Source organism: Bradyrhizobium sp. B117, assembly GCF_038969555.1.
Lineage (GTDB): Bacteria > Pseudomonadota > Alphaproteobacteria > Rhizobiales > Xanthobacteraceae > Bradyrhizobium.
The window spans coordinates 5,411,060-5,461,057 of the sequence record NZ_CP152414.1; the positions used below are offsets into that span (position 1 = coordinate 5,411,060).

The following is a 49,998-nucleotide window of genomic DNA, read 5'->3' on the forward strand; positions in this document are numbered from 1 at the left end:
CGGTCACACCTCGCCAAGATCAACCTGATGCGCCCGCCACCACCGGGCGATCGCTGCGGCCAGCTCATTCCACAGCTCCGTCGGCAGATCAGGCACCGCCACCCGGACGCTGTACTCATCCGTGGTCGCATTGTGAAACCACTCGGTCGCGGCGAAATCGAACCCGAAGCTGCCGGCGTGACGGATCGGAAAACCGGCCCGGCTGAGATCGCGGCTCATGGCCTCGGCGGCTTGCCGCGCGCCCGCCTCATCGAAGGGATGCCTGGGACGGAGCGTGACATAGAGCCCGTGGGTGAAGTGGAGCTCGGCCGAGAGCGAGGCGAGCTCGCGTGCGAAATGCCGCGCCGCATGACGGCCGTTGCGCAGGATGGCTGCGACGCGCCGCTTCGTCAGGCTCCAATAGGCCGAGGTGCCCACAAACGGGGGGAAATGCGCCGGCAGCGCCGCGCCGCCGAGAAGCCTCACGGCCTCGCGCATCTCCGCCGCGAGGCGTTCGGAGTTCAGGCGTCTTGCCTGCGCACCCGCCTCGCTTTCGGCGACGAACACCGCGGAGCCGAGGCGCCCGTATTCCGCGCCGAGCGAATCCAGCTTGGTATGGCTTCGCACCATCACGACCGGGATTTGATATCGCCGCGCCCAGCGCAGGACGCGCCGGATGCGGCCCGACCGGCCGGCAAAGCAGGTCGTGTCGAAGATCAGGAGATCGAGCCCCGAACCGTCGCAGCGCAGCGCCGCTTCGAACACGCCGGCGGAAACGCAGGAATCGAGCAGGAGAATTCGCGGCGCGCCCGCGCCTGCCAGGGCATCGCCCGGCGGCAAGCTCAACGTGACGAGCCGCAAATGCGGGACAAAGCGCTCGATCAGCTCCAGCGTCTCGCCGTAGGAGCCCGGCAGCACCACGATGTTGCCCGTGGTGACGAGCCTTGCCGAGGCGAGCAGCAGCGCCGCGATCGCGGCCATGCCGGACGCGGTGTAGATGGCCTCGCTGGTGCCACCGCGCTCGGCTTCATAGAACGAGGGGCCGCTCACCTTCAGATCCGCGCGCTGGTAGTCGTAGCTGAATGCGAACGGGCCGCTGGTCGGACGGGCGCTCGCCGACCAGGATGTCTCGGTCGCCTTCCAGTCCGCCAGTTCGTGCTCGGCACGCAGTGCGGCGGCCAGCTGGAATTTCGCCGCGATGACCTCGTCCACCGAGCGCGGACAGGGCACGTTTCGTGGGCCTCTCAGGCAGCCGTTCAGGAGCCTGATCTCCTCGTGCTTCCGCCCCAGATAGGCCTCGATGGTCTCCATGCGACGCTTGATACGATCCCTGATGCGACACTCGATACGACACTTGGCAAACTTCGATCATGTTCAACGTCCGGCGCGGACCTGAGGTCCAACGCGCCGCTCTTGCAACGAAGACGCACCCGCGTCGTTGGGATCGTGCAAGGAGGACATCATGAGCCAGATCAGAGAACACATGAAAATCATCGGCAAGGACGGTGCAGATGTCGGCACTGTCGATCGCGTCGAGAGCAACCGGATCAAGCTGACGAAGAAAGACAGCCCGGAGGGTCACAAGGACCATCATCACTACATCGACATGAAATATGTCGGCGCCGTCGAGGGCGACATCGTGAAGCTGTCGGTCAATGCCGATGCGGTCCCGAAGACGGAAGCCGCATGACGGCAAGCCTCGGGCCTCCTGTCTGTTCACGGTCCGACTCCGCTTCGTTCGCGCAAAACGAATCGCGATCGCGAAATCAGCTCTTCGCAGGTCTTAACATCGGATTGCCGCGATCCTCATGCGGAGCCGCTCACCAGCACGGGTCGCAACCGGTAGGCATCGATCGCGGCGTTCGACAGCAGCAGTCTGCGCCGTTCTCCGCGCAGCATCATGCGGTCGATCTTGTTCAGGATGAAGCGGGCTGACTCCTTGTGCTCGCCCGTGAGCAGGCCGGACTGGTCGAGATATCTCCAGGCGATCTCGAAGCACTGTGCACGCAATTGAAGGTCGGTCATGGCCGCTCAACGTCGGCGCGGAACGAATGTTCCTGCGCCAGTCGAGCGCGCCGCTTGCGCAGCAGCGTACGCAACGATCGGCACTGCGGTTATTGGCAAGGGATCGCGGAACGAGATCGCGACCACGGCGTTGCCTGCAACGAAATCGAGTGGTGCCGACCTGCCTGCCCCGGTCGGCTTTGAAGGACCCCGTGCTTGTCCCCCGAGCACGGGGTTTTTCTCATGACGGGCCCTCGCGCGGCGCCCCGGCCGCGGTCATCCGCCCAAATGCAATCAGTCCGTCTCTTCGTCGCGCCGCTCGCGGGCGAGCTGGTGCCAGGCCAAGGCGAGCTGGATCAGACGTTGCCGGTCGTCGCCTTCGGAGGCGGCGGCCTGCTTCATCGCGGCCTCGGCTTCGTGCTGTGGATCGTACTTGGTACACATGCGCCCCACCCTAGCCGACCGATCTGGACAAGCGGATGGCAATTTCGTCCGTATCATTGCGGGTTGACGCTCTGGTCGCTCGGACTTGCTCCGACTCTCGGTCGGATGACGAAGCCGTGAAGCCCGGGATCATTCGGACCGATCTGTGAATTGCGTCACAGCGTGGATCCGCCATCTCCGCTAAACAGCCCTTCGACGCTTCCAGAAGCGTAACGAGGGCATGGTGTGTTTCCCGTCATGACACAAGAGACAGCATCCGAAGCTGACGTCCCGGCGCCGCGACAACGCTCCGACCTGCTGGGCATCGCTTATCTCGGGACCATCGGCATCGTGATGCTGGCCTGGATCTGCGGCCTGGTCTGGGCCGCCATGGCGTTCTTCAGCTGGCTGGTGTCTTGATCCAGCGCGCGATGACGCGCTCCTAAAGCGCGATGAGATCAGGATGAATCGTCATCGCGCTTTAGCTTGTTGTTTGCGCATGATCTTTTCGGAAGACCGCTGCGCACTTTTCCGGATCATGCTTTAGAACAGCCAGTGCGCGAACTGCGCCAGCTTGATCCCGCCGCACACGATCATGGCCCAGAGCGCCAGACTGATCTGGATTGCATCCAGCATGTCCACATTCCCCCGCGAATCACGTCCCGACTTTTTTCTTTCGAGAATGCGCGAAGCGGCGAGGCGCGCCAGTGATAATTTCGGGGTCATTGGTGTGCGCCGCCGAACCGGCGGTGACAGGCCGCGGCGAGATGATCCCCAAAACAAAAGAGGCGGGCCTTAAGCCCGCCTCTTCGATTCAAAGGCCGTTTGACCGTCAGTAACAGGCGCGGGGATCGGCCTGTACGTACTGGCCGTTCGGATAGCGGTAGTAGCAATTGCCCTCGGCCAGATAGTAGCCCGGGCGCGAGGCCGCCGTGGCGCCGGCGATCGCGCCGGTGGCGCCGCCGATCACGGCGCCTGCGGCCGCACCGGAGGCATTGCCCGAGATCAGGCCGCCGAGCACGCCGCCGACGATGGCGCCGCCGAGCGCGCTTGCGCCGGGATCAGCCGGCGGCGGAGGCGGAGGTGGCGGCTCATAGGCGACCGGCGGCGGAGCATAGGCCACCGGCACGTCGTCGTAATATTCTTCCGAGATGTAGGCGGGCGGACCGGCCATCCGCTGCGGATAATAATACCAGACGCCGCCGACGTCCCACCACCAGCCGGAGCGGCCGTTGTGGACCTCGTGGCGCCAGCGCCCGCCGTCCCAGGCGAGATTGCCGCGATAGGCGTGTCCGCCCCAGTCGCGCGCCGGAGCGGGCCCCCGGGCGTAATTGCGGCCGGGCCCCGGGCCGCCGGCGTGAGGCGGGCCGCCAGGCTGTCCGGGGGGCCGCGCGGCCTGCTGCGGCGGCGGCCCCTTGCGCATGTTCTGGGGCGGCGCACCTGCGCCGGGGGCCGCCTGCGGCTGGGCTTGCGGTCTCGGCGGCAATGAGTCCTGAGCCTGCGCCGAAAGCGCGACAAGGGACATGGCCGAAACCACGGGAATGATGATCTTCATGCGGCTGGACGCACTCATGCGTGCTTGACCCCCTACTCTGTCGATTGCCGTGGTCCCTGGCGCGATAGACGATTCGGCTCGCGCCCGGCTGATGCCGGCTGACATAACTGATCTGCTTTGATCGGCTAAGTCCCGTTACAAATGTTTAAGATCAGGGCAATTTTTGGCCCTGCGGACCGTTGCGGACCGCTTCTAGCGGGCCGGCTCGATCACATTGCAATTGGTCCGCCCGGACATCAGGCAATCCTGCATCTTGCTGGCTGAGGTCAGATCGCGGGCGAGCCACCAGCCGATGCCGAGGATCAGAAGCGCGATGATCAGGCCGGCGATGGCGCCGCGGCGGTTGTCGCCGGATGGGGAGCGTGGCGGGGTTCTGGGTTTCTCGCCCGGTTCGGGCTTGGAGTCGGACATGGTGACCTGATTGCACGGGCGAGCCGGCTTTATCACCTCTGCGGCGTGGCGTCACATGCCGGCAAGCCCTTGCTGCTCAACCGCGGGTCTGGCGGATCGCATCCTTGCGTGAGGTCTCGACAGCCGGGATCGCCTGGTGCGCGCGGGGCGCACAGGTCGTGAGCACGAAGGCCGTCTGGCTGCACTCCCAGCCGGCGCCCAGGACGGCGTTCTCGATCGGCTGCGGACGGGCAAACAGCAATGCGCCCCCCGCCAGCGCCGCCACCACGAAGGTGAGCGCAAGCGCCTTGAGGGTCAGCCGGAAGATGGTCATGCCCGTGCTCCATCTCGTACCGGGGCGGACGCTAGGCGTGGCGTCGTGCGCCCACTATGAGGGACATCACAATTCGGCAGTTTTTCCGGGCTACGAGAGATCGTCGGGCTGGCGATTTTTCGTCTACCTGATCGGCTGCGATTATGGGTGGCTTCGCGACGCGCGCCGATGTACACGCTTCTGCGTCGCGTGGCGCCTGCTATGCCCAGCCGACGTACCAACAGGTATTGATGTAGGATTGAAAGCGAGGAAGACAAGGCTCGTTCATGAGTGGATTCAGGGAACCCGGCTTCGCAGACCGGCAAAAGGCGGCGCAGGACGCACGCAAAAATCTTTTGAACAAATTCAAGTCGCAGCCGGGCCACGACGATCCGGCGGTCGCGGCACGACGCGCCGAGCGCGAGGCACTCGCAGCCAAGCGCGCCGAGGCAAAAGCTACGCGGGAGGCCGAAAAGGCCGAGCAGAAGCGCCTCGAGGAAGAGGCCAAGGCCGCTGAAGCCGCGCGGATCGCACGCGAGGCTGAAGAAGCGATCGCGAGGCAGGCTGAACTCGAGGCCGAGCAAAAGGCCAAGCGCGACGCCCGCTACGCCGCCCGCAAGGCCAAGCGCAAGTAACGTTCACAACTCACGTTTGCTTGAGCTGAGACCAGTCCGGGGCGGTCCAAACGACCGCCTCCGGACATTCAAGAGGACGCGTTTGCCTTCGCAGACGCGACGACGGCGGAAGATCAGTTCTTCTTCATCATCCCGTCGTCTTTCTTCATCCCGTCCTTGGACATGTGGTCCTTCTTCATGCCGTCGTCCTTGGACATGGTATCCTTCTTCATGCCGTCCTTCGACATCGTGTCCTTCTTCATCATGCCGTCGTCCTTGCCCATCTTGTCCTGGGCGAAGGCGGCCGGCGACAGCGCAAGGCCGAGCGAGAGAGCGGCAGCCGAGATGCCGAGCGCGATGCGGGTACGAATGGTCATGGGTCATCTTCCTTCGAGCTGATGTTGGCCAGCGACGGATGCCGCTACCTCAAGCTCGACGGATCGGGGCCCGCGCCTGTTACGTGCGGCGCTATTTTTTTTCGCCGATGCCAAACCTGACCGCGGGACCACCGGTTCGACACAATTTCGCCTGCGTGACCCCCGCTAGTGCCGCCGACCGCCGAAGGGTGAGTGTGCGGCGCAGCAATGCCCGCGACTTGCCGCCGCATTCGGTCTCGAACTATCAGACTAGAGAATATCGGGTGGAAGACCGGCTAGGATGGGCCCAAGCCGGCCTCAAGACCCGATCACGTCAAGAACCGTCCAAGGGGATACATTTATGTTCACGCGTCGTCACCTGCTCGCGACTGCCGTCGCAGCACCCGCCATTCTTCGCTTCGGCACCGGTACCGCGCATGCCGCGACCACGCTGAAGATCTCGCATCAATTCCCGGGCGGCACCGTCGACAAAGGCGATTTCCGCGACCGGCTCTGCCGCGTGTTCGCCGCCGAGGTCAGCAAGCGCAGCAATGGCGACATCGCTGCCGAGATCTATCCGAACTCCTCGCTGATCAAGACCAACGCGCAGTTCTCCGCGATGCGCAAGGGCGCGCTCGACATCAGCCTCTATCCGATGCCCTATGCCGGCGGCGAGCTGCCGGAGACCAATATCGGCCTGATGCCCGGCCTCGTGACCACCTATGACCAGGGCATGCGCTGGAAGAAGGAGCCGGTCGGCAAGGCGCTGACCGACTTCCTCGCCGACAAGGGCATCATCCTGCTCACCTGGGTCTGGCAGGCGGGCGGCCTCGCCAGCCGCTCCAAGCCGATCGTCGCCCCCGAAGACGCCAAGGGCATGAAGGTGCGCGGCGGCTCCCGCGAGATGGACATGGTGCTCCAGACCGCCGGCGCCTCGGTGCTGTCGGTGCCTTCGAACGAAATCTACGCGGCGATGCAGACCGGCGCGTGCGACGCCGCTCTCACCTCCTCCACCAGCCTGATCTCGTTCCGGCTCGAAGAGGTCGCGAAGTCGCTGACCTCGGGCGCCGGTGCCTCCTATTGGTTCATGCTCGAGCCGCTGATGATGTCGAAGACGATCTTTGACAAGCTGCCGAAGAATCAGCAGGACGTCCTGCTCGCGGTCGGCGCCGAGCTCGAAGCCTTCGGCCGCAAGGGCGCGCAGGACGACGACGTCGAGGTCGCCAAGGTCTACGAGAAGGCCGGCGCCAAGGTCTCGGCGCTCGATGCCGCGACCGTCGGCAAGTGGCGCGACATCGCCCGCGACACCGCCTGGAAGGACTATGGCGCCAAGACCGCAACCTCGGCGAAGCTGCTCAAGCTCGCCACCGATGTCTCGGCATGAGCCACGGTCCGCTTCCGGATCGTGACGACCAGGCGAGCGCTGCCGCAAGGACTGGCCCTGCGGCAGCGGTCGATCGCGGTCTCGCCGTCCTCAACAGCATCATCGTCGTGCTCGCCGCGATCGCGCTGGTCGCCGCCTGCGCCATCCTGAGCTACAGCGTGCTCAGCCGCGCGCTGTTCAAGGCCGCCAATTACTGGCAGGACGAGGCTGCGGTGTTCCTCCTGGTCGGCGCGACCTTCATGACGGCGGCCTATGTGCAACAGCACCGCGGCCATATCGGCATCGAGGCCTTCGTCGGCCTGCTGTCGCCGCTGGCGAACAGAGTTCGACTCTGGCTGGTCGATGTCGCGACGTTTTTGTTCTGCGCTTTCTTCACCTGGAAGTCCTGGACGCTCGCCCATGAGGCCTATGTCGACGGCCAGGTCTCGAACTCGATGTGGTCGCCGCCGCTCGCCATTCCCTATTCGCTGATGGCGCTCGGCATGAGCCTGCTCTGCGTCCAGATCCTCGTGCAGCTTGCGCTGCCTTTCGCTGGAGCGAGGCGTTCATGAGCGTTTTCGGTATCGGCGTTGCCTACGGGATAGCAACGCTGCTCGTGATGTTTTCAGGGATGCCCATCGCGTTCGCGCTCGGCGCGGTCGCGGTCGTGTTCATGGGCATCTACATGCCCGCCGCCTCGCTCGATACGGTGACGCAGAACGTCTACGAGGAGATGGCCTCGATCACGCTGCTGTCGATCCCGCTGTTCATCCTGAAGGGCGCGGCGATCGGCAAGTCGCGCGCGGGCCAGGATCTCTATTCGGCCCTGCATGCCTGGCTGCACCGCGTGCCCGGCGGCCTCGGTGTCGCCAATGTGTTCGCCTGCGCGCTGTTCGCGGCGATGGCGGGCTCCTCGCCCGCCACCTGCTCGGCGATCGGCTCGGCCGGCATCCCCGAGATGCGCAAGCGCGGCTATTCCGGCGGCTTTGCCGCCGGCATCATCGCCGCCGGCGGCACGCTCGGCATCCTGCTGCCGCCCTCGATCACCATGATCCTGTTCGCGGTCGCGGCCGAGAAGTCGCTCGGACGGCTGTTCCTCGCCGGCATCGGTCCGGGTCTGCTGCTGGTCTCGCTGTTCGGCGCCTATGCCGTGATCCGCTTCCGTCAGGAATATGCCGCCGCTGCCGCGATCTACGAGAAAGGTGGCCCGGAAGCTCCGATCCTGCAGCGCGACGAGTACACGCTCGCCGAACGCTTCAGTGTGCTGCCGCGCGTGATCCCGTTCGTGCTGCTGCTGACCGGCGTCATGATCGCGCTCTATGGCGGCTTCGCCACGCCCTCGGAAACGGCAGGCCTCGGCGGCCTGCTGGCGCTGGCGCTGATCGCCGCGATCTACAGCGTGTGGCGGCCGGGCGATCTTGCCCCGATCATGAGATCGACGATCCGGGAATCGACCATGCTGATGATGATCATCGGCATGTCGCTGCTCTATTCCTACGTGATGAGCTATCTGCACATCTCGCAATCGGTCGCCGAATCCATCGTCGCGATGCACCTGCCGCGCTGGGAGCTGCTGTTCGCGATCCTCGTCATGGTCGTCGTGCTCGGCTTCTTCCTGCCGCCGGTTTCGATTATCCTGATGACGGCACCGATCATTCTGCCTCCCTTACGCGCCGCCAATTTCGACATCATCTGGTTCGGTGTCGTCATGACCATCGTGATGGAGATGGGGCTGATCCACCCGCCCGTCGGATTGAACATCTTCGTCATCCGCAACGTCGCGCCCGACATCCCCTTGAGCGAGGTGATCTGGGGCACCCTGCCCTTCGTGCTCTTGATGATGCTCGCAGTGCTGCTGCTCTGCTTCGTGCCGGAGATCTCGACCTGGTTGCCGGATCTCGTGATGGGGCCAGACGGGAGCAGGTAACGGCAATCACCGCTGCCTTAGCAGGTGCCCACCACTTCTGAATGGTGGGCACGCTGCGCTTTGCCCACCCTACGATTTTTCCTTCCGCCGCGACCGCGGCGCGATCGCCACCACCTGCAAGAGATCCTTGCGCACGGCCTCGATGTGCCGCTCCAGGAAGCGGCAGGCTTCCTCGACCTTCTGCGTGCGGCACAGCGCGATCAGATGAGCGTGCTCCTTCTCCGCAATACCCATCGCCTTGGTGTTGGAGAGCTGCAACCGTGTGTAGCGGTCGCTGGTCTGTAGCAGTGACAGCACGATCGCGCGGGTGCGCGGCTGCGGCGCGTGGACGTAGAGCGCCATGTGGAAGTCGGCGTTGAGCTGGCCCCATTCACTGACATTGCGCGCCTTGATCGCCTTCTCGAACTGCTTGTGGATGTCGTCGAGGCCCTCGAAATCCTCCGCGCTGAAACGTGGCGCCGATTGCGCCAGCAACCGCGGCTCAAGGATGCGCCGCAGGTCGAAGACGTCGTTGATCTCGTCCAGTGACAGTTCCGAGACGATCGCGCCCTTCTGCGGCACGATCCGCACCAGCCCTTCCGCCTCGAGCTGGAACAATGCCTCGCGCACGGGGATGCGGCTGACGCCATAGGCCTCGCCGAGCGCGTCCTGGCGGAGCTGCGAGCCGGCCGGATAGGTGCCGTCGAGGATCGCCTGCCTGAGCTGGTCGACGATCGCGGCCGACAGGGTGCGATGCTTCAGAGGCTGTTTCATCTGACCTTCTGTCTTTCCCGACTCATCGGCGCGCAGCGGTCCCTCTCTTGCATGTTGGGGCACTCAGCAAAAGCCGGTGCCCAGCAAAAGCGCGCCCTGCCGCTGAAATGACCGCAATCTCCGTTTGACACCCAAATTGTATAAATTATACATTTGGCAATCGCACGACAAATCTTCGGGGGTTGGGGCCTCTTCCATGATCGAGCAGACGATGCCGGCCACGCGCGCGCTCAGCGTCCGACGTACGATCGTCCGGATGTCGAGCGCCCTGCTCGCCTTCGAGCGTCTGGCGCTGATGGGGCTGATGTACCTGCTCACCGGCCTGATCCTGGTGAACGTCGTCACCCGCTATGCGCGTTTCCCGATCTACTGGATCGATGAATCCGCGGTTTATTGCGTGGTCTGGCTGACCTTCATCGGCGCCTCCGCGATGACGCGGCTGCGGCTCGACTTCGCGGTGACGATGCTGACGGAGCGGCTTTCGCCGCAGCACCAGAAGATCGCCAAGGTGATCTCGACCGGCCTCGTCGTCGTCTTCGGCATCGCCTTGACCATCACCTGCGCGCTCTGGATGGATCCGATTGGCCTCGCCCGCGCCGGCTTCGACGGGCGCAAGCTCGCCGCCGAGACCTTCAACTTCCTCTACACCGAGCACACCCAGACGCTGAACTGGCCGACCTGGGTGCTCTATCTGACGCTGCCGATCTTCGCAGTGTCGATGACCGTGCACGGCCTCGCCAATCTCCTGGAAGATCTCGAGCTGGTGCCGCGCACGCCGCCGAAAGGCTTCGAGCTCTCCGAGCTCGACGGAGTCAACTGATGATCACGTCGGCCGCCTTCGTCGCGATCATGCTGGTCGGCGTGCCGATCGGTCTGTGCCTGTGCCTCGCCGGCCTCGTCTATATCGCGGCGTCCGGCAATCCCGTGCTGTTCCAGTCCTATCCGCTGCAGCTGTTCGGCGGCGTCGACAGCTACGGCCTGATCGCGATTCCGCTGTTCATCCTGATCGGCGAGATCATGAACGGCGGCGGCATCACACGGCGCATCGTCGACATGGCGATGGCGTTCGTCGGCTCGCTCAAGGGCGGGCTCGCCTACGTCAACATCCTCGCCAACATGTTCATCTCCTCCATCCTGGGATCGGCGACCGCGCAGGTCGCGATCATGGCCCAGATCATGGTGCCGGAGATGGAGAAGAAGGGCTACGACAAGACCTTTGCCGCGGGCCTCACCGCCTATGGCGGCATGCTCGGGCCGATCATTCCGCCCTCGGTGATGTTCGTGGTCTACAGCGTGCTGGCACAGGTCTCCGTCAGCGACATGCTGATCGCCGGCATCGTGCCGGGTGTCATCCTCACGGTGATGTTCTGCCTGGTCATCGCGCTGATGGGATACATGTACAACTATCCCCGCGCCGACTATCAGACGCCGCGCCAACGCCTTATGACGATCCTGCGGACCTCGCCGACGCTGCTGATCCCGATCGTCATCGTCGGCACGATTCTGAGCGGCCTCGCCAATGCGACGGAATCCGCGGCCGTCGGCGCCGTCGCCGCGGCGCTGGTCGGCAAGTACTGGACCAAGGAATTCAAGTTCTCGCAGTTGCCGCAGATGATGCTGCGCAGCGGCATCTACTCGGCGATCGTGCTGTTCCTGGTCGCCGCCGCGGCCGTGTTCTCCTGGGTCCTGATCTTCGGCAAGGTGCCGCAGGAAACCGCCGGCTGGATCCAGTCCGCCGCGAAGGACCCGATCAGCTTCATGCTGATCTGCAACGTCATCCTGCTGATCATCGGCACTGTCATCGACGGCATTCCCGGCCTGATCATGACCGTGCCGATCCTGCTGCCGGTCGCAACCGACGTCTATCACATCGATCCCCGGCATTTCGGCGTGGTGGTGGTGATCAACCTCGTGCTCGGCCTTTTGTCGCCGCCGGTCGGGCTCTGCTTCTTCGTCGCGGCTGCCGTCACCGGCGCCAAGCCCGGCAAGATGTTCATGGTGACGCTGCCGTTCTTCGTCATCTCCTGCGTCCTCCTCGTGCTGCTCTCGCTCTATCCCTCGCTCTCGCTGATCCTCGTCAAATAGGCCCGTTCAAAAGGAAGCCCGACCATGCCGCTTTCACGCCGCCGCTTTCTCGCAGCCAGTGCCGCCGCATCGGTGTTTGCGCCCTCGCTGGCGCTCGCCCAGGCCAAGGAATTCCGCCTCGGCCTGATCACGCCGAACGGCCATTCCTGGAACAAGGCCGCGCTCAAGTTCGGCGATGAGCTGAAGGCCGCCACCAACGGCCGCCTGACCCTGACCGTGTTCCACTCCGGCCAGCTCGGCAACGAGCCCGCGATGATGCAGCAATTGCAGTCCGGCGCGCTCGACATGGGCTTCATTCAGGCCGCCGAGCTCGGCTCGCGCGTGCCGCACATCGCCGCGATCAACGCGCCCTACATCGTCCGCTCGACGCCGGCGGTGGCGAAATTCGTGCGGCATCCGGCGGCGGTGAAACTGTTCGAGGTGCTGCCGCAGGAGACCGGCACGATCGGCCTCGGCTGGGGCATCACCGGCATGCGCGCGGTGTTCTCCTCCAAGGACCTGAATTCGCTGGCCGACATCAAGGGCATGAAGCTGCGCATCAACCCGACCCCGGTCTATCGCGACTTCTATTCCTCGCTCGGCGCAGCCCCAACGCCGATCCCGACGCCGCAGGTGTTCGACGCCATGGCCAACGGCCAGGTCGACGGCCTCGAGGCCGACCTCGAATTCTCCTGGAACCAGCGCTTCGACAAGGTGTCGAAGGTGATCCTGCAGATGAACGCCGTCTTCATGCCGATGGCGGCGGTCGTCTCCGGCCGGGTCTGGCAGTCACTCCCCGCAGCCGACCGCGAGCTGATCGCCAAGACCATCAAGACGACGCTGGACGCGCAGATCGACGAGCTCGCCGGCAACGAGCCGGCGCTGATCGAGAACTTCAAGAACGCGCCGATCCCGATCCGTCAGGTCCCCGCCGGCGACACCGAGGCCGTGATCGCCGAGTTCGACAAGATCTGGCTGCCCAAGGCGCCCGTCCTCGCCGAGCTGCGCAAGGTCGGCGCCACGCTCTGATCCCGCCCGCCATCATCTTCACCACAGCCGGCGGCCCCAGCCCCCCGCCGGCAATACACTTGTCAGAACTCACTTGGAGTGAACTCATGAGCCGCCGCGTTTCCTGGGAAGGCGTCTTCCCGGCCGTTACCACGCAATTCCACGACGATCTCTCGCTCGACATCGATGCGACCGCCAAGGTGATGGACGGACTGATCCGCGACGGCGTCTCCGGACTGATCGTCTGCGGCTCGGTCGGCGAGAACACCTCGCTCGAGCGCAAGGAGAAGGTTGCGATCATGGAGACGGCGAAGTCGGTCGCGGCCGGCCGCGTGCCCGTGCTGTGCGGCATCGCCGAATTCACCACGGCCTTCGCGGTCGAGACCGCAAAGGAAGCCGCGCGCGTCGGCATCGACGGCGTGATGGTGATGCCGGCGCTGGTCTACTCGTCCAAGCCGCATGAGACCGCCGCGCATTTCCGGGCCGTCGCCAGCGCGACCGACCTGCCGGTGATGCTCTACAACAATCCGCCGATCTACAAGAACGACGTCACCCCCGACATCCTCGCCTCGCTCGCCGACGTCGAGACCGTGGTCTGCTTCAAGGATTCCTCGGGTGACACGCGCCGTTTCATCGACACCAGGAACATGGTCGGCGACCGCTTCGTGCTGTTCGCAGGCCTCGACGACGTCATCGTCGAGAGCGTCGCCATGGGCGCGGTGGGCTGGGTCTCCGGCATGTCGAACGCCTTCCCGCGCGAAGGCGAGACGCTGTTCCGCCTCGCCAGGGCCGGCCGCTTGGCCGAGGCCATGCCGCTCTACGAATGGTTCATGCCGCTGTTGCACCTCGATGCCCGCCCGGACCTCGTCCAGTGCATCAAGCTGTGCGAGCACATCATGGGCCGCGGCACCGCACTGACCCGCCCGCCGCGCCTCGCACTGCTGCCGCAGGAGAAGGCCGAGGTCGAAGCCATGATGGTCAAGGCGCTCAAGAACCGGCCGCGCCTGCCGGATGTCGGGCTGAAGGCGGCTTAGGCGGGTTTCGTAGGGTGGGCAAAGCGAAAGCGTGCCCACCTTCTGCCAGTGATTGAGAAAGATGGCGGGCACGGCGCTACGCGCCTTTGCCCACCCTACGGCACCTGTGCGCGCCGCAAGCGGCCTTACGTCGCCGCCCGCTTCTTCTTCGCATTCAGCGCGGATGCCACCCGGCTCACCGGCGGCTTGCCGAGCACGCCGCTCATCGCGTTCGTCGCCGCGAGCAGCTTCTCCATATCGACGCCGGTCCTGACGCCCATGCCTTCGAGCATGTAGACCACATCCTCTGTCGCAACGTTACCCGTGGCGCCCGGCGCGTAGGGACAGCCGCCGAGGCCGCCGGCGGCGGCGTCGATGACGCGGACGCCCTCCTCCAGGCCGGCATAGAGATTGGCGAGCGCCTGGCCATAGGTGTCGTGGAAATGCATCCCGAGTTTTGCGGGCGGGATGTTGGCGCTGACCGCGCGCAGCATTTCTTTCGCCTTGGCTGGGGTGCCGACGCCGATGGTGTCGCCGAGCGAGATCTCGTAGCAGCCGAGGTCCCACAGCGTATTGGCGAGATCGGCGACCGCCTTCGGCTTGATCTCACCGTCGAACGGACAGCCGAGCACACACGATATATAGCCGCGCACGGGCACGCCGTCGGCCTTGGCCCGCGCCAGCACCGGCTTGAACCGCTGGATGGACTCCGCGACCGTGCAATTGATGTTGGCGCGGGAGAAGCCTTCAGAGGCCGCAGCGAACACGGAGACGACCTTGGCGCCTGCAGCGCGGGCGGCGTCATACCCCTTCTCGTTCGGTACCAGCACGTGGAATTCGGCGCCCTTGACGTGGGCGACGCCGCGCAGCACGGCATCGGAGCTCGCCATCTGCGGGATCGCCTTGGGCGAGACGAACGCGCCGACCTCGACCGTATGGAGGCCGGCCGCAACCAGCGCCTCGATGAAGGCGATGCGGGCCTCGACGCTGACCGGCGTCTTCTCGTTCTGGAGGCCGTCGCGCGGCCCCATCTCGATGATGCGGACGGGATCGCTCATCTCATTCCCCCGAAGGTTCGACCACGGCGAGCTCGACGCCTTCCTGCACGATGTCGCCGACCTTGCATTTGATCGACTTCAGCACGCCGGCATAGGGCGCCCGCAGCGTCTGCTCCATCTTCATCACTTCGAGGGTCAGGATCGGCGCGCCCTTGTCGAGCTTGGCGCCCTCCTCGGCCAGCACGGCGACGACCGTGCCGGGCAAGGGCGCGGCGATCTTGTCCTCGCCGACATGCTCCTCGCTCTCGCCGCCGAACGGATCGACCCAGTGCAGGTCGAACCGGCCATTGCGCGTGCGCAAATACAGCTCGTGGCCGTCGATCACGGCGGCGACGGAGGATTTGACGCCGTCGAGCGTCAGGTCGAAGCCGCCATCCTTCGGCGCGGTCGCAAACGCCAGCTCGCGGTCGCCGATCACCAGCGTGGACGGGCCGCTGCCATAGTTCAGCGTGATCTCCTGCTCCGGACCATGTCCGACGCGAAAGGCAAAGCTGCGCTGGCGGCGGCCGACCGGCTGCCAGCCAAAGGTCTGCCACGGAGAATTCGCCTCGCCTTGCGCGACCTGCCGCTCCTCGTTGACGATCGCGGCGACCGCAGCGCACAGCTCGAGCTCCCCGGGTGCCGGCGCCGCCGACGTCAGCACCGCCAGCTCGCGCTCGATGAAGCCGGTGTCGATCGCATTGGTCCGTACCTTCGGGTGCGTGATCAGCGCCGACAGGAACGGAATGTTCGTGACGATGCCGCGGACGTCGGATTCTTCCAGCCCACGGTTCAGCCGGTCGATCGCGACATCGCGCGTCGGCGCCCATGCGATCATTTTTGCCAGCATCGCATCATAGTAAGGCGAGACCGCATCGCCCTCGCGATAGCCGAAATCGATGCGCAAGCCGCCCGTCTCCGCAGGCAACCGCCAGGTCGAGATCTTTCCGACCGACGGCATGAAATTCTTGGTCGGATTCTCGGCGTAGACGCGCGCTTCGATCGCGTGGCCGTTGAGCTTGATCTCGTCCTGCTTGAGCGGCAGCGCCTCGCCGAAGGCGACGCGCAGCTGCCATTCGACGAGATCGACGCCTGATATCAGCTCGGTCACGGGATGCTCGACCTGCAGGCGCGTGTTCATCTCGATGAAGAACACGTCCTTGCCGTCGGAGACGAACTCGATGGTGCCGGCGCCGACATAGTTCACCGCGCCCGCCGCTTTTCGCGCAGCGGCGCAGACGGTTTCGCGCTGGGCGGCATTGAGCGTCGGCGACGGCGCCTCCTCGATCACCTTCTGGTGCCGGCGTTGCAGCGTGCATTCGCGTTCGAACAGCGAAAGCAGATTGCCGTGGCTGTCGCCGATGATCTGCACCTCGATATGCCGGGGATTGTCGACATATTTCTCGATCAGCATGCGGTCGTCGCCGAACGCGGCCAGCGCCTCGCGCTTGGCGCTGACGATCGCGGGGCCAAGCTCGGCCGCCGAGCGCACGATGCGCATGCCGCGCCCGCCGCCGCCGGCGGAGGCCTTCACGAGAACAGGGAAACCGACCTTCTCGGCCGCCTTCGCCAGGGTCGCATCATCCTGCGCCTCGCCGTGATAGCCAGGCACCAGCGGCACGCCGGCCTTCTCCATCAGCGCCTTCGAGCCGGACTTCGAGCCCATCGCCGTCATCATCTCGGCGGTCGGGCCGACGAAGACGAGGCCCGCGTCGTAGCAGGCCTGCGCGAATTCGGCATTTTCGGACAGGAAGCCGTAGCCGGGGTGCACGGCCTCGGCGCCGGTCTTCTTCGCGGCCTCGATCAGCCGCTCGACATTGAGATAGCTGTCGCGGGCGCGCGCCGGCCCGAGCAGCACGGCTTCGTCCGCGAGCGCGACATGCATGCCGTCGCGGTCGGCCTCGGAATAGACCGCGACCGTGCGCAGGCCCATGGCGCGCGCGGTGCGGATGACGCGGCAGGCGATCTCGCCGCGGTTGGCGATCAGGAGCGTGCGAAAACGGCGGTAGAGCTTTGAGCGGTCCATCGCATCACATCCTGAACAGGCCGAACTTCGTCGGCTCGATCGGCGCATTCGAGGCGGCCGAGAGGCCAAGGCCGAGCACGAGGCGGGTGTCGGCCGGGTCAATCACGCCGTCGTCCCAGAGCCGCGCGGTCGCGTAATAGGGATGCCCCTGATGCTCATATTGCGCGCGGATGGGCTCGCGGAACTTATCTTCCGCCTCCTTCGACCAGCTGTCGCCCTTGGCCTCGATATTGTCACGCCGGACCTGGCTCAGCACCATTGAAGCCTGCTCGCCGCCCATCACCGAGATGCGCGCGTTCGGCCACATCCAGAGGAAGCGCGGAGAATAGGCGCGGCCGCACATGCCGTAATTGCCGGCGCCATAGGAGCCGCCGATCACCACGGTGAATTTTGGTACCGAAGCGGTCGCAACCGCCGTCACGAGCTTGGCGCCGTCGCGCGCAATGCCGCCGGCCTCGTATTTCTTGCCGACCATGAAGCCGGTGATGTTCTGCAGGAACACCAGGGGAATGCCGCGCTGGCAGCACAGCTCGATGAAGTGCGCGCCTTTCAGCGAGCTTTCGCTGAACAGAATTCCGTTGTTGGCGATGATGCCGACTGGAAAACCCCAGATATGGGCGAAGCCGCACACCAGCGTCGTGCCGTAGAGCTTCTTGAACTCGTCGAACTCGGAGCCGTCGACCAGCCGGGCGATGATATCGCGCACATCGAACGGCTTTCTGCCGTCGACCGGCACCACGCCGTAAATCTCCTCCGCCGCAAACAGCGGATCGCGCGCCGGATTCATGTTGAGGTTGGGCCGCACCGACGGCTTCAGCGTGCCGACGATGCGGCGGGCGATGCCGATCGCGTGCGCGTCGTTCTGCGCATAGTGGTCCGTCACGCCCGACTGCCGCGAATGCACGTCGGCGCCGCCGAGCTCTTCCGCGCTGACGACCTCGCCGGTCGCGGCCTTCACCAGCGGCGGGCCGCCGAGGAAGATGGTGCCTTGATTTCGCACAATGATGCTCTCGTCCGACATCGCCGGCACATAGGCGCCGCCGGCGGTGCAGGAGCCCATCACGATCGCGATCTGCGGAATGCCCTGTGAGGACATCTGGGCCTGGTTGTAGAAGATGCGGCCAAAATGCCGCTCGTCCGGAAAGATCTCGTCCTGCAGCGGGAGGAAGGCGCCGCCGGAATCGACCATGTAGACGCAAGGCAGATTGTTCTGCCGCGCGATGTCCTGCGCGCGCAGATGCTTCTTCACGGTCATCGGATAGTAGGTGCCGCCCTTGATGGTGGCATCGTTGGCGACAACAACGCATTCGCGACCAGCGATGCGCCCAACGCCGGTGACGACGCTCGCCGAGTGCACGTCGCCGCCATAGAGGCCGTAGGCCGCGAGCGGCGACAGCTCCAGGAACGACGTCCCGGCATCGACCAGCAGGTCGACGCGTTCGCGCGCCAGCATCTTGCCGCGCGACGTGTGGCGGTTGCGGGAGGCCTCGCCGCCGCCGCCGGCAACCTGGCTCAGCTTTTCACGCAAGTCGGCGACGAGCGCGCGCATGGCATCCGAATTGCGCGCAAAGTCCGATGAAGACGTATCGATGCTGGAATGGAGCGGCATGTGATCCCGCGGTCTGGTGTGACGTGGTGAGAGGCCGCGGGCAAGGCGTCGCGGCCATTTCATGGTGGAGGGTTTAGGCCGTCTCGGACATCAATTCGCGGCCGATCAGCATGCGGCGCACTTCGGATGTCCCCGCGCCGATCTCGTACAGCTTGGCATCGCGCCAGAGCCGTCCGACCGGAAACTCGGACGTATAGCCGACGCCGCCGAGCGCCTGGATCGCCTCGCCTGCCATCCACGTCGCCTTTTCCGCGGAATAGAGGATCGCCGCCGCCGCATCCTTGCGAAGCGTGCGGGCGTGGCCACCGCGGTCGCAGGCTCGCCCCACGGCGTAGACATAGGCGCGCGTCGCCTGCCAGGTCGAATACATGTCGGCGAGCTTGCCCTGCATCAGCTGGAAGTCGCCGATCGGCTGGCCGAACTGTTTTCGCTCGTGCATGTAGGGCACCACCGCGTCCATGCACGCCGCCATGATGCCGAGCGGGCCGCCCGAGAGCACGGCGCGCTCGTAGTCGAGACCGGACATCAGCACCTTGACGCCCTCGCCCACGCTGCCCAGCACGTTCTCCTCGGGCACCTCGCACTCGTCGAAGAACAAGGGATAGGTGTTGGAGCCGCGCATGCCGAGCTTGTCGAGATGCTGGCCGTGGGTGAAGCCTTTAAAACCTTTCTCGATCAGGAAGGCGGTCATGCCGCGCGGGCCGGCCTCCGGATCGGTCTTGGCGTAGACCACCAGCACGTCGGCATCGCCGCCATTGGTGATCCACATTTTCGAGCCGTTGAGCACGTAGCGGTCGCCGCGCTTGTCGGCGCGCAGCTTCATCGAGACGACGTCGGAGCCGGCGCCGGGCTCGGACATCGCCAGCGCGCCGACATATTCACCTGAGATCAGCTTCGGCAGATAGCGCTGTCGCTGCGCATCGGTGCCGTTGCGGCGGATCTGGTTGACGCAGAGATTGGAGTGCGCGCCGTAGGACAGGCCCACGGCGGCCGAGCCTCGCGAAATCTCCTCCATGGCGACGATGTGGGCGAGATAGCCCATGTTCGAGCCGCCATATTGCTCCGGCGCGGTCATCCCGAGCAGACCGAGGTCGCCGAAGCGCTTCCAGAGGTCGGCCGGGAACAGATTGGCTTTCTCGACCTCGGCAGCGCGCGGGGCGACCTCCGCTTCCACGAAGGCGCGAACGGTGTCGCGCAGCATGCCGATGTCTTCGCCCAGATCGAAGTCGATGCTCGGGATGTTCAAGGCGATTCCTCCGTCTTCTTGTCGAGCCCGAACCTACCCCCGCCCGGGCGCCGCTTCGGTCGAAAAGGTTGCATTTTCCGCCAAGTTTGGCGAGGATTTTTCATGCCCTTTCAAGCCGCGACAGCGATGCCCCGCCGCGCCATGACCCCCGCCGCCTTTGTCCGCGGCGTGGTCGCCGCCTATGGTCGCTACGGGCGGGATCCTGCCGGCGCGCTGGCCAAGGGACAGGTCACCGATGACTTGGTTCGGTCCGGCGACGGGCGGGTGACCGCCGCCCAGTTCGAGGCGCTGGCGGGCCATGCCATGCGCGAGCTCGACGACGAGGCGCTCGGCTGGTTCTCGCGCCGGCTGCCATGGGGCACCTATGGCATGCTGTGCCGCGCCTCGATCACGGCGCCCAATCTCGAGGTCGCCCTCAAGCGCTGGTGCCGCCATCACCGCCTGCTCACCGAGGACGTGCTGTTCGAGCTCTCGGTCAGTGGCGAGATCGCGACCATCGCCATCCGCGAGCAGCGTGATCTCGGACCGTTGCGCGAATTCTGCCTGGTCACCCTGCTCCGCTATATCCTCGGCTTCTCCTGCTGGGCGATCGATTCCGCGATCGCGCTGCGCGCGGCGGAATTCCCTTACTCCGAGCCCGGCCACGTCTCGGTCTACCCGACCATTTTCTGCCGGACCTTGAGCTTCGATGCGGATGGCGCGCGCATCGTCTTCGACAAGCACTATCTGTCGTTGCCGCTGACGCGCAGCGCCGCCGATCTCGACAGCATGCTCAAGGGCGCGCTGCGGCTGACCGTGCTGCCCTATCGGCGCGACCGCCTGCTGGTCGAGCGCGTCCGCCGCGTGCTCCGCCATGCGCGCGGCCGCAGTCTCGGCGCCGAGGATGTCGCAAGCGAACTCGCGCTCTCCACCCGCACCATGCACCGCCGCCTGCGCGAGGAAGCAACCTCGCTGCGCGATCTTAAGGAAGAAGCAAAGTTTGAGCTCGCCAAGCAGGAACTGATGCGCGGCCGCACGCCAATCAAGCGGATCGCGGAGATCGCGGGCTTCCGCAACGAGAAGAGCTTTTCCCGCGCCTTCCGCACCTGGACCGGCGCCTCGCCGCGCGAGTTTCGCGGAAGATATCGATGAGGCGGACCATCATCTGCCTGTCATGAATTGACGGCCTCCGAGATCGCTCCCGGAGGCCGCAATGTCCTGGATCGGGTCTCGATGTCAGGCGTTAATTCTGCGCGCCCTGGCGAGCCTTGGGCTGTTTCGTCTGCTTCGGCTGGAAGGCGAGCGCGTCGTTGCTGGCCTTCGACGAGCCACCGGCCTGCGAGCACGAGCCGCCGATGCCGCCGGCCGCCTGACGGCAGGCTTCCATCGTCGGATAGCCGCAGCCATGCGCGGCCTGGGCGCCGTTGGTGATGCAGTAGTCGTCGGCCTTCGCCGCCGGCGCGGTCATCATCAAAAACGCAGATGCAAACAGCGTCGCGGCGGACGCGACGAACGTCTTCGAGGTCGGAGTCATGCTGTCTTTTCCTGCTTAAAGGGTCCCACAAAAGCGCCCCCGGCATGCGACGCAGGCCGGGGTTCACACCTTGCATCTAGGCCGCGCCCGGGCGCCGGCAATCGCGCCCCGGCGCATTGCAGGGCTTCGTAAATAACATGTCACAGTTAGGTGAGTTACTAAACTATATGACAGGATCGCAGCTTCCTCTTTATGAAATCCTCGCCGGAAAGTGAGATGTCCCCTAGCCCGCTGAGGCGACCGCCAGCTCCTGCACCGGCAGCGGCACGTCCTTGGCGACGCCCAGCACCGGGAAGCTGCGGACGTTCTTCACGTCGGGCATCGCGGCAAAGTGAAGGAGCTGCTGGCGCATGCTCTCGACGCTCGGCGCGACGCATTTCAGGAGGTAGTCGGTGTCGCCCGAGATGCGCCAGCACTGCTGGATGCGCGGGATCGCGGCGATCGAGTTCTCGAACGCCTCCAGCACTGGCTGAGCCTGGCTGCCGAGCTGGATCGAGACGAACGACACCACCTCATAGCCGAGCAGCCGCTCGTCGATGACCGCGCGCACCGCCCGGATCACGCCGCGGCTGAACAGCGATTTCAGCCGCCGCAGGCAGTTTGGTGCGGACACGCCGACGCGCAGCGCCAGCTCGTTGTTGCGCACCCGCCCGTCCTGCTGCAGCTCGGAAAGAATTTTCAGATCGACGCCGTCGAGCTGGTCACGCCCGGCCATCCCCCCACCTCGTCATGGTCCCGTCATCGGAGGCAGCGAAGCACGGGGCGAGATTGGTGCCAAGAGCTTGGGGCTGGACACGCTCTTTCGTCATGGCCGGGCTTGTCCCGGCCATCCACGTTCTTTCCCGCTCCCCCAAAAACGTGGATGCCCGGGACGAGCCCGGGCATGACGTGCCGATAGAGTTTGCCTCGGATCAATGCGTCCAGGGCTCGCCGCGGCGGAACGAGAAATTATCGGCATAGGCGACCGGGCGGCGGATCGAATCCTGGGGCTCGATCACCTGGTAGGCGATGCCCTTGCGCTCGCAATAGGCGACCGCCTCTTCCTTGGTGTGGAAGCGCAGCGTGATCTGCTGCTTCATGTCGCCGGACGAGGTCCAGCCCATCAGCGGCTCGACCGAGCGCGGCTGCTCGGGCTCGTAGTCGAGCTGCCATTCCTTGGTCTTGGACCGGCCGGATTGCATCGCGTTCTTGGCGGGCTTGAAAATGCGTGCGGTCATGGGTGGTCCGGCCTCTTGGTCTTTTCGTTCGATTTCGATGCGTCAGGGTGGCAGTTGGTGGAAACTTCAGGGATAGTATAGAGACACCGATCGGGAACTGTTCGGTGATTCCAGTCCCTTGGGTGCCCGTCACCGACGGGTATAGTCATTATGCTGCACCGTGACAATTGTGTACCCGCCGTCCGCCCCGGGACCCCGCCCGGTGCCCCCGCCTCGCCGACCTCAGCGTATCCGCCCCCTACGAAAGCTCCCGTCGCATGGCCTTCCTGAACGTCAGCGCAACGCTCCCCGAGAAAGGCCGTGACCTCAGGCTCGACCTGTTTCGCGGCGTCGCGAATTGGGCGATCTTCCTCGATCACATCCCCGACAACGTCGTGAACTGGATCACGACGCGCAACTACGGCTTTTCCGACGCCGCGGACCTGTTCGTCTTCATCTCCGGCTACACCGCCTCCTTCGTCTATGCACGGATGATGCTGGAACGCGGCTTCATCGTCGGCGCCACGCGCCTGACCAAGCGGGTCTGGCAGCTCTACGTCGCCCACATCATCCTGTTCGTGATCTACATCGCCTCGATCAGCTATCTCGCGCTGCGCTTCGGCGATTCCGATATGATCAACGAGTTCAACGTCGCCGGCCTCGTCGACAACGCCACCGAGACGCTGCGCCAGGGCCTGTTCCTGCGCTTCAAGCCGCTCAATCTCGATGTGCTGCCGCTCTACATCGTGCTGATGGGGCTGTTTCCGCCGGTGCTGTGGTTCATGCTGCGCAAGCCCGACCTGACGATGGGGCTCTCCATCGCGCTGTGGCTGGCCGCGCGTCACTTCGGCTGGAATCTGACCGCCTATCCGGCCGGCCAGTGGTACTTCAACCCCTATTGCTGGCAAGTGCTGTTCGTGTTCGGCGCCTGGTGCGCCATGGGCGGCGCGCGGCGCTCGGGCGCGCTGATCAACTCGCAGATCACGCTGTGGCTCTGCCTCGCCTATCTCGCCTTCGCGCTGGTCATGACCATGGCCGGCCGCTTTCCGAGCCTCGGCGGCATGTTTCCGGAATGGCTGTTCTCGGCCTTCAACCCAAACGACAAGACCAACCTCGCGCCCTATCGTTTCATCCACTTCGTCGTGATCGTGATCCTGGTGATCCGCTTCGTGCCGAAGGACTGGCCGGGCCTCGAATGGAAGATCTTCGATCCGGTCATCGTCTGCGGCCAGCAGTCGCTCGCCGTGTTCTGCGTCGGCGTGTTCCTGTCCTTCGTCGGCCATTTCGAGCTGTCGATGAGCTCGGGCTCGCTGTTCGCACAGCTCTTCGTCAGCATCGCCGGCATCGCGATCATGACGACGGTGGCCTACTATATTTCCTGGTCGAAGAAGCAGGACAAGCCGCTGAAGCCGCCGCCGCCGGCCAAGCCTGCGGCCGCTTCGCCGGCAAAGGCTGCCTGAGCTCGCGGCAGCGATACTGCGCCTGATGGCGGCGATGCCGCCTCAGGCCGCCTCTTCGCCGTCGAACTCGGTGAACTTCTTGTAGATCCAGTCGCGGCCGTCGTGGCGGCGCCACACCTTGCCGTACACGAGCTGCCCGTTGATCGAGCGGCGCGGCACGATCACGGTCCAGAGGTGCCAGATCTCGGTCCAGTTCGACTGCGAACCGACGGTTTGGACGTTGCGATCGAAAGACATGACGCAGAACTCACGCGATACGAGCGCCGCGACGAACTGTGATCTTGTGTGAGCACCCATTGGAGGTACCCCCGTCGCGAGCCAGGGACCAATTTGATAGTGATCGCCGGGACTTCCGCAACAACCGCTCTGTCTTAACCTAACTGGTCAACCTTACTACAGCCGTCCGGACTGGTTGAAAGCGGATGCCGATTTTTCTAGAATGCGTGCACCATTTGAGAATGAGCGCGCCATTTTGGACGCGTGGTGATTTCTAAACGACGTTGACTTTTGAGCGTGCTGGAATTCTGAAAAGTATTGATCGGGCGGGACGACCACAATGAATTTGCAATGTGCATGTCTGCGCTTGGCGGTGCGCTCGACGCCGCCTGCTCCGCTGATCAAGATATCCATCCAGGTGCCGCCGAAGGCCGCCAACGACAACCATCTGGTCTGGCCATTGCTGCCGTTTCCGCTCGGCTGGTACGCCTCGAACTGATCGCGGACCATGCTTTGAAAAGCGCAACGCCGCGCAAGCGGAGTATTATCGCTTGGCGGCGTCCGTTTAGGCATTGGGCGCTGAAATCCCCAACACCCATATGTCTATGGCGACGAGCAAAGGTTCGATGAAGCTTTGGTAATTCGCCGCCGCGCGCCTCATCGCAATCCCCTGAAATATCGTGCAGAAGTCGCCACGCGCGACAAACACGCGCCCCGGCGTGAGAGCGCTTCGGGCAGCGATCGCGCAGCTTCTTCAGGATACGATGGGCCGCATTGCCTGGATCATCTGGCGCCGCATCGATCGGCAGCTGTTCTGATGCCCTAGCGGCCGACCGCTCCCGATCACGTCAGTAGTGATAGTTCAAACCGACCGTCGCGGCATGGATCGTGTCCTTGAGGTGGGCCACGGTGATGCTTTCGGACGGGCTGATCAGCTGTATCGGGCTCTTCGTGCCGAAGTCGTAGTAATTATATTCGACATTGGCCGATCAACTTGACGCGAACGCCCATTCCACACCGGCGCCCAAGGTCCAGCCGGTCCGCATGACCGACGCGCTGGGATCGATCGCGAAGCCGGTGGCCGGACTGGTATACGCATCATCGATCTTCTCGTGCGTCCAGGCGACGCCACCCCGCGCATAGATCAGCCAGCCCAAGCCATAGGCATAGCCGAGCCGTGCTGTGGCCGAGGCGAGAAAATCGTTCTTGAGGCCGAACCGCGATGGCACGGCGAGGTTGCCGAACGTGGGAAATCTGACACTGCTCGCATGATGGCTCGAAAGGCTCGACCATGCGGCGCGGCCTTCAGCGCCGACGACCCAGTTGGATGCGAATTGATGGTCGCAGCCGGCCTGCCCGCCACCGACAAGACCGGCGGCGCCAAAGTCGACCGTCCCCCCGGCGCTGTTGATCGTGCGATCGCCGCTCGCGACGCCGCCGACATGACCGCCGACTTAGCACCCGGTCCAGTTGAAGACGACGGACGCCGTGGGAGGTGCTTGCAGCGCAAGATCGGCCGCAGATGCGGCGGTGGCCGAAAGAGCGGCGAGCGCCGCGCCGGCGAAAGCTTTCAACATGTCCCGACATTCCTCATTGCCCATGCAGCGGTCCTAGCAGGCCGAGCTGTCGCGGAGGTTGCGTGATGCCCGCATCTCCCGTGCGGGGCGGCGCAGGCCGCGTTCCGCCGGCAATACCCAAACGGGGCCGGTTGGTTGGGATCTCGAGGGAAATGAAGGAGGTTCAACCTCGGGACTGGTCGGGGCAGCTGGATTCGAACCAACGACCTGCAGTACCCAAAACTGCCGCGCTACCAGGCTGCGCTATACCCCGAATGTCCGGTGAGCCCCGTCGATACACGCTTCCAAAGGCGCCAGCAAGCTTACAAACCGGCGCCAGCAAGGCTGGCAACGGCCCCCCGCCGGGCGGTGCTATTTGCTGCCGAACAGCGGGTGACCGACGCGGTCACCGGGGCGGATGCCGTATTTCTGCGCCGTTCCCGCCACCACCTCCAGCACGGCCCGGGCGGGCCCTCCCGACGAGATGATCTTGGTCGACAGCGGCTCGGTGTTCTCGGCTATGCGCAGGATGCGGCCGTCGGCGCGGATGAAGATCATGTCGAGCGGGACATAAGTGTTCTTCATCCACATCGACACTTCCTGCTCGGGATTGAAGTCGAACAGCATGCCTTTGCCGTCGGCCAGTTCCTTGCGGTACATCAGGCCGGTCTGCTTCTCCTCCTCGGTCGTCGCCATCTCGACCGAGAACACCTGCACGCCGTTCTTGGTGACGATCTCGAGCGGCTGGAAGCTGGCGGCATTGGCGGCGGCGAGGCTGGCGATGACGAGAATGGCGGCAAGGCTTTTGGCAAAACCCATGGCGAGACGCATGGGAAAAGACATGGCAAAAGTCATGAAATGGCACTCGGAGCGGGTAGGACTGGGACAGTCCTTACGCGGCGATCATGACAAAAGCCAGAGGCGCGCCGGTCCGCCGGCGCGCCTCTTGTCACGATTCCGGGAATGGAAGAGCTAAAGCATGATCCGGAAAAGTGCGAAGCGGTTTTCCGGAAAGATCATGCTCAAACAACAACCTAAAGCGCGATGACGATTCATCCCTCATCGCGCTTTAGTGCGACTGCAATCCCGGCGAGCCGGTTTCGGGATGGATCTCGGCCGCCATCATGCCCTTGGAGCCGGGCCCGAAGCGGACCAGCACATATTGGCCGGGCCGCAGCTCAGTCATGCCGAAGCGGCGCAGCGTCTCCATGTGCACGAAGATGTCGGGCGTACCCTCGCCGCAGGTGAGGAAGCCGAAGCCGCGCAGCCGATTGAACCATTTGACCTGGGCCCGCTCCAGCCCGCTTGTCGGGGTGACCGTGACGTGGGTGCGCGGCGGCAGCATCTGCGCCGGATGGATCGCGGTCGATTCGTCCATCGAGACCACGCGGAAGGCCTGATAGCCCTTGGCGCGCTGGATGCACTCGACGACGATGCGGGCGCCCTCATAGGCGGTCTGGAAGCCGTCGCGCCTGAGCACGGTAACGTGCAGGAGCACGTCGGGCCAGCCATTGTCCGGAACGATGAAGCCGTAGCCCTTTGAGGCATCGAACCATTTGATGACGCCGTGAACCTCGACGAGGTTGGCGCTGCCCTCACCAAGTCCGGTGAAGGGATTGAGCGCGCTGTCGCGACCGGCGCCGCCGTGCTCGCCGACCGCGGGAACTCCGACCTTCTTGGACTCAAATCCGTCCGACGACCCCATAACCCCGGACCCCACACATGCCATGCAACCCGCCACATTGGCGGCGCTCGAATCACGCGTCTTAAGAGAATATTCTCAATTCGACGCGACGCGAATCTTCCGACTCAAAAGATAACACTCCCGGTTGCGAGGCATAGACAAAAAAGAGATTCGCCGGAACCTATGAACAGCTTGCACAGGCACGAATCAAATCTTTGCCTCAATTACCGACAAAGGGCCCGAAGGTTTCGCCGATGGGTGGATCACGAGGTCGGCGATGTCATCCTGCTCCGTCGGCTCGCGATTGATGATCACGAGACGCGCGCCGGCGTTCTTCGCCATCATCGGAAAGCCCGCCGCAGGCCACACCACGAGCGAGGAACCGATCGCGATGAAGAGGTCGCAGGCCCGCGACAGCTCGGTTGCCCGCTGCATTTCGTCCTCGGGCATCATCTGGCCGAATGAAATCGTGGCGGTTTTCACCGGCTCGTCGCACGCGGTGCAATTGGGTGCGGCGCCGTCGTCGTCGAAGCGGCGTTTCACCCAGTCGAGCGGATAGGCCTGCCCGCATCCGATGCAACGCGCATAAGTGGTATTTCCGTGAAGTTCAATCACATGCTCTGGCGCGAAGCCCGAGGCCTGGTGCAGATTGTCGATGTTCTGGGTGATCACGGCGGGAATCTTGCCGGCGCGGTAGAGCGAGGCGAGCGCGCGATGGCCGCGGCCTGGCCTCGCCGCCGCGAACACCTCCTCCATCGCAAAGCGGCGGCGCCAGGATTCGTCGCGCGCCTCCTGGCTCGCGACGAACTCACCGAACTCGATCGGTCGGTAGCGGGTCCAGAGCCCGCCCGGCGAGCGGAAGTCGGGGATGCCGGATTCGGTCGAGATGCCGGCGCCGGTGAACGGCACGATGGTTTTGGCTTCGGCGATCATGTTGCCGAGCCGCTCGACGCCGCTGCGAAGATCCGATGCAATCATGAGCGGCCTTCCCGAATCCATTTTTGCCTAGCTGCAGCAGGCGCAAGCGACAAGATCGCTGACACTCTTATCAAGCGCGAACGCGACGCGCTCGGCAATTTCTTCCGACCTTCGCATATCACAATCCTGCAATGCCTCCTCCCCATTGACGCCCCAATCAGAAGCGCCAATGCATGTGTTTACGCGACTCAAGATGATGCGGCGGCAGTGCTTGAGTCCAGCAGTGCACTCATACTCAGGTGTAGAGGGGATTTGACAATGACCGAGGACGAGCAACGCAAAATCCGCGAACGTGAAGAGATCGCCGCCCGTGTCGCCGCCTTCCGTGCCACGCAGGAAAAATTCAAGCGCGAGCGTGAAGAGTATTTCGTGTCGACGCTCGACAATGCCCGCAAGGCGGAACGGCCCTCGCTCTGGCCGTAATCACGCCTGATACCGCGCATGAAAAAAAGCCCGGAGCATGGCTCCGGGCTTTTCGTTTGTTAAGACGCTACCAGTGACGGTAGTAGTGGTGCCGGTAATACGGTCCACCGTAATAGGCGTACGGGCCAGGGCCGTAGTCGTAATAGCCGTAGCCCGGTCCATAATAGCCGTAGGGGTGGGACGCGGCGACGGCGCCCGCGGTGATCGCGCCGGCGGCGAGGCCGAATGCGAGGCCCGGTCCGATGCCGCGGCCGCGCGCCTCGGCGGGCGCAGGCGCCGCGATCGCAGTTACGCCGACGGCCGCGACGGTGGCCAGAACTGCCAGTGTCTTCTTCATGCTCTCCTCCTTCGCGTACTCCCGACGATAACGACCAGCGCCTGCGATGGTTGCGTGCAGTGCGGAACCGGCGGCGGTCAAAAAAAAATCGAGACAACGGGAACGAAAGCGCCTGACGCGGATTGACCTCACAAGTGCGGGAGCCTCCGCCATCCGGGTTGAGGCGACAGCACGAAGAACCCCGTCAGCATCCTCCGCGGTGCTGGCGGGGTTTTCAGTTTCACGGGAGCCCATGGCAGCAGACGCAAGCTTCTGCCAGCGGGGCGGACGATCAAGGAGGAGAGAGTGCCGATATCCGCTTTGCTGGCGCGCATTCGCAGGCTGGTTCCCAGATCCGGCGATCAGCACTACGACGAGATCGTCCGCAGCTTCGGGGTCGGCACGCTGCGCCCGCCGCCGACGCCGATGAGCGACGGCGAGCTCGCGCGCGCCATCGCCGAGTTCCTGAAGGAGCAGCCCTCGAGCGAATCCGTTGCGACCCTCGGCCGGCGGCTCGACCCCTCCTCCCCGCTCTGACGCAACTATCCCGGGAACCCGCGCCAGCGGCGCACGTTGGGCTAGCGTCAAGAGAAGAAGAGGCCAGTCATGCCCGCATGGCTTGAAATTCTGCTCAACCTGACCGGCTATGCCGGCTTCGTGGCGCTCGCGACGGCGGGCGTCGGGTGCTCCGACGAATCCGCCGAGGATCACATCATTGGCGGCGAGCGTTAGTTCGCGTGCGGCGCCTGGCCGGCGGTGCGCACCAGGCGGTCGGCCTTGACCGCGACACGCGTGTCCTCGGCTTGCGGCCGCAGCGAGAAGCTGATCACCACGAAAGCGAGGCAGAACAGCGAGCCGACGATTGCGACGCGGCGGTAGGTGTGCCGGTCGCCTTGATGAAATGACGGTTCTGAAAATGGCCTCATGTCGAAATCCGCTTCTTGGCAAAGTCGTTCTTGTCCTTGCAAGAACACCTACTCTAGGCAGCGGCGCGCGCAACGCGATTGGGCTTTTAACCTAACCAAATAGGGTTATCCCCTTTGGCGCAAGCTTTCGTTAGGAGCTTGCGCGCGCGGTTCAGATGTCGGCGAGCCGCTTCAGCGTCGCGCGAAAGCTCAGGCTGCGATTGCCGCCGACCAGCACGGTGCCGAACACCTCGGCCTCGTCGTCGCGATACGTCCCGGAAAAGCCGCTCGTGGCCTCCTGCCCGCCGAACAGCGGCCGCACGAAGGCATCCTCGAACGGCGTATGCTGGTTGGTGGCAAGCTCGCCCTTCCAGGTCCCGCTGTTCGAACCGCCCTCGCCCACTCTGTACGACCCACGCGACCAGAAGTAAGGCCCGCCGCCGAGCAGCGCGCCGTCACGCAGGATCAGGATGCCGCTGTCGCGGCCCTTCACGCCGTCGAGCATGTGGATGTGGATGGAATAAAGTCCGTTCTTCATGGCTGGCGCCCGCGCATCCGGACGATAGCTCCGGACATGACCAGCGTCGAGGCGAAAGGACGGCGGCTCGGAGAGTGCAGCGACCGGTTTTGTTCCAGCTTCGCTTACATTTCGTTCTCGAAGAACGAATCGGAATCGCAGAAATCGGCGTGGAGCAGGTCTTAACGATTCGTTTGCACGCAAACGAGCATGCCCTCTCTGCCGCCGATCACCTCGCCTCTTCGAACCTTCGTGATGGCGGCGGCATCTGCGGCACCGATGGCCTGCGTTTGCGCAACCGCGGATGCCGGTCGTACCAGAACAGCTTTGCGATCTCGACGAACATCTCGACAAACCAGCAGGCATCCATGTCGCTCTCCCTCGCGCATGTTTCTACGCGAGGCATTGAGGACGCGACCGTGCGAAGCATCACGCTGCTTCGTTCTGAGACACGCGCGCCGGCAGGCACGAGATGTTCTGCATCCGACTCCATTTCGTTCGCAAAGAACGAATCGGAATCGAGAAAATCCGTGCGGAGCGACTCCTAACGATCGGTGAAGCACGCATCACCACACCGCAATCGACAGCAGTTCTCTGTCGACAGGAATTCCACGACGATCGCGTCATCGCGATCGCAAATCGCGCCTCATCGACGGGCCCGTCAGGCGCGTAACCGAAACGAGATCGCGCCTGACGGATGTCGCGGCTTTCGCCGACGCCGAATCAAGCCGCCCGCTTGCCTTTGCCCTTCTCGGAAAAGCATTCCAGGATCTGGATGCGGAGCTCTTCTGCCGCGGGGCCCTCGACCTTCCGCAGCTCGTTCCAGAGCCTGATCACTTCGCGCTGTTTTTCGACGGTCATGAGTCACCTCCAAAGCTGATGACTCGACTAGAACAAAATGAGAACAAAAAGTCCAGTCCCCCGCGCGCGATTTCGGTGGACGTCGCATTGAACCTTTTGGCGGTCACGCGCACCCATGAAGACTGGGGATTTCAGCGCCCAGTCAATATGGCAGCGCCGCCTGACGAAGATACTCCGTCGACGCGGCGCTGTTGCTTTTTGGATTTTCAACCTTAAGTTAAAGGTACGGCTGACGGCCAGGCGCTGAAATCCCATCGCCGTCGGCGAGAAGGCCCCGTGCGAAAGCGCGGGGTTTTTCTTGTGGAGCGCCTAGAGCATTTTCGGTTCTGATTGAATCAGAACCGAAGCTCTAGATTCTTGTTTTGACGCGTTTTCTTCACGCGAACCGGCATCCACTTCGCTCGAAAACGCTCTAGGGCATGATCCGGACCCGGAGGGCCGCGTCAGCGCAAAGTGCGCAGCGGCTTTCCGAAAAGATCATGCTCAAACAAGAATCCAAGGGGTGGCCGGATCAGACCGCGTCCTTGGCGACCTTCAGCGGCGAGGCCTTCACCGACTTGCTGGCCGGCTTGGCGGCAAACTGCATCGGCTCCTTGGTGAAGGGATTGACGCCCATCCGCGCTTCGGTGGCGGGCTTGTTCACGACCGACATCTTCACGAAGCCGGGAATGACGAACTCGCCGGACTCGTTGAGCTCCTTGTAGCCGACCGTCGCCATGTACTCGATCACCGACTTCACGTCGTTCTTCGAGATCTGCGTGCCTTCCGCAATTGCATCGATCAATTGGGTCTTGGTCATCTTCGCCATATTTGAATTCCTTCTGTGCGCGCGAGCAAACCCTGCTCAAGGACGCGGTCGAACCCGCGGGTCGCGCGCTTCTGATTCATGCCGGTGGTCATGAAGTGACGCGGCTTAGACCGCATCGGGGCCCAAAACGCAAGCCGGGGCTCTCCGGGATGAGGCCTCGCTTTGCGGCAAAATCTGGGCCGTCGGAGCCCGTCGAATGCGGGTGCACATCAAATGCGGCGCGTCGAGTCGATCCCGCCGCCGGGCCGCATCTTGCGATGGGCGAGCTGTCAGACCCGACTACTCTCGTTCATCGTAGCGGTCGCAGCGTGCATCGCCCCGCTTGACGTCGCTCGCGAGCTCGTCGAGCGGCGGGGTGCATCGAAGCAGCGAATATTTGTCGTTATAGGGCGCGGGTTGACGCCGACACACACTCGCGCCGATCGGGACCTGGATCGCCTGGGTCCCGACGGTGTAGAAGCAATTGTCCGATTTCGGATCAGGCTTTTTCTCATCAGGCGCTTTCGCAGCGTCCTGCGCCAACGCCGGCGTCAGACCGAGCGCCAGGAACGCAATCACGACAGCTTTTCGCACGGCCGCTCTCCGCTATTTGCCAGTTGAAAGGATATCCCAAGTTCGATGGGCGAGATATTCAATTCGCACGCCGTCCCCGCGAGGGCTCACCTCATCGTGAAACCTGTGACTCGAATAAAATTGTTCAGACTTCAGTAACCTAACGGCTCCAAGCTCCGCGTCAGTATCGTTGCGTTGGAGTACCCCCAAAGTGCTGGATTTTCACGAGCTGCGTGAACTCGCGGCTGACGTTCGTATTTTCGTCGACGTCGCCGAAGACAAGGCCGAAGCCCTCAGAGCCGTCATCGCCGCCTATGACGTGGTGCTGGCGATTTTCCCCACCCGGGAGGGCATGGGCCTGCACGTCATCAAGGGCAAGGAGATCCTCGACAGGATCGCAACATCGCGGACGAGCGCGATGTACAGCCACACCGCCATCGCGGTCCCCGACCTCGAGCATGCCGAAGTGCTCAAGCACCTGACGGCTCCGGACGAGCAGCGGATTGCGGCCTAACTTTCGCAAGACCGCCGCTCGAGGTGACGAGCGGCGGTCTCGCATTTTTTCGCGGTAAGCTCGAAAGATCAGCCGCCCGGCGGCTTGTAGGACGAACGCAGCTTGGCCGCGTTCTGCCGCACCTGCTTGATCTCGTCCTGGGTGAACAGCCGCATCAGCTTCACGTTCTGCAACGTGCCCGCCGTGACGGTCAGGCCGGAGATGGCCGGTGCCGCAGTCGGATCAGGCACGTCGAAAATCACGAGAACGCCGGGTCCGTCGGCGGCGACGCTGTACATCGAGACCAGCTTGCCGCCGGCCGCCTCGATCAGCTTGGCTGCCGCCTCCTGACGATTGGTCGTCGGGTTTTCAAGAATGGCATTGAGAGCGCGTTGCGTGTATTGCCCCGTAAGACAGAAATGCATGGCTGTCGTCCTTCTGAAATCATGAAAACGCGCATCGTGACGAGCTAGATCGTCACGACGGTGGGGTCTGAAAATGATGGAGTCATTGCCCGCCGTGGGCACAAACGCCGTCAGGTACTGACGCTTTTCGGCACACCGCGTTGGCGGCTCAGCGTGCAAGCTACATCAGCGGGCGGGCGTGTAAAAGACGGTTTCGCTCGTCGGCCGGTTGCAACGCGGCACCATCGCACCTTCGCAAGTCGCCTCCGACATTCACGCAGGGCAATCGCATATGGCTTGCACGATGCGGCGGCATCGGCACTGGGCTCCCTCTCCCGCTTGCGGGAGAGGGTTGGGGAGAGGGTGTCTCCGCAACGGGATAATCCCCAAGAGGAAAGAGCCCTCACCCGCCGCGCTCGGGACGATGCTTCGCATCGCCCGGGGCGCGTCGGCCTCTCCCGCAAGCGGGAGAGGCGGAGCAAGCCCGCAGACAATCCTCGTGAAATCCATATGCGATCGCCCTACCCATTCACGGGGCTTCGGTGCGATGTCCGGAAGAGATGCGCGCTAGGATCGTGCGCTGGCTGCCGGAATTGCACCTGCAAGCCCGAGCTGCAAGGCCCCGACGACACTCACGTCACGCATCAAGAGGCCCGCGCCGCTCGCAAGCACGTAGCCGGACAGTGCCGTCAGAAGCACGCGGGACAAATGACTCTTCCGCCTGAGCAGCCAGTCCACGAGAGCTGTCGCTAGCGCCGGCGTGATGCCGACCAGATATCCTCTCAAGATCATGCCGGGCAACATGTCGGCAACCAGCGTGTCGTCGTCGAATGCGTCCAGGAGCAGCATCGCGATCGACGGGAACATCAAGACGAAAACAAGAAGCCGCCGCATGGAAGCTCGTGGGACTTTCTGAAGATGCGCTTTGGTCGACTCGCATTCGATGCCGGTTCATGTTGGGCGATGTCGGCCACGTTGAGGGACGGCGTCGATGGTGTGCACTGTCACGGTAGTTCCGTCACGACTTCGGTTCCTCGCAAGCGCATCGCTGCAATGATCTGTTCGCGGGAACAGTCCGTGTTCGCGCGAATTGACTCCCCATAAGATGAGGAGATCGCGATGAGCGTTGAAGGTAAAGCGAAGGAAGCGGCCGGTTACGTCAAGGAAGAGCTGCACGAGCACGGCAAGTCCCCCGAGAGCCAGAAGAAGGCGCAGGAGGGGCGTGACCTCAGGAATGAAGGCCGCGTCGAGGACGGAAAGCTGCCGAAGACGACGAAGCCCGGCACCGGTCACTAAAGCATGATCCGGAAAAGTGCTTTTCCGGAAAGATCATGCGTAAACAACAACCCAAAGCGCGATGACGCTTCATCCAAATCTCATCGCGCTTTAGACTGTTTTTCGAAGGCCGCTCCCGCAATGTCGGGGGCGGCTTTTTCCTTGTCAAGCCTTCTCGTCGCTCGCAGCGGGATCCATGATCCCAGCACGACAAGGATCGCAGTGGCTGCGACCAGGACATACTTCACCGGATGCTCCGACGAGTCGATCGAGCCTTCGATCGGAAGGAACGGAAGCATCATGTCGATGGCGAACGAGATGAAGATCAGCGCAGCCAGGCCGCCGATGACCGAGGCGATGATGCTGACGATCCAGTTCACCACACCGCGCGGGCCCGACCTCGCCTCGTGAGCCGCCACGGCCCACGCGATCAGGACCAGGATCGCCATCACGGTCGTCACGCCGCCGACGCCGGACGCCGGCCCGAAGCGCTCCTCCAGCAGCATGGCCGCAATCGCGTGCAGGATGATCGACGTCACGGCGCTCCCTCCTCAGTGACCCAGCAAACAGGCGGTGAAGCCGATCGCGATGAAGCCGAGGCCGATGATGACGGTTGCGATTTCGACGGCGTTTTCCAGACCGAAGAATTTAATGACGGCGCCCGCTGCGGCAGACAGGAGCATTTCCAGGATCGCGCTGATCAGGCTTTGAATCATTCTGAGCGCCGCTACATCCCACCGCGCCTGTCGCTGGTCGCGAAGCGGCACCCGAGCGCAACCAGGGCCAGCACGAAGTTCGAGCCGAGCAGGATTTGGAGCGCCAGGTCCGTCCCCGCGCTCACATACCGGACCTCGTGCCGGTGCGCGTAACGTTCGGGATGAGCGGCATCGGGCTGCTGAGGAGAGCTCGCCAAAAGCACGAGCCACGCGACGGTCCCGCAAATCCCCGCGACCGTCGCAATCCTGCCGAGCCTTTCAAGCCAGCGCTTCATGCCGCCCTCGTCATGGCCTGGATCTCCGCTACGCCTTTGCCGGGATCAGCAGCTTGAGAACACTCAGAACGGCGAAAGCACCGAGACCATAGCAGAGCGCATTCACGAGCCAGGAAATGGCGATGCCTGCGGCGGCGGAGCCTCCGACCGCTCCCCAGAACAAATAGGCCGCGGAGACGCCCGGCCACTCCAGCGACAGAAACGCGTAGTCGGTGGACTGTTCGAGAGCAAGGAGCGTCGCCGAGATCAGCGCCCCGACGGCCAATTCGATGATGAGATTCGTCTTCGCCGAGGGCATCACAATCCCAATAGCCCCGTGACAACAGGAATGAGGAAATAAGCGGCGATCCCGAGAAGTATTCCCACGACGAAGCGTGCCGTGCGGCCCTGAATCTTCGTCTCGAGCCAGGCACCAACAGCCAGTACGGCCTGCCTCAGCCAGTCACCAATGAGGCTTCTGGCGAGATCAAACAGGAGTTCTGCAACGAGCGCGGCCATGGCGTTTGGTCGCCACCACCTCCGGCGGGGTTCAACCGGCCGGCCATCGCCGGCGAGACATCAGCAAGACCTCTGGAAGCGGTTGCAGACGGTCGCGCATGCGCGCTGTGCGCTTGCCTTCACGGCCGGACGGGCTAGCATCCCCTGCAACCACAAGGCGTCAACCCAACCGGCGCCGATCAAGGGGGGTCCCCATGACGACACGCTGCGCCTTGCGCCTTCTGCTGCTGCCGCTCGCCCTCGCCGGCACCCTGAGCATCTGCTCCGCCGCCGAACTCAACCCCGCCGCCGTCACCTATAAACTGCCGGACAAGATCCCCTGGGGCCCGGTCGACGCGCGCGGCGCGCAAACGGCGGTGGTGGTCGGCGACCCCAGCAAGGCGGGCTTCTACATGGTCTACAACAAGTGGACCAAGGGCAATCACTTCAGCCGCCCGCACTTCCATCCCAACGACCGCTACATCGTGGTGCTGCAAGGCACCTGGTGGGTCGGCTCAGGTCCGAAATTCGACCCCGACCACGGCACCGTGCCGATGCCGCCCGGCAGCTTCGTCACCCACACCGGCAAGCAGGTGCACTGGGACGGCGCCAAGGACGAGGACGCCGTGCTGCTGATCATGGGCGAAGGCCCGGCGACGGCTACGGCGGCGGAGGAGAAGTAGAGGAAGAGCTGTTGATTTTGTGGCGGCAATTACCGTGCCTCACTTCAGGATGCAGTCCAGCACTGTCACGGTAATTCGAGTGACTTGTCAGCGTAATTCGCTACGGCAATTGAATTGGCAATTCATCTCGGCTGCGTGCATCGCCGTCTTGGTCCGGACTACGTCATTACGACACCTCAGTCCGTAATGCGCCTCAAAGACCGTGGAAGCGAACGATTACAGCGATCAGCACAACGACCAACACGGCAGCAGACAGTGCGGCACAATAAAGATAAACCCGGGTCAGAGCTCGTGTGGTCTCGTCTATGTCTGGTTTTCCGTCAAAACGAGCGGCTCGCGCGTGCTCGAACTGAAAGACCCGTGCAACATAAGCGATCACGGCCAGAAGAAAGCCGATGGCAAAACAGTCAATGAAAAAGCCAATGCCCTTCAGCTGCAATGGGGGCGTCATGTCTTTCAAGGTCGAGAGACACGCGGCCAGTCCGGCGCCATGTGCCGCGAAGAGATATGCAACTATCTGCCTATGGCGCTCTATCGACTCCAGCCTGTCTGCGATCAGAATGTTTTCCGGGGCCTTCGACTGTTCCATGCCTCACTCCTCCGAGGAGCATCTCCCGCCATTTTACCACCATAAATAGAACCAAGCTACTTTTGATGTCAGGCACCAAGCCTTCGCTTCGACGTGCTCTGATCACTCGCCGAACCAGGAATTACGGTGACAGTGCAGAATTACGGTGACAGTGCACGAAACTCATCGAGAGTCGTCGCCATTTGGGCTTCGCGGAAAGCGCCAATTGAGTGCACCCGCGATCGCAAACTGAAGAAGTCCCCCTATCGACCACCCACTCGGGAACACCCACGCCCATCCCACGTTTCCCCTGATCGGAAAGGCACCCCCATGCTTCGATCATTCCTCGCGATCTCTCTCCTCTTGTGCGCGACCGCTGCCTTCGCCCAGTCGCAGCAGCAACGGCGACCCCGCCCTGCGAACGGCGCGTACTGCTGCGCCGTGGCGACGCAGCCCAGCAACAATCCGTTCAGCAATCCGATCGGGCAAGGCGTGCCGCCGGCCGCCTCGGCTCAACCCTATTGGAACGGACAGCCGCAGCGACGGCGCTAGCCCCTCGACGAACCGCGCCAAACTAAATCGGACAGCGTGGGGCTGAACGTGTTAACGGCAGGGATGAAGATATCCCTCACGATGCTGCTCATCGTCTGGTCGGCGGCCGTCACGGCGCAGACCCCAGTTTCTCAAGCCCCGCAAAGCGACTTGTCCGTTCGCGACCAGATCAAGGCCGCGCGCGCAAAGGACAAGGCCGACGAGGAAGCCGACCAGACCAAACGCGCCTGGGACCGCAACAGCGACGGGCGGCGGCCGTGGGAGACGTCGGTTGCGCCGGAGCGGAAGCCGAAGCCCTGAGAGCGGCCCCCTGCCCTTTGTCGCATTTTGCTGCTAATTGATGCTCCCGCCGGTCCGGCCCAAAGCAAAACCCAGCGAATGCCAGGGAGCAACAACCATGCGATACCTCCACACCATGCTGCGCGTGCGCAATCTCGATGTCGCGCTGAAATTCTACCAGGATGCGCTGGGGCTGAAGGAGGTGCGGCGGATCGAGAACGACAAGGGGCGCTTCACGCTGGTGTTCCTGTGCTCGGCGGACGATCTCGACGCGCTGAACAACCAGCCCAAGACGCGCGGTGCGCCGCTGGTCGAGCTCACCTACAATTGGGACGAGGAGACATACGGCGAGGATCGCTTCTTCGGCCATCTCGCCTATGAGGTCGACGACATCTACGCGACCTGCGAGAAGCTGCAAAAGGCCGGCGTCACCATCAACCGTCCGCCGCGCGACGGCAACATGGCCTTCGTCCGCTCACCGGACCTGCACTCGATCGAGCTCTTGCAGAAGGGCGAGCCGAAGCCGCCGCAGGAACCCTGGGCCTCGATGCCCAACACCGGCCATTGGTAAGGCACCTCGCTTAGGAACAAGCCCTCCCATCCGGGATTGTCCCTCCGACAAAGCAATCGGAGGAGAACGCGATGGGACGAGGAATCCTGCTGTGGCTGCTGGGCGTGCCGATCCCGGTGATCATCCTGTTGTGGCTGTTCTTCGGCCATTAAAGCGCGATGAGATATTACCAACGAAAGCTCCGCCCATGGCGGAGCTTTTTGCATGAGGGGCGCGCCGCAATCGCCATCCTCCGCGATCCGGAATTCCGCTATCACCCGCACCAAATCGACCACGCCGCGGGAGGAGCTTGATGCCGGACCAACAGCTGACGATCTGGGGCCGCGCTAATTCGGTCAACGTGCAGAAGGTGCTGTGGTGCCTCGCCGAGCTCGGCCTGCCCTTCGAGCGCATCGACGCCGGCATGGCGTTCGGCAAGACCCGCGAGGCTGACTATCTCGCGATGAATCCCAATGCGCGGATCCCGACGCTGGTCGAAGGCGATTTCGTGCTGTGGGAGTCCAATTCGATCCTGCGCTATCTCTGCCTCGCGCATGGGCGCGGCACGCCTCTCTATCCCGAGGCGCCGAAGAGCCGCGCCAGCGTCGACCGCTGGCTCGACTGGACGCTGTCGACCGTGCAGCCGGTCGACCGCCCGGTGTTCTGGGGCATTGTGCGCACCCCGCCCGCCGAGCGCGATATGATCCAGGTGCAGCGGGATGCCGATGCCGCCGCCGAGGTCTGGATCATCGCCGACCGCCACCTCGCCACGCGCCGCTTCATGGAGGGCGATCAGTTCACGATCGCCGATATCGCGATCGGCTGCTATGCGCGGCGCTGGCTCGGCGTCGAGGGCATCACCCGCCCGGCCCAGCCGCACCTGACGCGCTGGCTCGCCGAGCTCGGCAAGCGCAGCGGATTTGCGCAATTCGTCGCACCGCCGATGTCGTGAGCCGGCGGCGCGGCTCAACGCCTGCTGGGGCCGCGTTGAATCGGCATTCCGGCGCAAGCGGGCGGCGTCACGCCGGAGGCTTGACGGCTACTGTGCATGGGGTTGTTTCCGCGGTTTTGTTTGCCGTCTAGCGCCAGCCGCGCTCGACCAGCACCACGCAGATGATCAGCGCCAGCGTCACCACTGCTATGGCAAGCTTCGCCGGCCAGCTGACGCCGCGGCCGACCCACCACAACAGCGCGCAGTACATCACGAACGGGAAGATGATCTCGGGCCGCAGCAGATCCGGCACCATGCCGCTTACCGCCGGACCGCGGTCTCGACGCTGATCGCGCCGCCGATCTTCACGCAGGTCCCGGTCGCCTCGACCATATGGAAGCCGCGGCCATAGGAGGCGCATGAGCCCGCCTTCGCGGTCCCGCCGGTGCCCTTCAGAGGCAAGGTCTTGCCGGCTTGCGGCGGCTCGGCGGGCGGCAGGCGCAAGCCCTCCGCCGCGGCTGCGGACGAGACCAGAAATGAGATCACGAACGAGATCAGGACGAGGAGCGGCGTGCACATGGCCAAGTTCTAGCCCGGACCGGCGCGGCGCGCCATCCGAGTCAGAGGAACCTGACGCCCGCCGACTTGCCCCGCTGCCAGACCACTTGGCAGCTCCGCCCGGTGCGCGCATCGCGTGCGAACGCCATCCGGATCACGCCCGGCAGCTGGCTTGCATCGTCGTCCAGCGTGATCTTCGCGCCGGACTCCGAGATATCCTGGACCAGGCAGTGCCGGGCGGCGAATCCGCCGTCGAGCGTGATCCAGGCGTGCTGCGACAGCAGCTTGCGGGCGGCGCGCTTCTTCGGCTGAGGCATCGGCTTTAAGATCTCCCATTCCAGCGCTATCTCAGGGAACCCTAAGAAACCGTTGAAATCGGCCCCGAATGATCCCGGGGCAGCACTATCCACCGCCCCCGACGTCCCGTTCCCGAACGGCTTGCCCGGAGGCGCAAAGGCCACTATACGTTCGCCCGCTGCATGCCGCCGGGCCTGACTCGGGCGGCCAGCGGCCGTGCCGCGAAAAGCGGCGGGGCACTTTGCTCCCTTCGTCTATCGGTTAGGACGCCACCCTTTCACGGTGGAGAGAGCGGTTCGATTCCGCTAGGGAGCGCCACCGGGCCACGCCCGGGACATCCGATCGCTGCCGTGCATTTCCTGGTCTGGTGCCTGCGTCCGCTGGTGCGCGGCATGAACCTGCCCGCTGGTCGCGAGCGACCAATGCTGGAACCGCGAGACGATGCAGGTCATGGAGTCCCCCCTATCCACGCCGGAAGATCAATCCGGCACCGCCCCGGCAAACCCGGCGCCGCCGCCCTGGATGCACCGCGCGAGGCCATATGCGCCGGAGCGGCGCGCCAGGATGCTGGAACACATGGCCCGCGCCAGATCGCTTCCGCAGCGCCAGGCCGCCGCTGCGCCGGAGCTGCCCGGCAAGAGCGGTCAGGACCTCCTCCACGATCTCCTCGGCCACATCGTCCTGTCCGGCTTGCTCGCGCTGATCTTCATGTCGCGCGTTCCCCTCTATGTCGGCGCCTTTCTCTTCCTCACCGACGGTGAGCGCATCGAGGGCCTGCTCGCAACGCTCGGCATCCGGCTCGAGCCGAATACAATCGGCCCTGATATCATCAAGGGCTCGGCGTCCTGGTTCGGATGGTTCGCATTGCTTGCCGTCCTGAAGGGCTCGGCTCCCGCCTGGCTCCTGCCGTGGATGCCCTCATCCGAGTCATGGTCGTTCTTCGCCGGCGTCGCCCTTCTGCTCGCGACGATCGAAGCCTGCGGAGCGCTCGCGATGCGGCGCGCCTCGCAATGGTTCGGATGGGGAAGCTGGCCGGATAGCCTGACCTCCGCGACGATCAAGTTCGTGATCGTCATCGCCGTCCTCGCGCTGCTGGTGCTGCTCGGATCGCTCTGAGCGATGACGCGGTTGTGAATTCACTCACTACCTCGGCGACCCCGTGCGTTTACCGGAAATTTACCCCTGCTCGCGAGTGCCGGTATCATTTGCTTAGAATTTGATGGCTACCGTGAATCTACGGAAGCCCTCCCCAATCACGATCATCGCTCATGTCCGTCGCAGAGTTCCTCAGGCAACGCGCAGTGGAAGTCGCCGTGAGCGGCAGCTACTCGCTGCCGCGCTGGTACGATTGCGAGGGCAAGCTGCGCACCTTCGCCTGCCGCACCAAGCGCGTCTCGCCATTCCGCATGATCGTGGACGTGCCGGTCGTCGGCAAAGTCGGCGAGCGCGTGACCTCCTATTTCCAGGACTTTGGCGAATTCCAATGCACCATCAGCGCGACGCTGAAATCGGGCTTCCTGATGGAGCTCGACATGACGCGGGCGCGGCGCGCCTGGATGTCGGAAAAGCTGACCTGGCTGGAGAAGAAACAGAAGGACGCCAGCATTCAGGAGCTGCGGAATGATGCGCGCTTCGTCCCGCAGGTCTCGCACACCTTTCTGACGCTCGCCGACGGGAGCATCCATCCCTGCTTCATCATCGACGTCTCCACCGCCGGCGTTGCGATCTCCTGCGAGTACGACCCGCCGGTCGGAACCGCGCTGGCGGTCGGCGCCTGCGTCGGGCGCGTGATCCGCAAATTCGGTCACGGCTTTGCGGTCAAGTTCGCCGAGAAGCAGCAGCGGGACGACCTCGTCCGGCTGATCGTGCGTTCGCCCTTGCAGCAATCGGCCTGAGCGCCAGGTTACGGCTACGGCTGCCCTAGAGCGGCCCCAATGCGGGCTCAGCTTTTGTCGGTCTGCGCCTTGGGCCGGACGACATTTGCGGACTTGCGATCGGGGGACCGGATGGCAGTCAACAAGATCACCTGGGACAGGGTCGGCCGGGTCACCGAGCCGGGCCGCTACATGTACACCTTCGGCTGGCTCACCATCACCGCCGACGATCTCGAGATCTGGCAGCAATATCCGCAGGCCGCGTTCACGCTGCTCGCGCAACCGTCCGAGCCTGCCGATGCCGTCGGCCACGAATTCCATCTCGGCGCCTTCGACATCGCGCCCGACGCGCCGCCGTTCACCACGCATTGAGTGCGGAGAACGCCTGCTGCGGATTCGCGCGTCCGCAAGCGCATGCGGACCGGAGCGGGAACGCCTGGCATGGGCGTTGCTTTATCATGGTCATGATCCACATCCCCGCCGTCGACCAGGCCTTCCTGTTGCTGCTCATTGTCTCCTGCCTCGGCACGTGCCTCGTACGCGCCTTCTGGGAGCTGGAGCAGGTGCGCGCGCGCCGGATTGCGCCCCCCTCCCGCAAGCGCGACTAGGCCGGCCTGCCGGCCGCCTGTCCTCCGAAGGCGGACAAACCTCTTGCCGTAGATGACGAACAGGCTCTGTCATGCAATTGATTACGCTTGCATTCTAAACCTTCGCCGCGGCACGTATGAACGTAAGCTGCAGCTGTCGTTAAGCGAGGCGACAGCAAGCGCATGACACATGGTCGCATCGGTGGACGTAGCTAAGCGGATCAAGGGAACCTATTTTCGGCGCCGATGTACCTGATTGAAGCGTTACCCACCGTCATCGGAACGGCCGCCATCGCCCCGGCGCTGCTGATGCTATGGCTCGTCATTGCCGCCGAGGAGCGCCCGGGACCGCCGGCTCAGGTCTGGACTGCGTTCCTGCTTGGCGCGGCCAGCATCTCGCTGCTCGGCCTTGCCCGCGCGCCCTTCGCTAAGATGGTCGCTGCCCCCGACAATCCCTGGGCGGCGCTGGCCATGCATTCGGTCTTCAGCGTGGCACTGCCCGAGGAGGCCGTCAAGGTCATCGCCATCGTGCTGGTGTCCTCGACGAAGCGGCGGACCTTTGCCAATCCGATGGACACGGTGGTCTATGGTGCTGCGGTCGGCCTTGGCTTTGCCGCCTACGAGAACCTCGCGTACCTCGTGCAGCATGCCGAGATGTGGCGCTCGCTCGCCGCCTTGCGCAGCGTGCTGACGGTGCCATTCCACGGCGCGCTCGGCATCATCGCCGGCGCCTATCTCACGATTGCCCGGGCCGGCACGGCGCTCGGCGCAAACCGCCACCATCGCGACTGGGCCCGCCTCTCCAGCCGCCTCTTGATCTTCGCTGGGCCCCTGGCGCTGCATTCGGCCTTCGACTTCCCGCTGCTCACGCTCCAGCGCATGCCCGACCTTGATCCCACCTTGCGGATGTGGCTAGGCGGCGCGAGCCTTTTGATCGGCTTCAGCTCGATCGCCTTTGCCATCCGCCTCGTCCGTCGGGTTGCACGCCATCATGCCCCCCGAACCGACATTGCGCGGGAGCGGCTCAGCCAGTTGCGGCGGATGTGGGCGCTGCTGCTCGCCGGCGGCGGCGTGGGCTTCCTTGGCCTCGCCTTCGTGCTGACCTCGATCCACCACTGGCTGATCAACCCCGAGCGCAATCTGACGCTGGCGCTGATCCCGATCGGCTTCGTTTCGATCCTGCTGGGCCTTGCGCTTCTGGTTGTCACAACGGCGATCTACATTCTCGGCCGCAACCGCATCCGCACCAGTGGCGAGGGCTTTTCGTCAGCGCACGGCGGCGGGTAAGCCGCGGGATGGCAAGCATGGTATGCGCATCCTAAATTGAGCGCACAGCTTTCGATCTGGAGCCTGCCGATGACATCGCCCGAAGACCTTTCCCGGCTGCAATCCGCCATGAGCCGGACGGTAAAGGCCCATTGGAAGGCCTTCCTGTTCGAAGGCATCCTGCTCGCCGTCCTCGGTATCGCCGCGCTGATCGTGCCGCCGCTCGCGAGCCTTGCGATCGCGATTGTCCTCGGCTGGATGTTCCTGGTCAGCGGCATCGGCGGGCTGATCGTGACCTATTGGGCGCGCGCCACGCCGGGCTTCTGGTGGTCGTTGATCTCCGCCGCCCTCGCCTGCCTCGCCGGCATGCTACTGCTGGCCCGCCCGATGCAGGCCGTGCTGACGCTGACCATCGTGCTCGGCGCCTATTTCCTCGCCGAAGGCGTCGCCACCATCATGTACGCGCTGGAGCACCGCCGCGAGCCCGGCGGCCGCTGGTCATGGCTGCTGATCTCCGGCCTCGTCGACATCGCGATCTCGTTCATGGTGATCACGGGACTGCCGAGCTCGGCGGAATGGGCGATCGGCATCCTCGTCGGTATCAATTTGCTGTTCGGCGGCGCCACCCTGATCGGCATGGCGCTGGCGGCGCGCAACAGCAACACCTGAGGCGCCTCGTCAGGCAGCGCGCCGTTTTGGGGGGGTGACAACCCGCCAATGGCGCGCTATATGGCCTGCCATGATCACCGTCGCCACCAGCTATTTTTGGTACTTTAGCTACGACAGCTCGCTGGCGGCAGGAGGATCGCGCTCAATCTGAATATTGAAGCAAACGTCCGAACAAGCCGCCAGACCTGGCGGCTTTTTTATTGGCCGGCAGGTTCTAAAACAGACAGGAGCCCGCCGTGCTGAGCACGACCGACGATCTTCGTATCCGTGAACTGAAAGAGCTGAGCACGCCGGAAGAGGTGATGCGGGAAGTCCCGCGCACGCTCACCGCGACGCGTGTGGTGATGGCGGCGCGCAACGCCATCCATGCCATCCTCACCGGCCAGGACGACCGCCTGCTGGTCGTGGTCGGCCCCTGCTCGGTCCATGATCCCAGGGCCGCGCTCGACTACGCCGAGCGCCTGGCCAAGCTGCGTGAGGACCTTGCCGACCAGCTCGAAATCGTGATGCGGGTCTATTTCGAGAAGCCGCGCACCACCGTCGGCTGGAAGGGCCTGATCAACGATCCCGATCTCGACGGCAGCTTCGACATCAACAAGGGCCTGCGCCTCGCCCGCAACGTGCTGTCGGCCGTCAACAATCTCGGCCTGCCGGCCGGCGCCGAATTCCTCGACATGACGACGCCGCAATACATTGCCGACCTCGTGTCCTGGGCCGCCATCGGCGCGCGCACGACCGAGAGCCAGATCCATCGCGAGCTGGCCTCGGGGCTGTCCTGCCCAGTCGGCTTCAAGAACGGCACCGACGGCAATGTGCGGATCGCGGCGGACGCGGTGAAGTCGGCCTCGCATCCGCATCATTTCATGGCGGTGACGAAGCTCGGCCGCTCGGCGATCGCCTCGACCGCGGGCAACGAGGACTGCCACATCATCCTGCGCGGCGGAGCTAAGCCGAACTATGACGCCGCGAGCGTCGCGGCCGCCTGCAACGAGCTGGCGAAGTCAGGCGTCGCGCCGCTGGTGATGGTGGATGCGAGCCACGCCAATTCGAGCAAGAAGCCGGAGAACCAGCCGCTGGTGATGGCCGACATCGCCGGCCAGATTTCCGGCGGCGAAGACCGCATCATGGGCGTCATGATCGAGAGCAATCTCGTCGCCGGACGTCAGGACGTCGTGCCGGGCAAGCCGCTCACCTATGGCCAGAGCATCACCGATGGCTGCATCGACTGGGCGACCACGGCAACCGTGCTCGAGCAGCTCGCCGACGCCGTCGAGATCCGCCGCAACTCCCAGCGCGCGGGCCTGCACGAACGGACGGCGTAAGAAATCGAGGCTAGGTTGGTTCGCTCCTCACCTCTCCCCGACGGGGAGAGGTGAAAGCAATCAGCAGCCGCGGCAGATGCTCTTGATCTTCTTGTCGAGCGCCGCGTCTTCCTTGTTCACGGGATTGTTCGGATCGCTCAGATTCTTCTCATTCGGAACTTCGCTGGCGCGCGGCTGCCTGTGACCGACCGGCGCAGGCAGTACGCCGGAGCCTGCCGATTGTCCCGACGTCCCGGTACCCTTGCTCCCGGTCTGCGCAAAGCCTGCGCTGCCGAACGCCACCAGGAGCGACATTGCCACGACGATCTTTCTCATTTCCGCCTCCAATCCTAAAGTCCCGCGCGGCTCGCATCTCACCTGCTCAGGTTTCGGGCGGATAGAGATGAACGTCGCCACAATAGTCCACGATACGATAGCGCGTTTCGGCCTCCGCATCACGCGCATCGGGTGCGGTATTTTGTGCCGCCAACACGTAATTCGGTCCGACCGGAGACTTGCCCGCGCCGCCCGGAATATCGATGACATAGTCGGGCTGACACAGTCCCGACACACGTCCGCGCAACTGCCGCATCAAAGCCTGCCCCTCGGCCAGCGTCGTTCGCAAATGCACGGTGCCCGGCGCGAGATCGCCGTGATGCAGGTAGTAAGGCTTGATCCGGCATTCGACAAAAGCTCGCATCAAATCCGACAAGGCGGCCACGTTGTCGTTGACGCCGCGCAAAAGCACGGACTGGCTGACCATGGGAATTCCGGCGTCGACGAGCCGCGCGCAGGCGGCACGGGCTTCTTCCGTGAGCTCGCGCGCATGATTGGCATGGAGCGCAACCCAGGTGGTCGCCCCCGGAACCTTCAGCGCCGCGACCATCTCATCGCTGATCCGCGCCGGGTCGGCCACGGGCACGCGGGTGTGAAGGCGGATGATCTTGACGTGATCGATGGCGGCAAGATCGGCCATGATCTCGCTCATCCGGCGCGGCGACAGCATCAAGGGGTCGCCGCCGGTCAGGATCACCTCCCAGATCTCCGTATGCGAACGGATGTAGTCGATTGCGGTGCGATAGGCGCTGTCCGAGAGCGCGTTCTCCTTGCCCGGCCCAACCATCTCTCGGCGGAAGCAGAAGCGGCAATAGACCGCGCAGACGTGGACGAGCTTGAACAACACGCGGTCGGGATAGCGATGCACGATGCCAGGAACTGGCGAATGCGGGTGATCGCCGATCGGATCGGCGTTCTCGCCGGGCTGCATCTCGAGCTCTGCGGCCGTCGGAACGAACTGCCGCGCAATGGGATCGTCGGGATCGGCCGGGTCGATCAGCTCGACCAACGCCGGTGTGATCGCGACCGCATAGCGCGCGGCGACGCGCTCGAGCGCGGGCAGCGCGGCTGCGGGCGCGAGGCCCTCGGCCACGAGCTCGGCCGGCTCGCGCAAGGTTCGTGCAAGACTGGTCTTCGTCATCTCTCGTTTAACGCTTCTTCTGCGGGCGGCGTCCACACCACCTGATCAATCCGTGTTGCGCCGCTCGCCAGCATCACCAGCCGGTCGAAGCCGAGCGCGACGCCGCTCGCCTCCGGCATTGCGGCAACCGCTGCCAGAAAATCCTCATCCAGCGGATAGGCCTCGCCGTAGCGGCGCTGCTTCTCCGCCATCGACTCCGTGAAGCGCTTGCGCTGCTCCTCGGCGTCGGTCAGCTCGCCAAAACCGTTGGCGAGCTCGACGCCGCAGGCATAGACCTCGAACCGTTCCGCGACCCGCGGATCTTCCGCTTTCACCCGCGCCAGTGCCGCCTCTGGAGATGGGTATTCGAACAGGATGGTCAAACGGCCCTGCCCAAGATGCGGCTCGACGTGCTCGACCAGGACCTTGCTGAAGATGTCCGACCAGGTGTCGTCCTCGGCGACGCGGACCTTGCCGGCCGCCGCCTGGGCGAGCGCGGCACGGTTACCCTCGGCGCCCGAGATTGTCGACAGCAGGTCGACGCCGGCGAAGCGCTCGAAGGCGGCCGCAACCGTCAGAAGCTCCGGCTCGGAAAAGGGATCGGCGGTCCGGCCGCGGAACGAGAAGGTCCCGATCCCGGTGGCCTGGGCCGCGCGGGCGATGACGACCACGGTGTCGGCGATGATGGCGTCATAGGGGGCGCCGGCCCGGTACCATTCCAGCATGGTGAATTCGGGCAAATGGAGGTCGCCGCGCTCCCGGTCGCGGAAGACCCGGGCGAGCTCGAAGATTCGGGGCTCCCCGGCCGCCAGGAGCTTCTTGCAGGCAAATTCCGGCGAGGTCCGCAAATATCGCCTGGCCCGGCCGCCGTCGGGGCGCATGATCTCGGTCCGGGGGGCATGCAGATGGGTCTCATTACCCGGAGAGACCTGGAGGACCGAGGTTTCGACCTCGACGAAGCCCTGCTCGGCGAAAAAGCCCCGTATTGCTCCGGTAATGGCGCCCCGTGCCTGGAGGAAGGGTCGCCGGTCGAGGTGCCGCTCGGGCGACCAAAATGGCGAAATCGGCTTGTCCCCAGCCATCAGCTGGCCGCCTTGGCCGTCAGCAAAAGGCTGGCATCGAACGGCAAAATCAGTATGTTGCGGCCCGAAACGGGCGCCGAGGTCCGATTTGAGGCCCCAAGTCCCCCATCGATTTGACCACGTCCTGGCCGATGCCGGGCCAAGCAAGCAGGAAATACAGCTTTGAGAGTCATCGCCAGTTCTATTCGCAAGGGCAACGTGATCGAGCAAGACGGCAAGCTTTATGTCGTCGTGAGCGCCGAGAACATCCATCCCGGCAAGGGCACACCGGTCAGCCAGATCGAAATGCGCCGAATCTCGGACGGGGTAAAGATCTCCGAACGGTACAAGACCACCGACCAGGTCGAGAAGGCCACCATCGAAGAGCGCAACTACACCTTCCTGTATGAAGACGGCGACGGCTTCCACTTCATGAACCCGGAAACCTACGACCAGGTCCAAGTGTCCAAGGACGTCGTCGGCGATGCCGCCGCGTATCTTCAACCGGACATGACCGTCAAGCTGTCAACCCACGATGTCAACGTGGTCTCGCTCGCGCTGCCGCAGCGCGTGACGCTGGAAGTGGTCGAGACCGAGCCCGTGACCAAGGGCCAGACCGCCTCGTCGTCCTACAAGCCCGCGGTGCTGTCCAACGGCGTGCGCACCACCGTGCCGCCGCACATCTCGGTCGGCACCCGTATCGTGGTGATGACCGAAGACGGCTCCTACTCCGAGCGCGCCAAGGACTAAGCGACGGGCTGGGGATCGGATCGGATACCGCCGGGGGGCGAGGCAGTGGGTAGGAAGAGCTTCCGCTTCGTCTCGCTTCTTCTGGCGCTGCTTTCGCTCCCCATCGCTTCTCCGCTCGCGGCGGACGAATTCCGCAGCCCCTCGCTCACGGCCCTGCGCGTCGACTGGCGCGCAGCGCTCGACCAGCTCCGCACCGAGATCAACAGTCGCCCCCAGATCGCGGGCGACTTCATCTTCGCACCTCGCCGCTCGGTGCCGCGCTACGACCCGCGCACGATGCCGGCGCTGGTGCAGCTCAACGCGGTCTCCTC

General features: G+C 64.2%; 73 protein-coding genes, 2 tRNA genes and 1 pseudogene (1 of these 76 running past the window's edge). 32 read left to right on the forward strand and 44 right to left on the reverse strand.

The window, feature by feature from the left end:
• Positions 1-3 precede the first annotated feature (3 nt).
• The gene (locus AAFG16_RS26475; protein ID WP_342730045.1) at positions 4-1,290 is read right to left on the reverse strand and encodes a hypothetical protein; all 1,287 of its coding nucleotides are present in this window, start codon (positions 1,288-1,290) and stop codon (positions 4-6) included.
• Positions 1,291-1,441: 151 nt separating this feature from the next.
• On the opposite strand from AAFG16_RS26475, the gene AAFG16_RS26480 reads away from it, so the two are divergent.
• The gene (locus tag AAFG16_RS26480; RefSeq protein ID WP_283079321.1) at positions 1,442-1,669 is read left to right on the forward strand and encodes a DUF2171 domain-containing protein; all 228 of its coding nucleotides are present in this window, start codon (positions 1,442-1,444) and stop codon (positions 1,667-1,669) included.
• Positions 1,670-1,785: 116 nt separating this feature from the next.
• Here the strand turns inward: AAFG16_RS26480 and AAFG16_RS26485 are convergent, their stop codons facing one another.
• Together AAFG16_RS26485 and AAFG16_RS26490 are read right to left on the reverse strand one after the other, a co-directional pair.
• Positions 1,786-2,004 (reverse strand): hypothetical protein, encoded by a 219-nt coding sequence (locus AAFG16_RS26485; RefSeq protein ID WP_283079322.1) that lies wholly within the window; start codon positions 2,002-2,004, stop codon positions 1,786-1,788.
• 273 nt (positions 2,005-2,277) lie between these two features.
• A complete protein-coding gene (locus AAFG16_RS26490; protein WP_283079323.1) occupies positions 2,278-2,427 on the reverse strand; it encodes a hypothetical protein in 150 nt (49 codons plus the stop codon).
• A gap of 237 nt (positions 2,428-2,664) precedes the next feature.
• Here AAFG16_RS26490 and AAFG16_RS26495 point away from each other — a divergent pair, with 237 nt between their 5' ends.
• Positions 2,665-2,826, forward strand: coding sequence for a hypothetical protein (locus AAFG16_RS26495; protein ID WP_283079324.1), 162 nt, complete (start codon positions 2,665-2,667; stop codon positions 2,824-2,826).
• Between the two features lie 123 nt (positions 2,827-2,949).
• Here the strand turns inward: AAFG16_RS26495 and AAFG16_RS26500 are convergent, their stop codons facing one another.
• The 4 genes from AAFG16_RS26500 to AAFG16_RS26515 all read right to left on the reverse strand — a co-directional run bounded on the left by AAFG16_RS26500 (position 2,950) and on the right by AAFG16_RS26515 (position 4,685).
• Positions 2,950-3,132 carry a hypothetical protein gene (locus tag AAFG16_RS26500; RefSeq protein ID WP_342730048.1) on the reverse strand — a complete coding sequence of 61 codons (183 nt, stop codon included), beginning with the start codon at positions 3,130-3,132 and terminating at the stop codon, positions 2,950-2,952.
• 106 nt (positions 3,133-3,238) lie between these two features.
• Positions 3,239-3,979 carry a hypothetical protein gene (locus AAFG16_RS26505; protein ID WP_342730050.1) on the reverse strand — a complete coding sequence of 247 codons (741 nt, stop codon included), beginning with the start codon at positions 3,977-3,979 and terminating at the stop codon, positions 3,239-3,241.
• Positions 3,980-4,153: 174 nt separating this feature from the next.
• On the reverse strand, positions 4,154-4,372 hold the full coding sequence (locus tag AAFG16_RS26510) for a hypothetical protein (protein ID WP_342730052.1): 219 nt from the start codon (positions 4,370-4,372) through the stop codon (positions 4,154-4,156).
• 76 nt (positions 4,373-4,448) lie between these two features.
• Positions 4,449-4,685, reverse strand: a complete 237-nt coding sequence (locus tag AAFG16_RS26515; protein ID WP_283079327.1) for a hypothetical protein — start codon at positions 4,683-4,685, stop codon at positions 4,449-4,451.
• Positions 4,686-4,951: 266 nt separating this feature from the next.
• On the opposite strand from AAFG16_RS26515, the gene AAFG16_RS26520 reads away from it, so the two are divergent.
• Positions 4,952-5,299, forward strand: a complete 348-nt coding sequence (locus AAFG16_RS26520; RefSeq protein ID WP_283079328.1) for a DUF6481 family protein — start codon at positions 4,952-4,954, stop codon at positions 5,297-5,299.
• Between the two features lie 113 nt (positions 5,300-5,412).
• Here the strand turns inward: AAFG16_RS26520 and AAFG16_RS26525 are convergent, their stop codons facing one another.
• Entirely contained in the window at positions 5,413-5,655 is a 243-nt protein-coding gene (locus tag AAFG16_RS26525; protein ID WP_027557981.1) for a pentapeptide MXKDX repeat protein, read from the reverse strand.
• Between the two features lie 340 nt (positions 5,656-5,995).
• Here AAFG16_RS26525 and dctP point away from each other — a divergent pair, with 340 nt between their 5' ends.
• Genes dctP through AAFG16_RS26540 form a run of 3 tightly spaced genes read left to right on the forward strand, consistent with a single transcriptional unit; the run spans position 5,996 to position 8,924 of the window.
• Positions 5,996-7,018, forward strand: coding sequence for a TRAP transporter substrate-binding protein DctP (gene dctP / locus AAFG16_RS26530; RefSeq protein ID WP_342730057.1), 1,023 nt, complete (start codon positions 5,996-5,998; stop codon positions 7,016-7,018).
• Entirely contained in the window at positions 7,015-7,569 is a 555-nt protein-coding gene (locus tag AAFG16_RS26535; RefSeq protein ID WP_342730059.1) for a TRAP transporter small permease, read from the forward strand. The genes dctP and AAFG16_RS26535 overlap by 4 nt, the downstream gene beginning before the upstream one ends.
• Positions 7,566-8,924 carry a TRAP transporter large permease gene (locus tag AAFG16_RS26540; protein WP_092216350.1) on the forward strand — a complete coding sequence of 453 codons (1,359 nt, stop codon included), beginning with the start codon at positions 7,566-7,568 and terminating at the stop codon, positions 8,922-8,924. Before AAFG16_RS26535 ends, AAFG16_RS26540 begins: the two co-directional genes overlap by 4 nt.
• A gap of 69 nt (positions 8,925-8,993) precedes the next feature.
• On the opposite strand, the gene AAFG16_RS26545 is transcribed toward AAFG16_RS26540, so the two are convergent.
• Positions 8,994-9,677, reverse strand: coding sequence for a GntR family transcriptional regulator (locus AAFG16_RS26545; protein ID WP_342730063.1), 684 nt, complete (start codon positions 9,675-9,677; stop codon positions 8,994-8,996).
• Positions 9,678-9,888: 211 nt separating this feature from the next.
• On the opposite strand from AAFG16_RS26545, the gene AAFG16_RS26550 reads away from it, so the two are divergent.
• From AAFG16_RS26550 to AAFG16_RS26565, 4 genes are all read left to right on the forward strand, one after another.
• Positions 9,889-10,497: a TRAP transporter small permease gene (locus AAFG16_RS26550; protein WP_342740975.1), complete on the forward strand. Its 609-nt coding sequence runs from the start codon at positions 9,889-9,891 to the stop codon at positions 10,495-10,497.
• Complete coding sequence (locus tag AAFG16_RS26555) at positions 10,497-11,762, forward strand: TRAP transporter large permease (RefSeq protein WP_342730065.1); 1,266 nt, start codon at positions 10,497-10,499, stop codon at positions 11,760-11,762. Before AAFG16_RS26550 ends, AAFG16_RS26555 begins: the two co-directional genes overlap by 1 nt.
• A gap of 24 nt (positions 11,763-11,786) precedes the next feature.
• Entirely contained in the window at positions 11,787-12,770 is a 984-nt protein-coding gene (locus AAFG16_RS26560; protein WP_342730067.1) for a TRAP transporter substrate-binding protein, read from the forward strand.
• An 86-nt stretch (positions 12,771-12,856) separates the two neighbouring features.
• Positions 12,857-13,783: a dihydrodipicolinate synthase family protein gene (locus AAFG16_RS26565; RefSeq protein ID WP_027557974.1), complete on the forward strand. Its 927-nt coding sequence runs from the start codon at positions 12,857-12,859 to the stop codon at positions 13,781-13,783.
• 125 nt (positions 13,784-13,908) lie between these two features.
• On the opposite strand, the gene AAFG16_RS26570 is transcribed toward AAFG16_RS26565, so the two are convergent.
• The 4 genes from AAFG16_RS26570 to AAFG16_RS26585 form a co-directional block, all read right to left on the reverse strand.
• Positions 13,909-14,820 carry a hydroxymethylglutaryl-CoA lyase gene (locus AAFG16_RS26570; protein ID WP_342730070.1) on the reverse strand — a complete coding sequence of 304 codons (912 nt, stop codon included), beginning with the start codon at positions 14,818-14,820 and terminating at the stop codon, positions 13,909-13,911.
• Between the two features lies 1 nt (position 14,821).
• A complete protein-coding gene (locus tag AAFG16_RS26575) occupies positions 14,822-16,825 on the reverse strand; it encodes an acetyl/propionyl/methylcrotonyl-CoA carboxylase subunit alpha (RefSeq protein WP_342730072.1) in 2,004 nt (667 codons plus the stop codon).
• Between the two features lie 4 nt (positions 16,826-16,829).
• Positions 16,830-18,434 carry a carboxyl transferase domain-containing protein gene (locus AAFG16_RS26580; RefSeq protein ID WP_342730074.1) on the reverse strand — a complete coding sequence of 535 codons (1,605 nt, stop codon included), beginning with the start codon at positions 18,432-18,434 and terminating at the stop codon, positions 16,830-16,832.
• 73 nt (positions 18,435-18,507) lie between these two features.
• On the reverse strand, positions 18,508-19,680 hold the full coding sequence (locus tag AAFG16_RS26585) for an isovaleryl-CoA dehydrogenase (protein WP_342730076.1): 1,173 nt from the start codon (positions 19,678-19,680) through the stop codon (positions 18,508-18,510).
• 102 nt (positions 19,681-19,782) lie between these two features.
• Here AAFG16_RS26585 and AAFG16_RS26590 point away from each other — a divergent pair, with 102 nt between their 5' ends.
• The gene (locus AAFG16_RS26590; RefSeq protein ID WP_342730078.1) at positions 19,783-20,811 is read left to right on the forward strand and encodes an AraC family transcriptional regulator; all 1,029 of its coding nucleotides are present in this window, start codon (positions 19,783-19,785) and stop codon (positions 20,809-20,811) included.
• A 91-nt stretch (positions 20,812-20,902) separates the two neighbouring features.
• Here the strand turns inward: AAFG16_RS26590 and AAFG16_RS26595 are convergent, their stop codons facing one another.
• The 3 genes from AAFG16_RS26595 to AAFG16_RS26605 form a co-directional block, all read right to left on the reverse strand.
• On the reverse strand, positions 20,903-21,193 hold the full coding sequence (locus AAFG16_RS26595) for a DUF3551 domain-containing protein (protein WP_342730080.1): 291 nt from the start codon (positions 21,191-21,193) through the stop codon (positions 20,903-20,905).
• Between the two features lie 223 nt (positions 21,194-21,416).
• Entirely contained in the window at positions 21,417-21,908 is a 492-nt protein-coding gene (locus tag AAFG16_RS26600; protein ID WP_283079338.1) for an Lrp/AsnC family transcriptional regulator, read from the reverse strand.
• A 196-nt stretch (positions 21,909-22,104) separates the two neighbouring features.
• Entirely contained in the window at positions 22,105-22,410 is a 306-nt protein-coding gene (locus tag AAFG16_RS26605; protein ID WP_283079339.1) for an ETC complex I subunit, read from the reverse strand.
• Positions 22,411-22,667: 257 nt separating this feature from the next.
• On the opposite strand from AAFG16_RS26605, the gene AAFG16_RS26610 reads away from it, so the two are divergent.
• Positions 22,668-23,849, forward strand: coding sequence for an OpgC domain-containing protein (locus AAFG16_RS26610; protein WP_283079340.1), 1,182 nt, complete (start codon positions 22,668-22,670; stop codon positions 23,847-23,849).
• A 42-nt stretch (positions 23,850-23,891) separates the two neighbouring features.
• Here the strand turns inward: AAFG16_RS26610 and AAFG16_RS26615 are convergent, their stop codons facing one another.
• Positions 23,892-24,086 carry a hypothetical protein gene (locus AAFG16_RS26615; RefSeq protein WP_283079341.1) on the reverse strand — a complete coding sequence of 65 codons (195 nt, stop codon included), beginning with the start codon at positions 24,084-24,086 and terminating at the stop codon, positions 23,892-23,894.
• Positions 24,087-24,405: 319 nt separating this feature from the next.
• Here AAFG16_RS26615 and AAFG16_RS26620 point away from each other — a divergent pair, with 319 nt between their 5' ends.
• Entirely contained in the window at positions 24,406-24,564 is a 159-nt protein-coding gene (locus AAFG16_RS26620) for a hypothetical protein (protein WP_283079342.1), read from the forward strand.
• A gap of 490 nt (positions 24,565-25,054) precedes the next feature.
• Here the strand turns inward: AAFG16_RS26620 and AAFG16_RS26625 are convergent, their stop codons facing one another.
• The 6 genes and pseudogenes from AAFG16_RS26625 to AAFG16_RS26650 all read right to left on the reverse strand — a co-directional run bounded on the left by AAFG16_RS26625 (position 25,055) and on the right by AAFG16_RS26650 (position 28,283).
• Positions 25,055-25,477: an outer membrane beta-barrel protein gene (locus AAFG16_RS26625; protein WP_342740976.1), complete on the reverse strand. Its 423-nt coding sequence runs from the start codon at positions 25,475-25,477 to the stop codon at positions 25,055-25,057.
• Between the two features lie 42 nt (positions 25,478-25,519).
• Complete coding sequence (locus AAFG16_RS26630; RefSeq protein WP_342730084.1) at positions 25,520-25,642, reverse strand: hypothetical protein; 123 nt, start codon at positions 25,640-25,642, stop codon at positions 25,520-25,522.
• Positions 25,643-25,818: 176 nt separating this feature from the next.
• Positions 25,819-25,895: transfer RNA gene (locus AAFG16_RS26635), tRNA-Pro, on the reverse strand.
• Between the two features lie 98 nt (positions 25,896-25,993).
• Positions 25,994-26,440 (reverse strand): DUF192 domain-containing protein, encoded by a 447-nt coding sequence (locus AAFG16_RS26640; RefSeq protein ID WP_342740977.1) that lies wholly within the window; start codon positions 26,438-26,440, stop codon positions 25,994-25,996.
• A gap of 250 nt (positions 26,441-26,690) precedes the next feature.
• Entirely contained in the window at positions 26,691-27,326 is a 636-nt protein-coding gene (locus AAFG16_RS26645; protein ID WP_283079344.1) for a cold-shock protein, read from the reverse strand.
• 199 nt (positions 27,327-27,525) lie between these two features.
• Positions 27,526-28,283: pseudogene (locus AAFG16_RS26650) on the reverse strand (NAD-dependent protein deacetylase).
• Between the two features lie 258 nt (positions 28,284-28,541).
• Between AAFG16_RS26650 and AAFG16_RS26655 the strand changes: the two are divergent.
• Positions 28,542-28,706: a hypothetical protein gene (locus tag AAFG16_RS26655; RefSeq protein WP_018457755.1), complete on the forward strand. Its 165-nt coding sequence runs from the start codon at positions 28,542-28,544 to the stop codon at positions 28,704-28,706.
• A gap of 67 nt (positions 28,707-28,773) precedes the next feature.
• Here the strand turns inward: AAFG16_RS26655 and AAFG16_RS26660 are convergent, their stop codons facing one another.
• Entirely contained in the window at positions 28,774-29,043 is a 270-nt protein-coding gene (locus AAFG16_RS26660; RefSeq protein WP_283079346.1) for a hypothetical protein, read from the reverse strand.
• A 285-nt stretch (positions 29,044-29,328) separates the two neighbouring features.
• Here AAFG16_RS26660 and AAFG16_RS26665 point away from each other — a divergent pair, with 285 nt between their 5' ends.
• Together AAFG16_RS26665 and AAFG16_RS26670 are read left to right on the forward strand one after the other, a co-directional pair.
• Entirely contained in the window at positions 29,329-29,559 is a 231-nt protein-coding gene (locus AAFG16_RS26665; protein WP_283079347.1) for a hypothetical protein, read from the forward strand.
• Between the two features lie 69 nt (positions 29,560-29,628).
• Positions 29,629-29,754 carry a hypothetical protein gene (locus AAFG16_RS26670; protein ID WP_283079348.1) on the forward strand — a complete coding sequence of 42 codons (126 nt, stop codon included), beginning with the start codon at positions 29,629-29,631 and terminating at the stop codon, positions 29,752-29,754.
• Here the strand turns inward: AAFG16_RS26670 and AAFG16_RS26675 are convergent.
• The 6 genes from AAFG16_RS26675 to AAFG16_RS26700 all read right to left on the reverse strand — a co-directional run bounded on the left by AAFG16_RS26675 (position 29,751) and on the right by AAFG16_RS26700 (position 32,686).
• Positions 29,751-29,948, reverse strand: a complete 198-nt coding sequence (locus AAFG16_RS26675; protein WP_283079349.1) for a hypothetical protein — start codon at positions 29,946-29,948, stop codon at positions 29,751-29,753. The two genes, AAFG16_RS26670 and AAFG16_RS26675, sit on opposite strands and share 4 nt — an antisense overlap.
• A 151-nt stretch (positions 29,949-30,099) precedes the next feature.
• Entirely contained in the window at positions 30,100-30,465 is a 366-nt protein-coding gene (locus tag AAFG16_RS26680; protein ID WP_283079350.1) for a hypothetical protein, read from the reverse strand.
• Between the two features lie 208 nt (positions 30,466-30,673).
• Positions 30,674-30,814 carry a hypothetical protein gene (locus AAFG16_RS26685; RefSeq protein WP_342730090.1) on the reverse strand — a complete coding sequence of 47 codons (141 nt, stop codon included), beginning with the start codon at positions 30,812-30,814 and terminating at the stop codon, positions 30,674-30,676.
• 353 nt (positions 30,815-31,167) lie between these two features.
• Positions 31,168-31,305, reverse strand: a complete 138-nt coding sequence (locus AAFG16_RS26690) for a hypothetical protein (RefSeq protein WP_167336508.1) — start codon at positions 31,303-31,305, stop codon at positions 31,168-31,170.
• Between the two features lie 511 nt (positions 31,306-31,816).
• On the reverse strand, positions 31,817-32,113 hold the full coding sequence (locus AAFG16_RS26695; protein ID WP_283079352.1) for an HU family DNA-binding protein: 297 nt from the start codon (positions 32,111-32,113) through the stop codon (positions 31,817-31,819).
• Between the two features lie 279 nt (positions 32,114-32,392).
• On the reverse strand, positions 32,393-32,686 hold the full coding sequence (locus AAFG16_RS26700) for a hypothetical protein (protein ID WP_283079353.1): 294 nt from the start codon (positions 32,684-32,686) through the stop codon (positions 32,393-32,395).
• Positions 32,687-32,876: 190 nt separating this feature from the next.
• On the opposite strand from AAFG16_RS26700, the gene AAFG16_RS26705 reads away from it, so the two are divergent.
• On the forward strand, positions 32,877-33,179 hold the full coding sequence (locus tag AAFG16_RS26705) for a hypothetical protein (protein WP_283079354.1): 303 nt from the start codon (positions 32,877-32,879) through the stop codon (positions 33,177-33,179).
• Between the two features lie 68 nt (positions 33,180-33,247).
• On the opposite strand, the gene AAFG16_RS26710 is transcribed toward AAFG16_RS26705, so the two are convergent.
• Positions 33,248-33,583, reverse strand: coding sequence for a GYD domain-containing protein (locus tag AAFG16_RS26710; RefSeq protein ID WP_283079355.1), 336 nt, complete (start codon positions 33,581-33,583; stop codon positions 33,248-33,250).
• A 546-nt stretch (positions 33,584-34,129) separates the two neighbouring features.
• Positions 34,130-34,456, reverse strand: coding sequence for a hypothetical protein (locus AAFG16_RS26715; protein WP_342730094.1), 327 nt, complete (start codon positions 34,454-34,456; stop codon positions 34,130-34,132).
• Between the two features lie 225 nt (positions 34,457-34,681).
• Here AAFG16_RS26715 and AAFG16_RS26720 point away from each other — a divergent pair, with 225 nt between their 5' ends.
• Positions 34,682-34,858, forward strand: a complete 177-nt coding sequence (locus AAFG16_RS26720; protein ID WP_342730096.1) for a hypothetical protein — start codon at positions 34,682-34,684, stop codon at positions 34,856-34,858.
• Positions 34,859-34,938: 80 nt separating this feature from the next.
• Here the strand turns inward: AAFG16_RS26720 and AAFG16_RS26725 are convergent, their stop codons facing one another.
• The 5 genes from AAFG16_RS26725 to AAFG16_RS26745 are packed head-to-tail and all read right to left on the reverse strand — an operon-like array spanning position 34,939 to position 36,326.
• Entirely contained in the window at positions 34,939-35,376 is a 438-nt protein-coding gene (locus tag AAFG16_RS26725; RefSeq protein WP_342730098.1) for a hypothetical protein, read from the reverse strand.
• 12 nt (positions 35,377-35,388) lie between these two features.
• Positions 35,389-35,520, reverse strand: coding sequence for a hypothetical protein (locus tag AAFG16_RS26730; RefSeq protein ID WP_342730100.1), 132 nt, complete (start codon positions 35,518-35,520; stop codon positions 35,389-35,391).
• Between the two features lie 44 nt (positions 35,521-35,564).
• Complete coding sequence (locus AAFG16_RS26735) at positions 35,565-35,828, reverse strand: hypothetical protein (protein ID WP_342730102.1); 264 nt, start codon at positions 35,826-35,828, stop codon at positions 35,565-35,567.
• Between the two features lie 28 nt (positions 35,829-35,856).
• Positions 35,857-36,126, reverse strand: a complete 270-nt coding sequence (locus tag AAFG16_RS26740; RefSeq protein WP_342730104.1) for a hypothetical protein — start codon at positions 36,124-36,126, stop codon at positions 35,857-35,859.
• The gene (locus AAFG16_RS26745; RefSeq protein ID WP_342730106.1) at positions 36,126-36,326 is read right to left on the reverse strand and encodes a hypothetical protein; all 201 of its coding nucleotides are present in this window, start codon (positions 36,324-36,326) and stop codon (positions 36,126-36,128) included. Before AAFG16_RS26745 ends, AAFG16_RS26740 begins: the two co-directional genes overlap by 1 nt.
• Positions 36,327-36,520: 194 nt before the next feature.
• Between AAFG16_RS26745 and AAFG16_RS26750 the strand changes: the two genes are divergently transcribed.
• Positions 36,521-36,988: a cupin domain-containing protein gene (locus AAFG16_RS26750; protein ID WP_283079361.1), complete on the forward strand. Its 468-nt coding sequence runs from the start codon at positions 36,521-36,523 to the stop codon at positions 36,986-36,988.
• A 193-nt stretch (positions 36,989-37,181) separates the two neighbouring features.
• Here AAFG16_RS26750 and AAFG16_RS26755 read toward each other — a convergent pair whose 3' ends face one another.
• The gene (locus AAFG16_RS26755; protein WP_283079362.1) at positions 37,182-37,577 is read right to left on the reverse strand and encodes a hypothetical protein; all 396 of its coding nucleotides are present in this window, start codon (positions 37,575-37,577) and stop codon (positions 37,182-37,184) included.
• 612 nt (positions 37,578-38,189) lie between these two features.
• Here AAFG16_RS26755 and AAFG16_RS26760 point away from each other — a divergent pair.
• From AAFG16_RS26760 to AAFG16_RS26770, 3 genes are all read left to right on the forward strand, one after another.
• On the forward strand, positions 38,190-38,408 hold the full coding sequence (locus AAFG16_RS26760; RefSeq protein WP_342730108.1) for a hypothetical protein: 219 nt from the start codon (positions 38,190-38,192) through the stop codon (positions 38,406-38,408).
• Positions 38,409-38,505: 97 nt separating this feature from the next.
• Entirely contained in the window at positions 38,506-38,958 is a 453-nt protein-coding gene (locus AAFG16_RS26765; protein WP_027557941.1) for a VOC family protein, read from the forward strand.
• Positions 38,959-39,250: 292 nt separating this feature from the next.
• Positions 39,251-39,889, forward strand: a complete 639-nt coding sequence (locus tag AAFG16_RS26770; RefSeq protein ID WP_342730111.1) for a glutathione S-transferase — start codon at positions 39,251-39,253, stop codon at positions 39,887-39,889.
• 127 nt (positions 39,890-40,016) lie between these two features.
• Here AAFG16_RS26770 and AAFG16_RS26775 read toward each other — a convergent pair whose 3' ends face one another.
• Genes AAFG16_RS26775 through AAFG16_RS26785 form a run of 3 tightly spaced genes read right to left on the reverse strand, consistent with a single transcriptional unit; the run spans position 40,017 to position 40,743 of the window.
• Entirely contained in the window at positions 40,017-40,184 is a 168-nt protein-coding gene (locus tag AAFG16_RS26775) for a hypothetical protein (RefSeq protein WP_283079365.1), read from the reverse strand.
• Between the two features lie 5 nt (positions 40,185-40,189).
• Positions 40,190-40,447: a hypothetical protein gene (locus AAFG16_RS26780; RefSeq protein ID WP_342730112.1), complete on the reverse strand. Its 258-nt coding sequence runs from the start codon at positions 40,445-40,447 to the stop codon at positions 40,190-40,192.
• Positions 40,448-40,488: 41 nt separating this feature from the next.
• The gene (locus AAFG16_RS26785) at positions 40,489-40,743 is read right to left on the reverse strand and encodes a PilZ domain-containing protein (RefSeq protein WP_283079367.1); all 255 of its coding nucleotides are present in this window, start codon (positions 40,741-40,743) and stop codon (positions 40,489-40,491) included.
• Positions 40,744-40,966: 223 nt separating this feature from the next.
• On the opposite strand from AAFG16_RS26785, the gene AAFG16_RS26790 reads away from it, so the two are divergent.
• The 8 genes from AAFG16_RS26790 to AAFG16_RS26825 all read left to right on the forward strand — a co-directional run bounded on the left by AAFG16_RS26790 (position 40,967) and on the right by AAFG16_RS26825 (position 46,441).
• Positions 40,967-41,041, forward strand: a tRNA-Glu gene (locus tag AAFG16_RS26790).
• A gap of 132 nt (positions 41,042-41,173) precedes the next feature.
• Positions 41,174-41,839, forward strand: a complete 666-nt coding sequence (locus tag AAFG16_RS26795; RefSeq protein ID WP_342730113.1) for a hypothetical protein — start codon at positions 41,174-41,176, stop codon at positions 41,837-41,839.
• A gap of 152 nt (positions 41,840-41,991) precedes the next feature.
• Positions 41,992-42,618: a PilZ domain-containing protein gene (locus AAFG16_RS26800; protein WP_283079369.1), complete on the forward strand. Its 627-nt coding sequence runs from the start codon at positions 41,992-41,994 to the stop codon at positions 42,616-42,618.
• Between the two features lie 111 nt (positions 42,619-42,729).
• Complete coding sequence (locus AAFG16_RS26805) at positions 42,730-42,969, forward strand: hypothetical protein (RefSeq protein WP_283079370.1); 240 nt, start codon at positions 42,730-42,732, stop codon at positions 42,967-42,969.
• 86 nt (positions 42,970-43,055) lie between these two features.
• Complete coding sequence (locus AAFG16_RS26810; protein ID WP_342730115.1) at positions 43,056-43,205, forward strand: hypothetical protein; 150 nt, start codon at positions 43,056-43,058, stop codon at positions 43,203-43,205.
• 225 nt (positions 43,206-43,430) lie between these two features.
• Entirely contained in the window at positions 43,431-44,471 is a 1,041-nt protein-coding gene (locus tag AAFG16_RS26815; protein ID WP_342730117.1) for a PrsW family glutamic-type intramembrane protease, read from the forward strand.
• Between the two features lie 69 nt (positions 44,472-44,540).
• Complete coding sequence (locus tag AAFG16_RS26820) at positions 44,541-45,119, forward strand: HdeD family acid-resistance protein (RefSeq protein ID WP_342730119.1); 579 nt, start codon at positions 44,541-44,543, stop codon at positions 45,117-45,119.
• 236 nt (positions 45,120-45,355) lie between these two features.
• Positions 45,356-46,441, forward strand: a complete 1,086-nt coding sequence (locus AAFG16_RS26825; RefSeq protein ID WP_342730121.1) for a 3-deoxy-7-phosphoheptulonate synthase — start codon at positions 45,356-45,358, stop codon at positions 46,439-46,441.
• A gap of 60 nt (positions 46,442-46,501) precedes the next feature.
• On the opposite strand, the gene AAFG16_RS26830 is transcribed toward AAFG16_RS26825, so the two are convergent.
• The 3 genes from AAFG16_RS26830 to epmA are packed head-to-tail and all read right to left on the reverse strand — an operon-like array spanning position 46,502 to position 48,958.
• Positions 46,502-46,756 carry a hypothetical protein gene (locus tag AAFG16_RS26830; protein ID WP_283079375.1) on the reverse strand — a complete coding sequence of 85 codons (255 nt, stop codon included), beginning with the start codon at positions 46,754-46,756 and terminating at the stop codon, positions 46,502-46,504.
• Between the two features lie 46 nt (positions 46,757-46,802).
• Positions 46,803-47,897, reverse strand: coding sequence for a lysine-2,3-aminomutase-like protein (locus AAFG16_RS26835; RefSeq protein WP_342730123.1), 1,095 nt, complete (start codon positions 47,895-47,897; stop codon positions 46,803-46,805).
• Positions 47,894-48,958: an EF-P lysine aminoacylase EpmA gene (gene epmA, locus AAFG16_RS26840; protein WP_342730125.1), complete on the reverse strand. Its 1,065-nt coding sequence runs from the start codon at positions 48,956-48,958 to the stop codon at positions 47,894-47,896. Before epmA ends, AAFG16_RS26835 begins: the two co-directional genes overlap by 4 nt.
• Positions 48,959-49,120: 162 nt before the next feature.
• Here epmA and efp point away from each other — a divergent pair, with 162 nt between their 5' ends.
• On the forward strand, positions 49,121-49,687 hold the full coding sequence (efp, locus tag AAFG16_RS26845) for an elongation factor P (RefSeq protein ID WP_027557928.1): 567 nt from the start codon (positions 49,121-49,123) through the stop codon (positions 49,685-49,687).
• Between the two features lie 24 nt (positions 49,688-49,711).
• Positions 49,712-49,998 carry the 5' end (the start) of a M23 family peptidase gene (locus AAFG16_RS26850; protein ID WP_342740978.1) on the forward strand. The gene runs 1,336 nt beyond the window's last position, so only the first 287 of its 1,623 coding nucleotides appear in the window; its start codon is at positions 49,712-49,714; its stop codon lies off the right edge, out of view.

What these genes read in the sequence shown, in the direction of transcription:
- AAFG16_RS26475 (WP_342730045.1), bottom strand. Translation starts at nt 1,290, where the DNA reads ATGGAGACCATCGAGGCCTATCTGGGGCGGAAGCACGAGGAGATCAGG.
- AAFG16_RS26480 (WP_283079321.1), top strand. Translation starts at nt 1,442, where the DNA reads ATGAGCCAGATCAGAGAACACATGAAAATCATCGGCAAGGACGGTGCA.
- AAFG16_RS26485 (WP_283079322.1), bottom strand. Translation starts at nt 2,004, where the DNA reads ATGACCGACCTTCAATTGCGTGCACAGTGCTTCGAGATCGCCTGGAGA.
- AAFG16_RS26490 (WP_283079323.1), bottom strand. Translation starts at nt 2,427, where the DNA reads ATGTGTACCAAGTACGATCCACAGCACGAAGCCGAGGCCGCGATGAAG.
- AAFG16_RS26495 (WP_283079324.1), top strand. Translation starts at nt 2,665, where the DNA reads ATGACACAAGAGACAGCATCCGAAGCTGACGTCCCGGCGCCGCGACAA.
- AAFG16_RS26500 (WP_342730048.1), bottom strand. Translation starts at nt 3,132, where the DNA reads ATGACCCCGAAATTATCACTGGCGCGCCTCGCCGCTTCGCGCATTCTC.
- AAFG16_RS26505 (WP_342730050.1), bottom strand. Translation starts at nt 3,979, where the DNA reads ATGAGTGCGTCCAGCCGCATGAAGATCATCATTCCCGTGGTTTCGGCC.
- AAFG16_RS26510 (WP_342730052.1), bottom strand. Translation starts at nt 4,372, where the DNA reads ATGTCCGACTCCAAGCCCGAACCGGGCGAGAAACCCAGAACCCCGCCA.
- AAFG16_RS26515 (WP_283079327.1), bottom strand. Translation starts at nt 4,685, where the DNA reads ATGACCATCTTCCGGCTGACCCTCAAGGCGCTTGCGCTCACCTTCGTG.
- AAFG16_RS26520 (WP_283079328.1), top strand. Translation starts at nt 4,952, where the DNA reads ATGAGTGGATTCAGGGAACCCGGCTTCGCAGACCGGCAAAAGGCGGCG.
- AAFG16_RS26525 (WP_027557981.1), bottom strand. Translation starts at nt 5,655, where the DNA reads ATGACCATTCGTACCCGCATCGCGCTCGGCATCTCGGCTGCCGCTCTC.
- dctP (WP_342730057.1), top strand. Translation starts at nt 5,996, where the DNA reads ATGTTCACGCGTCGTCACCTGCTCGCGACTGCCGTCGCAGCACCCGCC.
- AAFG16_RS26535 (WP_342730059.1), top strand. Translation starts at nt 7,015, where the DNA reads ATGAGCCACGGTCCGCTTCCGGATCGTGACGACCAGGCGAGCGCTGCC.
- AAFG16_RS26540 (WP_092216350.1), top strand. Translation starts at nt 7,566, where the DNA reads ATGAGCGTTTTCGGTATCGGCGTTGCCTACGGGATAGCAACGCTGCTC.
- AAFG16_RS26545 (WP_342730063.1), bottom strand. Translation starts at nt 9,677, where the DNA reads ATGAAACAGCCTCTGAAGCATCGCACCCTGTCGGCCGCGATCGTCGAC.
- AAFG16_RS26550 (WP_342740975.1), top strand. Translation starts at nt 9,889, where the DNA reads ATGCCGGCCACGCGCGCGCTCAGCGTCCGACGTACGATCGTCCGGATG.
- AAFG16_RS26555 (WP_342730065.1), top strand. Translation starts at nt 10,497, where the DNA reads ATGATCACGTCGGCCGCCTTCGTCGCGATCATGCTGGTCGGCGTGCCG.
- AAFG16_RS26560 (WP_342730067.1), top strand. Translation starts at nt 11,787, where the DNA reads ATGCCGCTTTCACGCCGCCGCTTTCTCGCAGCCAGTGCCGCCGCATCG.
- AAFG16_RS26565 (WP_027557974.1), top strand. Translation starts at nt 12,857, where the DNA reads ATGAGCCGCCGCGTTTCCTGGGAAGGCGTCTTCCCGGCCGTTACCACG.
- AAFG16_RS26570 (WP_342730070.1), bottom strand. Translation starts at nt 14,820, where the DNA reads ATGAGCGATCCCGTCCGCATCATCGAGATGGGGCCGCGCGACGGCCTC.
- AAFG16_RS26575 (WP_342730072.1), bottom strand. Translation starts at nt 16,825, where the DNA reads ATGGACCGCTCAAAGCTCTACCGCCGTTTTCGCACGCTCCTGATCGCC.
- AAFG16_RS26580 (WP_342730074.1), bottom strand. Translation starts at nt 18,434, where the DNA reads ATGCCGCTCCATTCCAGCATCGATACGTCTTCATCGGACTTTGCGCGC.
- AAFG16_RS26590 (WP_342730078.1), top strand. Translation starts at nt 19,783, where the DNA reads ATGCCCTTTCAAGCCGCGACAGCGATGCCCCGCCGCGCCATGACCCCC.
- AAFG16_RS26595 (WP_342730080.1), bottom strand. Translation starts at nt 21,193, where the DNA reads ATGACTCCGACCTCGAAGACGTTCGTCGCGTCCGCCGCGACGCTGTTT.
- AAFG16_RS26600 (WP_283079338.1), bottom strand. Translation starts at nt 21,908, where the DNA reads ATGGCCGGGCGTGACCAGCTCGACGGCGTCGATCTGAAAATTCTTTCC.
- AAFG16_RS26605 (WP_283079339.1), bottom strand. Translation starts at nt 22,410, where the DNA reads ATGACCGCACGCATTTTCAAGCCCGCCAAGAACGCGATGCAATCCGGC.
- AAFG16_RS26610 (WP_283079340.1), top strand. Translation starts at nt 22,668, where the DNA reads ATGGCCTTCCTGAACGTCAGCGCAACGCTCCCCGAGAAAGGCCGTGAC.
- AAFG16_RS26615 (WP_283079341.1), bottom strand. Translation starts at nt 24,086, where the DNA reads ATGTCTTTCGATCGCAACGTCCAAACCGTCGGTTCGCAGTCGAACTGG.
- AAFG16_RS26620 (WP_283079342.1), top strand. Translation starts at nt 24,406, where the DNA reads ATGAATTTGCAATGTGCATGTCTGCGCTTGGCGGTGCGCTCGACGCCG.
- AAFG16_RS26630 (WP_342730084.1), bottom strand. Translation starts at nt 25,642, where the DNA reads ATGTTGAAAGCTTTCGCCGGCGCGGCGCTCGCCGCTCTTTCGGCCACC.
- AAFG16_RS26640 (WP_342740977.1), bottom strand. Translation starts at nt 26,440, where the DNA reads ATGGGTTTTGCCAAAAGCCTTGCCGCCATTCTCGTCATCGCCAGCCTC.
- AAFG16_RS26645 (WP_283079344.1), bottom strand. Translation starts at nt 27,326, where the DNA reads ATGGGGTCGTCGGACGGATTTGAGTCCAAGAAGGTCGGAGTTCCCGCG.
- AAFG16_RS26655 (WP_018457755.1), top strand. Translation starts at nt 28,542, where the DNA reads ATGACCGAGGACGAGCAACGCAAAATCCGCGAACGTGAAGAGATCGCC.
- AAFG16_RS26660 (WP_283079346.1), bottom strand. Translation starts at nt 29,043, where the DNA reads ATGAAGAAGACACTGGCAGTTCTGGCCACCGTCGCGGCCGTCGGCGTA.
- AAFG16_RS26670 (WP_283079348.1), top strand. Translation starts at nt 29,629, where the DNA reads ATGCCCGCATGGCTTGAAATTCTGCTCAACCTGACCGGCTATGCCGGC.
- AAFG16_RS26675 (WP_283079349.1), bottom strand. Translation starts at nt 29,948, where the DNA reads ATGAGGCCATTTTCAGAACCGTCATTTCATCAAGGCGACCGGCACACC.
- AAFG16_RS26680 (WP_283079350.1), bottom strand. Translation starts at nt 30,465, where the DNA reads ATGAAGAACGGACTTTATTCCATCCACATCCACATGCTCGACGGCGTG.
- AAFG16_RS26685 (WP_342730090.1), bottom strand. Translation starts at nt 30,814, where the DNA reads ATGGATGCCTGCTGGTTTGTCGAGATGTTCGTCGAGATCGCAAAGCTG.
- AAFG16_RS26690 (WP_167336508.1), bottom strand. Translation starts at nt 31,305, where the DNA reads ATGACCGTCGAAAAACAGCGCGAAGTGATCAGGCTCTGGAACGAGCTG.
- AAFG16_RS26695 (WP_283079352.1), bottom strand. Translation starts at nt 32,113, where the DNA reads ATGGCGAAGATGACCAAGACCCAATTGATCGATGCAATTGCGGAAGGC.
- AAFG16_RS26710 (WP_283079355.1), bottom strand. Translation starts at nt 33,583, where the DNA reads ATGCATTTCTGTCTTACGGGGCAATACACGCAACGCGCTCTCAATGCC.
- AAFG16_RS26715 (WP_342730094.1), bottom strand. Translation starts at nt 34,456, where the DNA reads ATGCGGCGGCTTCTTGTTTTCGTCTTGATGTTCCCGTCGATCGCGATG.
- AAFG16_RS26720 (WP_342730096.1), top strand. Translation starts at nt 34,682, where the DNA reads ATGAGCGTTGAAGGTAAAGCGAAGGAAGCGGCCGGTTACGTCAAGGAA.
- AAFG16_RS26730 (WP_342730100.1), bottom strand. Translation starts at nt 35,520, where the DNA reads ATGCTCCTGTCTGCCGCAGCGGGCGCCGTCATTAAATTCTTCGGTCTG.
- AAFG16_RS26735 (WP_342730102.1), bottom strand. Translation starts at nt 35,828, where the DNA reads ATGAAGCGCTGGCTTGAAAGGCTCGGCAGGATTGCGACGGTCGCGGGG.
- AAFG16_RS26740 (WP_342730104.1), bottom strand. Translation starts at nt 36,126, where the DNA reads ATGCCCTCGGCGAAGACGAATCTCATCATCGAATTGGCCGTCGGGGCG.
- AAFG16_RS26745 (WP_342730106.1), bottom strand. Translation starts at nt 36,326, where the DNA reads ATGGCCGCGCTCGTTGCAGAACTCCTGTTTGATCTCGCCAGAAGCCTC.
- AAFG16_RS26750 (WP_283079361.1), top strand. Translation starts at nt 36,521, where the DNA reads ATGACGACACGCTGCGCCTTGCGCCTTCTGCTGCTGCCGCTCGCCCTC.
- AAFG16_RS26755 (WP_283079362.1), bottom strand. Translation starts at nt 37,577, where the DNA reads ATGGAACAGTCGAAGGCCCCGGAAAACATTCTGATCGCAGACAGGCTG.
- AAFG16_RS26760 (WP_342730108.1), top strand. Translation starts at nt 38,190, where the DNA reads ATGCTGCTCATCGTCTGGTCGGCGGCCGTCACGGCGCAGACCCCAGTT.
- AAFG16_RS26765 (WP_027557941.1), top strand. Translation starts at nt 38,506, where the DNA reads ATGCGATACCTCCACACCATGCTGCGCGTGCGCAATCTCGATGTCGCG.
- AAFG16_RS26770 (WP_342730111.1), top strand. Translation starts at nt 39,251, where the DNA reads ATGCCGGACCAACAGCTGACGATCTGGGGCCGCGCTAATTCGGTCAAC.
- AAFG16_RS26775 (WP_283079365.1), bottom strand. Translation starts at nt 40,184, where the DNA reads ATGGTGCCGGATCTGCTGCGGCCCGAGATCATCTTCCCGTTCGTGATG.
- AAFG16_RS26780 (WP_342730112.1), bottom strand. Translation starts at nt 40,447, where the DNA reads ATGTGCACGCCGCTCCTCGTCCTGATCTCGTTCGTGATCTCATTTCTG.
- AAFG16_RS26785 (WP_283079367.1), bottom strand. Translation starts at nt 40,743, where the DNA reads ATGCCTCAGCCGAAGAAGCGCGCCGCCCGCAAGCTGCTGTCGCAGCAC.
- AAFG16_RS26795 (WP_342730113.1), top strand. Translation starts at nt 41,174, where the DNA reads ATGGAGTCCCCCCTATCCACGCCGGAAGATCAATCCGGCACCGCCCCG.
- AAFG16_RS26800 (WP_283079369.1), top strand. Translation starts at nt 41,992, where the DNA reads ATGTCCGTCGCAGAGTTCCTCAGGCAACGCGCAGTGGAAGTCGCCGTG.
- AAFG16_RS26805 (WP_283079370.1), top strand. Translation starts at nt 42,730, where the DNA reads ATGGCAGTCAACAAGATCACCTGGGACAGGGTCGGCCGGGTCACCGAG.
- AAFG16_RS26810 (WP_342730115.1), top strand. Translation starts at nt 43,056, where the DNA reads ATGGTCATGATCCACATCCCCGCCGTCGACCAGGCCTTCCTGTTGCTG.
- AAFG16_RS26815 (WP_342730117.1), top strand. Translation starts at nt 43,431, where the DNA reads ATGTACCTGATTGAAGCGTTACCCACCGTCATCGGAACGGCCGCCATC.
- AAFG16_RS26820 (WP_342730119.1), top strand. Translation starts at nt 44,541, where the DNA reads ATGACATCGCCCGAAGACCTTTCCCGGCTGCAATCCGCCATGAGCCGG.
- AAFG16_RS26830 (WP_283079375.1), bottom strand. Translation starts at nt 46,756, where the DNA reads ATGAGAAAGATCGTCGTGGCAATGTCGCTCCTGGTGGCGTTCGGCAGC.
- AAFG16_RS26835 (WP_342730123.1), bottom strand. Translation starts at nt 47,897, where the DNA reads ATGACGAAGACCAGTCTTGCACGAACCTTGCGCGAGCCGGCCGAGCTC.
- epmA (WP_342730125.1), bottom strand. Translation starts at nt 48,958, where the DNA reads ATGGCTGGGGACAAGCCGATTTCGCCATTTTGGTCGCCCGAGCGGCAC.